The following is a 57,514-nucleotide window of genomic DNA, read 5'->3' on the forward strand; positions in this document are numbered from 1 at the left end:
CGCCGCGGCGGCCGGTTCGGCGATGCCGAGGGCGGCCATCCGGGCCTGGCAGGCACTGCACCAGACCGGGCTGGCCGGGCTGCCGTCGCCGTACCGCAGCTGCTCGGGCGGCAGGTAGTGGAGCTCGCACTCCTGGCAGCGGAAGACCAGTCGCATCAGCCGGTCACCTCCCCGCTCTTCCCGGTCGGCCGACCGTCCGAGCACACGGAGCAGACCTGCGTTTCGACCATGCCGTCACCTCCTGTGCACAGACCGTACCGCGCTGCGAGACGGGCTCGACGCTCCGGACTGACCGGGTGTCATATTCCCCTCCCCCGCCTTGGTCATGCGCATGTTGACCTGCGGGCCGACCCCTCCTAAGATCGGTCCGCTCTTCACCCCGTGGCCCGGAAAGGCTCCCGAAATCTCCAGTACGCCGCAGGCCCTCGGCCGCCGCCGCTTCCTCACCTACCTGGTGGCCGCCCCCGCCCTCGCGGTCGGCGCCCAACTCGCCGTGGACCCCGAGCCGGCCGAGGCCCTGCCGAGGCTGCCCGGCCTGCCGGGGCTGCCGAGCCTCGCCGATCTCGGCGACGTGCTGATCCTGGCCGGCCTGCCCACCACGCACCTGCTGGTCCTCGAAGTCACCGAGGCCGGCCGGGTGGTGCTCCAGCTCCCCCGGGTCGAGGTCGGCCAGGGCCTGACCACCGCGATGGCGATGCTGGTCGCCGACGAGCTGGACGCCGTCCTCACCGACGTGGACGTCCCGCTCTCGCCCGCCCGCCCCGAGCTGCTGTTCGGTCAGCTCACCGGCGCCTCCAACTCGGTGCGCTCGCTCTACGACCCGGTCCGGGCCGCGGCCGCCGCCGCCCGGGCCCGGCTGGTCACCGCCGCCGCCCGCCGCTGGAACCTCCCGGCCGACGGCCTGCGCACCCAGGACAGCCGGGTGATCGCCCCGGACGGCCGCTCGGCCGGGTACGGCGAACTCGCCGTCGCGGCGGCCGCCGTGGTGGTCCCCGCCGTCTCCACCCAGCCCCGGCCCGCCACCCAGCAGCGCCTGGTCGGGCGGCCCACCGGCCGCATCGACGCCCGGGACATCGTCACCGGCAAGGCCAAGTACGCGGGCGACCTGGACGTCCCCGGCGCCGTGCCCGCCGTGGTGCTCCGCCCGCCCACCGTCAAGGGCACCGTCCGCAGTTGGGACGGCGCCGCCGCCCGGGCCATGCCCGGTGTGCTGGACGTGCTGGCGGTGCCGACCGGGATCGCCATCCTGGCCGAGACCTTCGACCAGGCGCTCAAGGCCAAGGCCGCCGTCCAGGTCAGCTGGAACCCGGGCCCGCTGGCCGCGCTCTCCGACGCCGACGTCCGGACCAAGCTCCGCGCCGCCACCGCGCCGTTCCTGGTGCCGCCGCTGCTGAGCCTGAGCCTGGACGCCGAGTTCGACTTCGCCTTCGTCAGCCACGCGCCGATGGAGGTGCTCACCGCCGTCGCGGACGTCCGCCCCGACCGGGCCGAGCTCTGGTTCGCGGCCCAGTCGCCGATAGCGTCCCAGCAGGGCATCGCGGCCATCCTCGACCTGCCGGTCTCCGCGGTGAAGGTGAACGTGGTCCGGGCCGGCGGCTCGTTCGGCCGCCGTCTGTTCGCCGACGCCGCCGTCGAGGCGGCCCGGATCTCCCAGGCGGCCCGACGGCCCGTCAAGCTGATGTGGACCCGCAACGACGACATCCGGCACGGCCGGGTCCGCCCTGCCAGCCACCACCGGATCCGGGCCACCCACCTGCTCGGCCAGGTCCTCACGTACGAGCACCGGGTCTGCACCGTGCGGACCGACTTCGGGCACGGGCTCGGCGAGATCCTGACCGCCGCCGGGGCGTCGATCCCGGTCGGCGAGGAGCTGTTCTCGCAGGTCTTCTTCGATCTCACCCAGGAGCTCCCGTACGAGCTCGGGGTCACCACCCAGGAGCTCACCGAGGTCCCGCTGGACATCCCCACCGGGAGCTGGCGCTCGGTCTACTCGGGCCTGGTCCGGGTCGCCGACGAGGTGATGGTGGACGAGCTGGCCCGCACCCTCGGCCGGGACCCGGTCGCGTTCCGCCGGGCCCGACTGCGCGACGCGGGGGCCCGCGCCGTGCTCGACAAGGCGGCCCAGGCCGGGAGTTGGGGCCGTCCGATGCCGGCCGGTCACGCCCAGGGCATCGCCTTCCACTCCGAGCACCGCTCCAGCGTCGCCTGCCTGGTGGAGATCGACGCCACCGACCCGGCCGAACCCCGGGTCACCAAGGCGGTGGTGGCCGCCGACGTCGGCCGGGTGATCAACCCGCGCGGCCTGGAGGCCCAGCTGCTCGGCGCCGTCACCGACGGCATCTCGGTCACCCTGCGGGCCGGGCTCCACCTGGACCGCGGCGCGATCCGCGAGGGCAGCTACGCCGACTTCCACTACGCCCGCCAGCGGCACAGCCCGCTCGCCTTCGAGGCGCACCTGATGCCGCCGAGCGGCCCGCCCGGCGGTGCGGGCGAACTCGGCGTCCCGGCGGCGGCCGCCGCGGTCGCCAACGCCTACGCCCGCGCCACCGGCACCAGCCCGCGCAGCTTCCCGATCAACTTCTGAAGGACCGTCACGTGCCCACTCATCAGTTCGTCCTGAACGGCAAGCCGGTCACCGTCGAGGCACCGGCCGACATGCCGCTGCTCTGGGTGCTGCGCGACAAGCTCGGCGTCACCGGCCCCAAGTACGGCTGCGGGGTGGGCGTCTGCCGGGCCTGCACCAGCCACCTGGACGGCGCCGAGATCCAGCCCTGCGTGGTGCCCGTCGCCGACTGCGCCGGCCGCCAGGTCACCACCATCGAGGGCCTGGCCGACGGCGACAAGCTGCACCCGGTCCAGCAGGCCTGGCTGGACTGCGACGTGGCCCAGTGCGGCTTCTGCCAGCCGGGTCAGATCATGACCGCGGTGGCCCTGCTGCGCCGCACCGCGTGCCCGACCGACGCCGACATCGACCGGATCGAGAACGTCTGCCGCTGCGGCACCTACTTCCGCATCCGCGAGGCCATCAAGCAGGCGGCCGACGCGCTGGACTGACGCCGGCAGGCGGCCTGCGTCAGTGGACCGGCAGCGCGTACACCACCCGGTCGTGACCGGCGTACAGCCGCTCGCCGTCGGTGTTCAACCGCCAGACCTGGACGCCCGGTTCGGCGTCCCGGAAGGTCCACCGCACCGCACCGGTCGCGATGTCCAGCGCCCAGACGCCGCCGTTGGTCGGACCCGGCACGAACAGCGTGCCGCCCACCGCCACCGGCCGGCACCGGGAGTCGAGCCGGAACGGCAGCCGGCAGGACCACATCTCGGTGCCGTCGGCGGGCACGTTCCTGGTCACCTCGCCGCTGTCCCGCAGCAGGTACAGCGCGCCGTCGGCGGCCAGCGGCCGGATCGGCCGCCAGCTCTCGTCCTCCAGCACCCAGCCCGGCCTGCCGTCCGCCAGCCCGAGCGCCCGGACGCCGTTCGCCCGCCGGGCCACGTAGACCCGTTCGGCGTCGCACTCCCGCCAGCTGAGCGCCTGGTCGGCCGGGGTGGTCCAGAGCACCGAGCCGTCCGCCGCGTTCAGCGCGACCACCTCGTCCCGGGTGCTGCGCGCCACCAGCCGCCCACCGGGCGCGGGCTCCAGGCTGGTCAGGAGCCCGTCGCCCTCCCGGGCCGGCCGCATCCACCGCAGCCGGCCGCTCGTCAGCTCCAGCGCGAACAGGCGGCTCTCCAGGCCGCCACCCAGTCCGAACGCCACCTCCCCGTCCACGGTGACCAGTTGGGCGTACTTGCCGGTCTCCGGCGGGACCGCCACCGACCGGTCAGGACCGTACCCGTAGGCGAGGAACCGGCCGTCCTCGGCCTGGTGGACCAGCCCGCCCGCCGCCAGCAGGTCGTCGGCGAGCGGCCCGGGGCGGGGCGGCACCGCGATCCACTTGGCCACCGCGCCGCTGTCCGGCGCCAGCAGATACAGCCTCTCGGCGGTCGCCAGCAGCGGCACCGTCCCGGTCCCGGTCAACCGCTCGGCGGCCTGCGGGGCTTCACCCCGGAACGTCCAGAGCGGCGTGGGCCCGGAGACCACGGCCCGGTGCTCCTCCGGCTCCCGCTCCCCGTCCCGGCCGAACCACCAGGCCGCCCCGCCCGCCGCCAACGCTGCTGCCCCCAGCAGCAACTGACGACGCGACGGCCCGCCCGGCGTCGCCGCCAAGTGCTCCGCCACCGGAACTCCGCCCTCGGGCTCATCCAGCGTTATCGACCCGACCTGCTCCCCCGTGTGCACTTCGGCCCACCCCTCCCTCGTTCGGTGATCAAGGAGGATAACCGGCCCCACCAGGCAGCTCGACGGCGGCGGGCCAACCGAGTTGGCAGCAAGCTGACGCACTGGCGGTTGCCCTCTACCCATTTCGATCAACCGCTGGGACGCTGGTCCGGCTGCCCGCTGGGGTGGCACCCGGCGGAGCTCGCGAAAGGTGCGGTGCAGCAGTGACCCAGACGGAGCCTCAGGCCACCAGCACCGGCCCGACAGCGTCGGCCACCCGTCGCGCCCTCGGGGTGTTCCTCGCTGCCAAGGCGATCTCCGACATCGGCTACGCGCTCGACTTCATCTGCCTGTCGGTCTTCGTCTGGGAGCGCAGTCACTCCGCCTTCGCCACCGGGCTGTTGAGCGCCGCGCTGTACGCGGGCGCGATCGCGGGCGGCCGGCTCGGCCACCGCTACGGCGACCGGTGGGACCGGCGGCGGGTGATGATCGGCGCGGACCTGGTCCGGATGCTGATGCTCGCCCTGCTCGCCCTGCTGCCGGACTCGGCGCAGAACTGGTGGCTCTACGCGGCCGTCGCCTTGATCGGCACCGGCCGTTCGGTCTTCGAGGGCACCCTCTCCGCCGCGACGCCGGTCCTCGCCGGGGAGCGCACCCAGGCGGTGAACGGCCTGCTCGCCGGGCTCAAGGGCGTCGCCTTCATGCTCGGCATGGGCCTGGCCACCGTGCTGGTGCCGCTGATCGGCTACCGAGGCGTGTTCGCCCTGGACGCGGGCACCTACGCACTCTCCGCGCTGGTGCTCACCGCCCTCCGGTTGCGGATGCGCGAGCCGGGCGCGGCGGGCGCCGCCCGGCGGGACCGGACCGGAGCCTGGCCGCTGCTGGTCGGCGCGGGCCTGGCGATGCTGGTGGTGCTGCGCGGCCTGGACGCCTTCGGCAGCGCCTCCCAGCACGTCGGACTGCCCATCCTGGGCACCGAGTTGCGGCCCGAGTCGCCCACCTTCGTCTCCGGTTCGGTCTGGGGCTGCTGGGCGGCCGGCCTGCTGCTGGCGAGCTTCGTGCTGCGGCCACTGGCCAAACGCGTCATCGAACGCAGCCCCATGGTGGTCTTCTGCCTGGCCACGATGGTGATGTCGGCGGGGTTCATCGGCATCTTCTGGCTGGACGGCTGGTGGCCCCGGCTGCTCTGCGCCGTGGTCGCCGGGCTGGGCGACGCGCTCAGCGAGATCACCTTCAAGCAGGCCATGCAGCGGCTGCCCGACGACCGGCGCGGCCGCGCCTTCGGCCTCGGTCAGATCATCGTCAACAGCGGCTTCATGGCCGGACTGCTCGTCACCAGCCTGGTGCTGCAGCCCGACTGGGTACCGCAGTGGGTCCTGCTGCTGCACGGCGTCCCGCTGCTGATCGCGGCCTGGACGGCGGTCACCGCTGGCGCCAAGAGCCAAGCCGTACCGGCCAGTTGAGGAGCGACCACCCGGTGGCCGAGAGCGCGTACCTGGACCACGCCGGCTTCGGCCGGCTGCGACCCGCCGCGGTGAGCGCCATGCAGAGCGTCCTGACCGAGGTGCTGCCGTACGGGAGCGCCCGGCTCGGCGGGATCTTCGCGACCAGGGCGGCCGCCCGCAGGTCGATGGCCCGGCTGCTCTCCTGCGCCCCGGAGGAGCTGGCCTTCGTGCCCAACACCTCGACCGGGGTGCACCTCGTCGCGGACGGCCTGGACTGGCGGCCGGGCGACCAGGTGGTGCTCTTCGACCGCGACTTCCCCGCCAACGTCCGCCCCTGGACCGCGCTTTCGCGGCTCGGCGTCGAGCCGGTCTGGGTGCCGATGCGCGACGGCGGCTACCGGCTGCCGGACCTCGCCGCCGCGATCGGACCACGGACCAGGCTGGTCGCCGTCAGCCACGTCAACTTCGCCACCGGCTTCCGGATCGACCTGGACGCGGTCTGCACCCTCGCCGCCCGGGTCGGCGCCCTGGTCAGCGTGGACGCGGTGCAGAGCCTCGGCGCCCTCCCCCTCTCGCTCGCCGACACCCCCGTCGACTTCCTGGCGGCGGGCGCGCACAAGTGGCTCGGCGGGCCGCCGGGGACGGGCGTGTTCTTCTGCCGGGCCGGGCGGCTGGAGCTGCTCAGGTCCACCCCGACCGGCTGGTTCGGCTTCGACGGCGCGGCGGAGCTGATGAAGGGTCCGGGCCCGCTGAGCTACCACCTTCCCGAACGGCCCACCACCGCCCGGGTCGAGGGCGGCATGTACGACATGGTCGGCATGGCCGGACTCGCCGCCGCACTGGCCGAACTGGAGACCGTCGGACCGGCCGCCGTGGCCGACCGGGTGCTCATCCTGGCGGAGCGAATAAGGACGGGTATTTCCGATATCGGCTTTACCCTCGCCACTCCGCCCGACCCGTCGTCGAACTCCGGCATCGTCAGTTTCTCCAGCTCCCGGGCGGACAGCGCCGAACTGGTGGACATTCTGGCCGGTTCGGCGGTTCAAGTATCCGTTCCGGCCGGTCTGGTGCGGGTTTCCCCGCACTATTGGACCACGGACCGGGAAGTCGATCTCTTCCTGTCCAGGATTCACGACTTGAAGCCCTGACGATGCCTCAGTTTCATTACTTGACATGGTCGCTGGAAATACGACCGAAATAGTCAGAACCGCCCTTGACGCCACCTGACGGCCTGTCATAGCTTCCCATCATCAGCACCGGAGCGAATATCCGCGTCCGGTCATTCGGTGAAGGGAGTACGAAATGTCGTACGAGTCCTGGGAGTCCCTTGCGGACGAGGTCGAGATCACCACGGGTGCGGCTGACTGCTGGACCTGTCTGATGGACGACGCCACCTGAGCCGTCCCCTGGTGTTGCGCCCTGTGACCTCCGGTCGCAGGGCGCATCTCGGTTCTCCGGAAGACACGCCGGCGGAAGCTCGACAGCACTTCGACAACGATGGGAACGGCACCGTGGACCGCTGGCAGTTCAGTCACGGCACAGTCGGGGTGAATGCCCCGAGCTGGCTGACCTTCGAGGTGCACCGGCCCTACTTCGACGGTGCCGAGAGCCCGTTGACGGTCATCCAGGCCAGGGCGGCGATCCTGGCGGCCCGTCGGTTCGAGAACCGCACGCCGGGCGCCCTGCGTTTCGGCATGACGATGCCCGCCAGCTACCGGCGGCTGCTGGTCGAGGAGTCCCGGCTGCACCGCTACCGGGCCGACGACCCGACGGAGCTGCCCGAGGAGCTGGCCTCACCCGCCTGGCGGCGGATGGCGGAGGCCTACCGCCACCGCGCCGAGCTGGACGCCGTGGACCGGGCCGGTCTGGCGCACTGGCTGATCGCCGCCTGCCTGCTGCCCGCCGTGCTGGAGGTCGTACCGGCGGACCTCGACGACGCGGGCTGCCGGAACGCGGTGTCGGCGGGGCTCCAATCCGCCCGCGCGGTCGCGCTGTTCGGCCTTGAGGGCCTGACCGACCGGACCGCGGCCGCCTACCGGCCCCTGGTCGACCACCCCGCCCCCACCCTCACCCACGTCCAGTCGGTGGCGGGCTGGGGCTACCTGCTGGCCCGGCACGGCGGTGACGACTCGGCCGTACCGCACCACCTCGAGCTGGCCCGCAGCCTCTTCGCCGGCCTGGCAGGCGAGTTGGGCGACTTCCAGCGCACCGTCATCGAGGCCCGCCTCGCCCTGCGCGAGGTCATGTACGCCGAGCGGCAGCAGGACTTCGCCGGAGCGGCGGCCCGACTGACGGCGGCTCAGCAGGCCGTCGACGAGCTGACCCCGCCCGACGCCGACGACGCGATGGTGCTGCTGGAGACCAGGCGTCGGCTGATCGACCGCCGGGTCGAGATGGCCGTCAGGCTCGGCGACGCCGAGGCCGAACAGCTGGCCCTCAGCGAGGGGTTGGCGATCGACCCGAGCTGCGTGAAGCTCCGGATGCAGACCGCCCAGGCCCACCAGCGCGCCGGCCGGCCAGAAGAGGCGCTGGCGGCCTACCTGCACGCCGCCCGGCTCGGCCCGTACGGGACCGGCTTCGCGCTGCTGCACGCGGCGGACTGCGCCGAGCAGACCGGGCAGGGCGAGTTCGCCCGGGTGCTCACCGAGCGGGCCTTCCGGGCCGCGCCGCGGGCCTCCGCGACCCGCGACCGGCTGGTGGCGAGCTGCCTGGCGGCGGGCGACGAGCCGCTGGCGGAGGTCGTCCGGCAGGCCGCCACCCGGGACCCGGAGCGCCCCTACGCGAACAACTGGCACTACCGGATGCACGCCGCGTACTTCAACCTCGGCGAGTCCCAGTCCCCCGGTCTGTACGCCAAACTGCCCACGCTGGCCTTCGAGTTCGCCGAGCGGGGCACCCCGCCGAAGGTGAACTGGCAGCGGCTGATGCCGCCCGCCTTCCGGACCAACCTGATCCGCGAGTCGGGGCTGACGGAGTTCGCCGTCGCGCACCCGGCGGAGCTCCCGGCCGAGCTTCGCACCCCGGCCTGGGACACCCTCTGCGGGTGGGTGGCGGAGTTCGCCACGTACGACGCGGAGCGGCAGCACCAGGTCGCCGTGGTGCTCTACCGGCTCGGATTCATCAAGCTGGTGCAGGAGTTGATCCCCTTCACCCCGGCCGCCGAGCTGACCACCGCAGCCGAGCTGCGGCTGCACCACTGGCTCGACGTGGTCCGATGGGTCGGCTCGGTGGGCCGGGCCTCGGTGGTCGCCCCGGCCAACTCCTCGGCGATCGTCGAGCACCCGGCCTGCCCGACCCATCTGCGCTTCGTGATCGCCGTCTTCTCGGTCATCTACGAGGCCCGGGAGACCCGTTCGCTGGAGGCCGCGCTCGGCTGGCGGGAGATCGGCGAGAAGGCGCTGGCCGATCTGCTGGCCGACCCGCAGTACTCGCCCTTCGAGCTGATGATGATGGAGAGCCGGTTCTACCGCAGCGTCAGCTACGTCCCCTTCCTGCAGCGGGACACCGTCCGGCTGGCCGCCGACATGGACCGCGCCGAGGAGCTGGCCCGGGCGGTGCCGGCCATCGGCGAGTACCAGGAGTTCCTGCGGCGGGAGAATCTGCGGGCCTGCGTGGAGAGCCGCTCCAAGGAGTTCTACGCCTTCGGCGAGAACGAGCGGGCACACCTGCTGGTCGCCGAGGCGCTGGCCCTCGACCCGTACGAGCCCAAGACCCACATCGAGGTCGCGGAGGGCCTGCTGAAGGACGACAACCCCGAGGCGGCGGCGCACAGTTACCTGCGGACGGCCCGGCTCGGGCCGGTCTCCACCGCCTTCGGCTACGCGGCGGCGGGCGACTGCTTCGCCCGGGCCGGGCAGCCGCTGCTCGCCGAGGACTGCTACCTCCAGGCACTCCGGATCGACCCGTACGCCATCTCCGCCGCCCGGGGCTGGGCCGCGGTCGGCCCGGCCAACGGGATGGGCGAGCTGGCCGCGCGGTACCTGGCCGACCTCGAGGCGTGGGGTGCGGCCCGCCGCGCCGCGCGGACCGCATGAGCGCCGAGTGGCGGCTGACACCTCGTCAGTCAGCCGACGTCGAAGCCCTGGTGACACCGGTCTGGTCCGACGACCTGCCGGCCGACCTGACCCCCGCCTTCCTGACGGGCAGCGGCTTCTCCGGCGCCCCCGGCCAGACCCTGCAGCTGCCCGACGACCCGGTCACCGTCCTGCTGGGCTGCGGCCCCCGGGCCGGGTACGGGCGGGACACCGCCCGCGCGGTCGGCGCCCGGCTGGCCCGGGCCATGACCGGTTACCGGCGGCTCGCCGTCCGGGCCCCCGAGGCCGAACTGCGCGCACTGGTGGAGGGTTACCTGCTCGGCGGGTACCGCTTCGCCGGGTACTTCACCACCGCCCCCGGCATCGATCAGCGGATCGACCTGGTCACCGCCGACACCCCCGAGACCCGGGCCGCGCTCGCCGCCGGACGGCGGGTCGGCGAGGCCGTACTGCTGGCCCGCGATCTGGTCAACGAGCCCGGCGAGGCGCTCACCCCGCCGGAGTTCGCCGAGCGGGCACTGAAGCTGGCCGCCGCCTCCGGCCTGGAGTGCGAGGTCTGGGACGCCGAACGGATCGCCCACGAGCGGCTCGGCGGCCTGCTCGGCGTCAGCCGGGGCTCCCTGCTGCCGCCCCGGCTGGTCCGGCTGAGCTACCGGCCCGCAGGTCCGGCGTCCCGCCGGATCGCACTGGTCGGCAAGGGCGTCACCTACGACGCGGGCGGCCTCTCACTGAAGCCGAACGCCGAACTCGCCGCCATGAAGGCGGACATGGCGGGAGCGGCGGCCGTGCTCGCCGCCATGTCCACCCTCGCCGCCCTGAACTGCCCGGTGGCGGTGGATGGTTGGCTGCCGCTGACCGAGAACATGCCGAACGGCAACCCGATCCGGGTCGGTGACGTCCTGCGGATGCGCAGCGGCACCACGGTCGAGATCCGGCACGCCGACGCCGAGGGCCGCCTGATCCTGGCCGACGCCCTGACCCTGGCCGGCGAGACCGCACCGGACGCCATCATCGACCTCGCCACCCTCACCGACGCGGCCGCCGTCGCCCTGGGCCGCCGGATCACCGCCGTGATGGGCACGGACGACACCCTCACCGAAGCCCTCCGCGCCGCCGGCCGCCGAGCGGGTGAGGAGCTCTGGCCGCTCCCCCTGCCCGACTCCTACCGCGGCCAACTCACCTCCCGCGTCGCCGACCTGGCCAACTACACCATCGGCGTCCGCCACGGCACCGCCCTGCTCGCGGGCCTCTTCCTCCGCGAGTTCGTCCCCCCGGACATCCCCTGGGCCCACCTGGACATCCAGGGCACCGCACTTTCCGACACCGACGACGGCGAGTGGGTCCCCGGCGGCACGGGCGTCGGCGTCCGCACCCTGATCGACTACCTGCTCACCGGCGGCGGCTGAATTCCGGGCCCCCCTTCAGGTGTGACGAACCGTCAGTTCAGCCGCTGCGCCGGGGTGTCCCACCTCGCCGTGCACCTGGGCCGTGGTCTGATGGTGCACGCCCCCGTACACCGGCTCGACAGGCAAGGTGGTCCCGTGAACGTGCTCCTCTTCGGCGCGACCGGCATGGTCGGGCAGGGTGTGCTGCGCGAGTGCCTGCTCGACGACCGGGTCGACAGCGTCCGCGCCGTGGTCCGGGCGCCGCTCGACACCACGCACCCCAAGCTCACCGCGATCGTGCACCGGGACTTCACCGACTTCACGGCGCTGGCAGGGGAGTTCGAGGACGTCGACGCGTGCTTCTACTGCCTGGGCGTCACCTCGGCGGGCAAGGGCGAGGACGAGTACCGCCGCATCACCCACGACTACACGCTGGCCGCCGCCCACGCCCTGCCGGCGAACCCGTCGCTCACCTTCGTCTTCGTCTCCGGCGAGGGCACCGACAGCACCGAGCACGGCCGCTCCATGTGGGCCCGGGTGAAGGGCCGCACCGAGAACGAACTGCTCGGGATGGACTTCCACGCCTACATGTTCCGCCCCGGCTACATCCACGCCATGCACGGCGAACGCTCCCGGACCCCGGCGTACCGCTGGATCTACCCGGTGGTCTCCCGGCTGTACCCGCTGCTGCGCCGCGTCATGCCCGACAAGGTCACCACCACCGAGAACATCGGTCGCGCCATGATCGCCGTGACCGGCTGGAACGGCACGGGCGAACACATCCTGCGCAGCCCGGAGATCAACCGGATCGCGGACGCCCCCGCTCAAGGTGACCCGAAGGAGAGGCCCTAGGGTCAGCGGGACGAGGACGGCCGACGGTGCCCGTCCACACCCCCGCTGTAGAGAGGGCTCGCCCGTGAGCACCCACCTGATCCTGCCCGGCTACCAGAACTCCGAGGCCGAGCACTGGCAGAGCTACTGGGAGCGTTCCGACCCGGCCAGGTTCCGGCGGGTCGAGCAGGCCGACTGGGACAAGCCACAGCTGCCCGACTGGGTGGCCACCCTCGACCGGGCGGTGGCGGACGCCGACGCGCCGGTGGTGCTGGTCGCGCACAGCCTGGGCTGCATCACCGTGGCGCACTGGGCCGCCACGGCCCGGCCCGAGCTCGCGGCCAAGGTGCTCGGCGCGCTGTTGGTCGCCCCCGCCGACATCGACACGGCGGACGTGCCCGAGCTGGTCAACTTCCGTCCGGTGCCGCTCACGGCGCTGCCGTTCCGCGCCACCGTGGTCGCCTCGGACGACGACCCGTGGTGCACCGCCGACCGGGCCCGGGCGTTCGCCGAAGCCTGGGGTGCCACCTTCGCCGCCGTCGGCCCGGGCGGGCACCTGAACACCGCCTCCGCGCTCGGCGACTGGCCGCAGGGCCGGGCGCTGCTCGCGGAGCTGACGGCCTGACAGCTGCCGGTATACGCCGATGGCCACCCCCATCCAGGGTGGCCATCGGCGTATCGAGGGGCGGGTCAGAGCGAGAGGACCTGGCCCGGGTAGATCAGGTTCGGGTTGTCGCCGATGACCTGGGCGTTCTTGGCGTACAGCGCCTCGGTGGAGGTGCCGTTGGCCGCGGCGACGGCGCTCAGGGTGTCGCCGCTCTGCACGGTGTAGCTTTCGCCGGACGCGGCGGCGGTGCTGCTGCTACCGGTGTCGGAGCTGCTCTCGGTCGAGGACGACGAAGACGAAGACGAGTCGCTGCTCTGCGTGGTGCTCGACGACGCGCTGGTGTCCACGTCCGCCGCCGAGCCGCCCTGGGTCAGCCCCGCCTGCACGGAGCAGACCGGCCAGGCGCCCGGGCCCTGGGAGGCGAGCACGTTCTCGGCGATGTCGATCTGCTGGGCCTTGGTGGCCTGGTCGGCGGTGGCCGCGTACTGGGTGCCGCCGTAGGCGTCCCAGGTGCTGGCGCTGAACTGGAGGCCACCGTAGTAGCCGTTGCCGGTGTTGATGCTCCAGTCGCCGCTGGACTCGCACTGCGCGACCTGGTCCCAGGTGGACACGGTCGCGGCGGAGGCCGTGGTGGCCGTGACGAGGCCGGCCATCGGCAGGACGGCGAGGGCACCGGCCATGACGGCCACCCGGAGACGGTTGCGCTTGCGCCCGCCCCGGGCGCCCTCGGTGGTCGTGGTGGTGGCGGCGGTCTCGTGACGGAAGGTCATGCGGTTCCTCTCGGAGGCCCCGGGCGGGCATGCGGAACCACGGGCTAAGGAGGGCCCGTTCCGTACGCCTCGGCTGCTCGGGCGGACCGGTACGCGTCGGACGTACCTCGCCGCCTCGGTGTCACCCGCCGCACGCCTCCGGGGTGAGCCGGACCGTCGTGCCTCGGGGTGAACCCGGGAAGTGCTCGTTGCACTGGTTTCGAAGCTACGAGCCTGACCGCCCGTCACCAAGCCGCTTCGGGTCGCCGCAGGTCAGAGCCCGGTTACCGGCGGTACCGATCACACGAACCAGGTCCCGCCGGCCCGAATCCGGCCGATTCGGCCCCCGAGGACCCGCCCGAAAGTGACCCCGACCACTCCACCGCCCCTGTGAGCCCCGACACACCGTCACTCCAGCACGGCCGGACGGCCACGCTCCGCCCAACTCGTCCGCCGCTCCCTCACAGTCCTTTCACGCCCCCGGTGGCCCGGGCCACAGCCGTGAGCTGGGCGTTAGCACCGGGGTGCGAAAAGGCCCGGTCCGGCATCCACTACGCTCCGCTCAGCACCGGGAGCCACTCAGCTCCCGGACGTTTTTCCGTTATCGGCGGGCGGCCCGCTGATCTCCCATCACGACAGGGCAGTACGGACCGGCCGACGGACAAGGTGGACCAGGCGGATGGACAGGTACGACGCGGAGCGGGTGGTGACCCGCGCCCAGGCGGGTGAGCAGCAGGCCACGGACGAGCTGATCGGGGCGCACCTGCCGCTGGTCTACAACATCGTCGGCCGCGCCCTCAACGGTCACCCCGACACCGACGACGTGGTGCAGGAGACCATGCTCCGCGCGGTCGACCACCTGCCCTCGCTCCGTGACCCGGCCGGGTTCCGCTCCTGGCTGGTCGCCATCGCGATGAACCAGATCCGCCGCCGTCACCAGGTGGCCCACCAGGCCCAGATCCCGATCGGGCTGACGTACGACTCGGCCGACCCCGGCGCGGACTTCGTGGACCTCACCATCACCCGGCTCGGCCTGGCCGGGCAGCGGCGCGAGGTCGCCGAGGCCACCCGCTGGCTGGACCAGGACGACCGGGAGCTGCTCTCGCTCTGGTGGCTGGAGGCGGCGGGCGAGCTCAGCCGGGCCGAGCTGGCCGAGGCGCTGGAGCTGTCCCCGCAGCACGCGGCAGTCCGGGTGCAGCGGATGAAGGGTCAGCTGGAGACCGCGCGGGTGGTGGTCCGGGCGCTGGCCGTCCAGCCCCCCTGCCCGCAGCTGGGCGAGCTGACGGCGCAGTGGGACGGTGCCCCCGGCGCGCTCTGGCGGAAGCGGATCGCCCGGCACGCACGCGAGTGCGGCTCCTGTGCGCAACAGTGGGAGGGCCTGTTCCCGGCCGAAGGGCTGCTGGCCGGTCTGGCGCTGGTACCCGTTCCGCAGCAGCCGGTCACCTTCCCGGTCGACGCTCCCTCGGAGCCCGGCGCCACGCTGCCGTCGACCGGTGGCCGGGCGGCCGCGCGACGGGCGGCCGCCCAGCGGCCCGGCAAGGGCGGCGGCGGACGGCGCCGGGCCAAGCCGCGCGCCCGCCGACGGGTCCTGGTCGCGGTGATCGGCACCACGGTGGCCACCGTCGCGGCGGTCGGCGTGGTGGGTGCCAACCAGACCTCCTCGCCGCAGGCGGCTCCCCGGATCGACGGCGCGGCCACCGCCGCGATATCCGCCGCGCCGCTCCAGGTCGACGCGGTCACCCCCGCGCCCGCCCCGGCCACCTCCCCGCCGGCCGTACCGGCCTCGCCGTCGGCCACCCCGACCGCCTCGCCCTCGCCGACGCCCACCCCGACCCCGGCCGCCCCGTCGCCCGCCCGCACCTCCGCCGCACCCCCGGCCACTCCGTCGCCCGCCACCAGCGCGGCGAACCGCCAGGCCAGCGCGCAGCAGCAGGTGCTCGACCTGGTCAACTCCGAGCGGTCGAAGAACAACTGCGGCCCGGTCAAGGCCAACAGCAAGCTCCAGGCGGCCGCCCAGGGCCACTCCCAGGACATGGCGGCCCGGAACTTCTTCGACCACACCAACCCCGACGGCAACGGCCCGCAGCCGCGGATCGAGGCGGCCGGTTACCGCTGGAGCACCTGGGGCGAGAACATCGCCCGGGGCCAGCAGGACGCCGCCGCCGTGATGGACGCCTGGATGAAGAGCCCGGGCCACCGGGCCAACATCCTCAACTGCGCGTTCACCGAGATGGGCCTCGGCACCCACTTCGCCTCCGGCGGCCCGTGGTGGACCCAGAACTTCGGCGCCCCGGCCTGACGGAATACCCGGCCTGACGGAATACCGCGCGGCCCTCGACGGTTGTGCGGCTCGGCCCTCCATGAACCTCGAAAGGACTCCGCTGTGAGCCTGTACGACATCCCGCTGCGCACCCTCGACGGCCAGGCGACCTCGCTCGCCGACTACAAGGGCAAGGCGCTGCTTCTGGTCAACGTCGCCTCCAAGTGCGGCCTGACCCCGCAGTACGCGGGCCTGGAGCGCCTCCAGCAGCGCTACGCCGACCGCGGCTTCACCGTGCTCGGCGTCCCGTGCAACCAGTTCATGGGCCAGGAGCCCGGCACGGCCGAGGAGATCCAGACCTTCTGCTCCACCACGTACGGCGTCTCCTTCCCGCTGTTCGAGAAGCTCGACGTGAACGGCGACGACCGGCACCCGCTCTACACCGAGCTGACCAAGGCGGCCGACGCCGAGGGCACCGCCGGTGACGTGGCCTGGAACTTCGAGAAGTTCCTGATCACCCCCGACGGCACGGTGGCCGCCCGGATCCGTCCGCGCACCGAGCCCGAGGCCCCCGAGCTGGTCGCCCTGATCGAAGCCAACCTCCCCGCCTGACGCACCCTCAGGAGCCCGGCCGGTCCCTCCGGCCGGGCTCCCGTGCTGCCCGGTCCGGTACCGGCCAGGTGACAGGTCTGCAACTACCGTACGTTCACCGTCGGTTCACCGGCCCCATTGCCTGCACACTGTCAGGGGGGCGGCGCCGTACCGTCCCCCCGGGGGAAGGCGGAGCAGTGCACGACATCGAGGGCCGGACGGTTCACCAACTCTTCGAGGAGCACGCCCGACGCGCTCCCGACGCACCCGCGCTGGTCTGCGGCGAACAGCGCCTCAGCTACCGCGAGCTGGACGAACGGGCCGACCGGCTGGCCCATCATCTGCGGGAACTCGGGCTGCGCGGCGGTCAGTTCGCGGCCGTCGCGCTCGGCCGCACGCCCGACCTGCTGACCGCCGTGCTCGCGGTGCTGAAGACCGGGGCGGCCTACGTCCCGCTGGAGCCGACCGGCCCGGACCGGATCATCCGTCATGTGCTGGCCGAGGCCGACCCGTTGGTGGTGATCACCCAGGAGGCGCACCGGGTCCGGCTCACCGACGCCGCCCGGCGGACCGTGCTCTGCCTGGACACCGTCGAGCTCCCCGAGCGGCACGGCCCGCTGCCGGACCGCGCCGGACCGGCCGATCTCGCCTGCGTCTTCTACACCTCGGGCTCCACCGGCCTGCCCAAGGGCGCCCTGATCGAGCACCGCAACCTGCTGCACTCCTACCAGGGTTGGCGCGAGGTGTACGGGCTGACCGCCGAGGACCGGTTCCTGCAGACCGCGACACTGGAGTTCGACGTCTTCACCGCCGACTGGATCCGGGCCCTGTGCAGCGGTGGCGTCCTGGTACTGGCGCAGCGCAACTTCACCCTGGACCGGACCGCCTCCCCCGCCGAGCTGCACGAGCTCGTCCTGCGCGAGCGGATCACGGTGATGGAGACCAACGCGTACACCCTGCGCCGCCTGTTCGCCCATCTCCAGCCGCTCGGACTGGAGTTGGGCAGCGTCCGGCTGCTCTCGGTGGGTGCCGAGAAGTGGTACCTGGACGAGCAGCTGCGGCTGCAGGGCTACCTCGGGCCCGGGGTCCGGCACGTCAACGTGTACGGGGTGGCCGAGGCGGCGGTGGACAGCGCCTGGTTCGACACCGCCACGCTGGCCGAGGAGCCCGAGCACCCGGAGCGGCTGTCGCTGATCGGCCGGCCCTTCCCGGGCACCGGCATCCGGCTGCTGGACCCGGCCGGGCAGCCGGTGCCGCCGGGCACCCCGGGCGAGATCTGTCTCTCCGGGCCGGGTGTCGGCCGGGGTTACCTGAAGCGGCCCGAACTCACCGCCGAGCGCTTCCTGCAGGGCCTCGACGAGGGCGGCCGGGTCTACCGGACCGGCGACATCGGGGTGCTGCGGCCGGACGGCCTGCTGGAGTTCGTCGGCCGGGCCGAGGGCCAGGACCCGTCGGCGGCCGCCTCGTTGGCGGCGGTCGAGGTGCTGCTGCGCGGCCATCCGGAGGTGCGCGAGAGCGCGGTCGCCGAGGTGGAGACCGGGCCCCGGCAGACCGAGCTGATCGCGTACGTGGTGGCGGCCGAGGGGGCCAGGGCCGAGCCCTGGGCGCTCCGGGCCTACCTGGCCGAGCGGCTGCCCGAGCGGCTGCTGCCGGAGGCCGTGGTGGCACTCCCGGCGCTGCCCAGGACCCGGGCCGGCAAGCTGGACACCCGCTCGCTGCCGCTGCCCGCACCGCGCGACCACGCCGCGCCCGGGCTGCGGAAGCCGGGCTCGGCCAAAGCGGCCCGCTCCGGCGGCGGCAAGGGCGGCGGTCGCCCGCCGACGCGGCCCGGGCGGCCGGGCGCGGACGCCGTCGGCTGGGCGACCGTCTCGGCCCTCGGGGCGGTGGCCGCCGCCGCACTGACGGACGGTCTCTGGCCGGGCTCGACCGACGTGTCCAGGGTGCCGTCCCTGTGGGCCGAGCTCTTCCAACTGCTCTACCTGATCGAGTGGCTGGGCTTCGGCCTCGGCCTGGCCTTCCTGCTGCTGAGCGGCCCGCTGCTGGCCCGCAACGGCCGCCCGCCCGGCCTGACCCTGCTCACCCGGTTCGCCGTCACCTGGCTGCTCGCCGCCTGGTGGCCGCAGGACAACTGGTACCGGATCAGCCGGGCCACCGACTGGCCCCGGCAGGCCGCGCTGGTCTACGGGTTCAACGTCTCGCTGATCGCCGCGGCGGCCGTACTGGTCTGCTTCCTGGCCTGGCAGCCGGTCCGCCCGGCGGACCGCTGACCCCTGCCGGGCCGGCCCGCCACCAGGCTGAAGTCGTAGTGCTGGGACCGCAGTCGGGGCTGCATGGCCTCACTCCTCACTCGTGATCGATACGGCCCGAACGTTGGCAGCCCGGCGCCGCTCCGGTCCAGACTTTCCGTTGTCCCGGACAGCGCGCGGCTGTCCGGGCTGGTCAGCGGCCTGTCCGGATCGACACCGGACAGTGCCCAGGGGGGGCATTGCCGAATCACCGCGCGCTGGCCAGGATATGACGCATGAACAGTCAAAACGGGGTGGCGCCGGACCAGGCCGAGGATACGGCCGGGTTCATCGCGCTGATGCGGCAGCTCAAGGACGAGACCGGCCTGACGTACCGCCAGCTGGAGGAACGGGCCACCGAACAGGGCATGGTGCTGGCCCGCAGCACGCTCGCCGATGTGCTCAACGGCCGCTCGCTGCCGCGCCCGGAGCTGCTCTCCGCCTTCGTCCGGGCCTGCGGCGCGGCGGACCGGGAGGCGGACTGGCTCCGGGCCAGGAACGCGCTCGCCCAGCCGCCGGCCACCGCCGTGGTGCAGGCACCGCCGCGCCGCCGGATACCCCGGCTGCCGCTGGTCGCCGCGCTCACCCTGGCCGCCGCCGTGGCGGTCTGGGCCCTGACGCCCCCGCACACCGAACACCCGGCCGCCGCACCGCAGCAGCAGTCCGTCGCCGCCCCGGCCGTGCTGCCCACCGGGTGGGTACGGATCCGCCCGGTCACCGCGCCCGAACTCTGCCTGACCGACGGACGGGTGCACGACCAGCGGTACACGCCGCTGGTCGCGGTCCAGCGCCCCTGCGGCGAGGCCGGGCCGCAGGCCACCCTGCTCGAGCCGCTGGGCGGCGACGAGTACCACATCCAGTGGCACCACCCGGACTACGGCAAGGGCTGCCTGAAGGCCCTCCCCGACGGCCCCGGCCTCGGCCTGCTGGAGCCGATGGACGACTGCGCCCAGGGCAGCCACTTCCATGTCGAACCGTCGGGACCGGCCGGCAGCGGCACCTACGTGCTCCGGGTGGACGGCCAGGGCTGCGCCGGGATCGTCGGCGACGGCACCGGCCCCGGCACCGAGGCGGTGATGGCCCGCTGCGTCGGCCGGGGCGGTCAGGTCTTCTTCGTCGAACCGGTCACCCGGCCGACCTTCAGCGCCGCCTGAACAACCGTCAGCCCTCCCCGAGCACACCCGCGAACGGGTCCGCGAGCCCCTGGTTCGCGGCCCGCAGCAGGTACTCGGCCGCGTCCAGCTGCTCGCTGCCGTCGGCCCAGAGCGCCACCCCGGCGAACGGCAGCGGGTCGAACCCGGCGGTCGGGATGGTCGGCAGCAGCCCCACCCCGAGCGCCGCGCACCGTTCGGCCACCCGCGCCAGGTGGGCCAGCAGCGCGGGCTGCGACAGCCGGGCACCCAGCGGCAGCTGATCCAGCGTCCGGACGTACCGACCCGCACCGCCCAGCCGGGCCGCCAGCATGAAGGCCACCGACGGTCCGGTCAGCCGCAGGTTGGTCTCGGTCGGCGCGAGCCGGCCCAGCGGGTCGACCACGAAGTCCAGGTCGTACCAGCCCCGGTGCCCCGCCTCGGCCAGCGCCCGGCCGACCGCGATCCCGAACGCGGCGGCGGGCCCGGCCAGCGAGGCGGGCACCGCGTCCGGGCCGACGGTGGCGCCCCGGTAGCCGGTGCCCTCGATGTGCATCACGGCCGTGCCCACCGGGTACACCTCACCGTCCGGGCCGATCACCCCGTCGAAGCTGAGGTCGCGCAGCGGGCCGTGCCCCGCCACGAACTCCTCCAGCAGCGGCGCCCGGCCGGTCTCCGCCCGCAGCCCCCGCAACGCCGCCAGCGCCCCGCCCGCCGCCCGGACCTGGCGGGGCGTCAGCACGGCCGTACCGTGGCCGCCGACCCCGTACGGCGCCTTGACCACGCTGGTCAGACCGGCGGCGGCCCGGGCCCGGACCAGCCCGGCCAGCCGCCACCACGAGGTGGGCTCCCACTGCTCGGGCACCCGGATCGCCGGGTGGTCGGCGGCCAGCCGCCGGAACAGCCGGTGCGACTCCGCCTTCGACTCGAACCGCCGCACCACCGGCCCTGTGCCGCCCCAACCCCGCACCGGCAGACCCGACTCGGCGATCCGCTCCCGCAGACCGGGCCGGGCGGCCAGTGCCTCGGCCAGCCCGGTGTCCGGCGCGATCCCGCTGTACACCTCGACCGGCCCCCAGCCCAGCTCCCGGGCCAGCCAGTCCGTCCACTCCGGCTCGACCTGGAGCGGCAGCACCAGCACGGCCGGGTCCGGGGTGTAGAACGCGGCCAGGCACGAGTAGTGGTGCGCCTGCCGCAACGCCCCGGCACCCGGCCGGCCGAACTGCGCGTTGAAGTCCGCCACGTCCCCCAGCTGGACGGCCCGCTGCCCGCCGGTCCACCCGGCCTGCCAACCACCCTGCCATCCGCCCCCGGCTGTCATCCGGCCAGCCTACGGTCCGTCAGGCCTCCCCGGGGTGCCAGGCGGGCCACTCCCACGGGCGGTCGGCCCAGCGCACCTTGACGGCGTCGTGCGGGTCGAGGTCGGGGAAGTGCTCGCGCACCCGCGGCTCGAACTCCTCCGGCGCCAGCGGCTCCCACCCCGCCCCCGCGAAGTGCACCAGCCGGTAGCGGCTGTCGGTCCGGAACTCGGCCACCTCGACCAGCGAGGCGGCGGGATCACGATCGGTGTTGGTCTCCATACCGCCCAGCATCGACCGCCCACCCACCCCTCGCACCCGAACCACCCCCACCTGGCGCAGCATCACCACCCGTCTGCCGCCCCGTGGGTGGGACCCGGCCCAGGTGCCCGCGCGCCTGGGGCGGACGTATCTGCCACAACCCGCCCGCTACTGACCGCCTGTCACCCGCTCCGCCCGGGCCGGTGGCTCGTTGAGCACGGGGGCCACCGGCCGATCGGCGGTCCCCCGGTGGGAGGAGCGGCGTGAGCGAGCAGTGGCAGGCACCCTGGCAGTACGGCTGGGAGCAGCAGCCACCGCCACCGACCCCGTGGGAGCCGCCGGTGACACCGTTGCCGTCGCGGCGCCGCCGGGTGCGGCGGCGGGCGGCCTGGGTGGCGGGCGGGGTGGTGGTGCTGGCCGGGCTCTGCTGGCTGCCGAGCGCCTGTGCGCCGGACGCCGAGCGGCCCGCGCCGCCGCCGGTCCTCGACACCCCGTCACCGAGCCCGCTCGGCTTTCCCTCCCCCGTCCTGCTGCCACCACCGCCACCGGTGCCCGTACCGGTGAGCAGCAGCCCGCCACCACCCTCCGAGACCCCCTCCACCTCCCCGACCCCGCGTCAGAGCCGGTCCCCGAAGCCCGCGAAGCCCTCCCGCGCGCCCCGGCCGAGCGCGGCCCCCGCGTCGCCGCCCCCGTCCTCCCCCGATCTGCTCTCCTCGCTCCAGGTCTGCGCGGAGGCCGAGCGCCTCGGCCAGTGGGCACCCGGCTCCGAAGAAGCCCGGGTCTGCCGGAGCCTGTACGGCGGCTGACGGAATGGTCAGTGCAGCAGGCCGGCCGCCACCAGGTCCTGCCGGATCCGGGGCGCCAGGGTGGCGGCCAGGGTGTTGGTGATGTGCCCGGTGTCCCGGTACAGCAGCACGCCCTCGCGCACCGGCGGGCAGTCGCCGGGCGGCGGGCAGAGCAGCGGCCGGTAGTCGAGCACCTGGACGCCGTACCGGGCCGCCAGCCCGTCGGTGAGCAGCGGTTCGGGCGCGAAGGCGGCGCTGCGCGGGAAGGTGCAGTCCTCCTCGGCGGCCAGGCAGACCGGGATGTCCTTGCCGGGCATCGGGGTGTCGGCCAGGTACGCGAGCGGGGCGCCGAGCGCGCGCAGCCGCTCCAACGTGGTGGCCCAGCCGGCCGCCCGCTCGGCCGGGTCGCCGTACCGGTTCAGCCCGGCCAGCACCACCAGTTCGGGGGCGGGGCCGCCGGCCAGCCGGGCCAGCGTGTGTTCGCGCCAGCGGTCACACTCGGTGTACTCCCGGCCGAGCACCGTGTTCTGCACGGTCAGGGTCGGCAGCGGGCAGCCCGGCTTGACCAGCACCTCCAGGGCCCAGTCGCGTTCGCGGACCAGCGGCAGCAGGGCGGAGATCCACTGCCCGGCGTGCGAGTCGCCGAGCAGCACGATCTTCTGCCGGGCGTTCGGGGTGCCGAACCGGCAGGTCGGGCTCTGTTCGGCGGCCAACGGGATCTCGCAGCCCTCGCCCGGCGGGAAATCCGTCCTGGCCCGGGCCAACGAAGGGGTAAGACCCGGCAGTTGACCACCCACCACCAGCAGGCCAGGCCCACTCGCCGCACCCGCCGGGACCGCCGCCGCGTCCCCCGGGTCGCCGAGCGCCCGGACGGCTCCGCCGCCCAGGGTGAGCCCGGCGATCAGCGGTACGGTCAGCGCGACGGCGCCTACCGCGAGGCCCTTGCGCGGCGCCCCGGCCGTGCCGCGCCGCAGCGGGAGCTCGACCAGACGCAGCGTCAGCCAGGCGGGCAGCGCGGCGCCGAGCACCAGCGCGACGGCCACCGGCAGCGACAGCGTCCCGTACCTGGCCTCGGCGACCGCCAGCAGCGGCCAGTGCCAGAGGTACCAGGAGTACGAGATCCGCCCGGCGGCCCGCAGCGGTGGCACCGCGAGCAGCGAACCGGCCTGGTACCAGCGGCCGCCAGGACCGGCCAGCAGCAGCGCGACCGTGCCCAGGGTCGGCAGCAGGGCCGCGCTGCCGGGGAACGGGGTGCTCCGGTCGTACAGCAGCACGCCCGCGATCACCGCCGCCAGGCCGAGCCAGCCGAGCACGGCGGCGCCGACCAGCCGCCGTCCGTACAGCAGGGCGGCCGCCGCGCCGAGCGCGAACTCCCAGAGCCGGGTGGCGGTGGAGAAGTAGCCGAGCGGGGCGGCGTCGGCCGTCCAGCGCAGGCAGAGCAGGAAGGAGGCGGCCCCGACCCCGAGGGTCAACAGCAGCACGGCGAGTCTGCGCCACCTGGCGGCGAGCAGCAGGACGGCGCCCCAGAGCAGGTAGAACTGGTTCTCCACGCCGAGCGACCAGAAGTGCAGCACGGGGCTCGGATCGCGGGTGGCCGCCAGGTAGTCGGTGTGCTGCCCGGCGAACCGCCAGTTGGCGAACTGTCCGGCCGCCGCGAGCAGGTCGCGGGCCAGGTCGGTGCCGCGCAGCGGGTCGAGCAGCAGCCGGCCCGCGACGGCGGTGGCGGTCAGCACCACGGCGGCGGCGGGCAGGATGCGGCGGGCCCGGCGGGCGCAGAACTCCCGGAAACCGAGCGGGCGTTGGCCGGTCAGCAGACCGGTGATCAGGAATCCGGAGAGGACGAAGAAGACGTCCACCCCGACGTAGCCGCCGGTCAGCGCGGGCACTCCGGCGTGGAAGCCGAGCACCGCGAGGACGGCGACGCCGCGCAGGCCCTCCAGGTCGGCGCGGAAGCCGGCCGCGGGCGCGGTCCTGAGCCTCGGAGGCGGCGGTGCCGCGGTGGCCCGGGACAGGGTGATCAGGTCGGTCATGGTGGTGCTCCTCGCGACGGCTTCGGTGGGTGTGCCGCCGGGCCCTTGGGGTGACCTGGCAGGCGGTCCCGCGCCGGTGGGGCGACGCGCAAGGCTGGAGTTGACGGTGCGTCAGAACAGTGGATCGGCCCAGCCGGTGGCGAGCAGCGCGGCGAGCGCGAACACCGCCGTCACGGCGAGCGCCTCGGGCCGGCCGAACGCCTCGGTGGTGCCACTCGCACTGCCGCCCCGGACCTGGTCGCGGCCGCGCAGCAGCGCCCAGAGCGCGGTCAGCACGGGCAGCGCGGTGTAGGTGGTGAGGGCGAGCAGGGCGGCCAGCGCCCAGTAGGGCTGCCAGCCGTACCGGGCGACCGCCCGGGCCAGGCCGACGGCTCCGGCGGTCAGGCACAGGCTCAGCCAGCCGACCCCGATCCGGGCCACCGTGCGGCCGAGCGCCGACCGGCCGGCGATCGCGCCGGTCGGCACCCAGTCGGCGCTGCGGTGCCGCAGCGCGTGCACCAGGGCGACCACGTGGCAGAGCCCGCTGAGCAGTTGGACCCGGGTGACCTCGAACCGCCAGCGGGTCCGGGAGGCGGCGGGGAGCAGCGCGAGCGAGACCCAGAGCGGCGGCAGGAAGGGCAGCACCTGCCAGGGTTCGATCCGCTCGGGGGTGAAGAACAGCAGGATCAGCGCGGGCAGCGGCACCGCGAAGACGTTCACCGCGCTGCTGAGGTAACCGAGGATGCCGTTCCAGAAGCACAGCCTCGCGCCCTTGGGCAGCGGGCTGCGGTGGAACTCGGGGTCGCGCAGCAGCGCGAGCGAGCCCAGGCACCAGCGGTACTGCTGGCTGATGAAGGCGGACAAGCCGGTCGGCGACAGGCCCTTGGCCAGCAGGGTCGGGACGTAGCGGGTGCGGAAGCCGTGCCGCCCGAGCGCCAGCCCGGTGTACAGGTCCTCACTGTGGTCGGATTCGTAGAAGCCGCCCGCGAGTTGGAGCGCGCTGCGCCGGTAGAGCGCGTTGGTGCCGCAGCAGACGGTGCCGTCCCGGGCGTCCCGGGAGGGCTGGATCCAGCGGTAGAACACCTCCTGGGTGGCGCCCGCGCCGCGCTCCAGCCAGCTCATGCCGGCATCGGTGTCGAAGCACTGCGGGCTCTGCACGATGCCGGTGCCGGGCTCGTCGAAGTACGGCACCAGGTGGTCCAGGAAGTCGGCGCGCGGGCAGAAGTCCGCGTCCAGCACCGCGACCAGGTCGGAATCACCGTGGGCCAGACCGAAGTTGAGGTTCCCGGCCTTCTTGAACCGGCCCAGGTCGGGGCGGGTGTGGTAGCGGAAGCCGTACGACTCGGCGAGCTCGCGCACCTCGGCACTGGCCGCGTCGTCGAGCACCCGGACGGTGAGTTCGCCGCGCCAGCGCAGCGCGGCCACGTGCCGGTAGGCGTTGGCCAGCACGTCGAGCGGCTCGCCGCAGGTCGGCAGCAACAGGTCCACCGAGGGCACCCGTTCGGGCCGCCAGGCGCGGAGCAGCAGTTGGTGGCTGTCCTGCGAGTACCGGCGCTGGCGCTGGCCGTCGCCGATCCCGAGCAGCCAGGTGGCCCCGTTCAGCAGCACCAGCAGCAGGAACGGCCAGAGCAGCGGACGGCTGAGGGCGAACAGCCCGAGCGTCACGGTGGCCCCGGCGTAGGAGAGCGCGGAGCAGAGCAGCACCCAGCGGCGCTGCGGACCGAAGTACCAGTAGAGCTCCTCGCCGTCGGGCGGCGCCGGCCGGGTTGTCGTTGACGGACTGGGAGCGGGTGGGGTCAGTCGGCGTACGGGCATGCGGAAGGAAGCCCCCCTGGGCTCGATGTGAACGAACCGTGCTCGCGCCAGCCTGCCACATTGGTCTGGACCAATCGTGAACGCCGCATGAATCGGGCCAGCAGCTACGGAGCTTGACGGTGCGTCACCCAGGGGGGAATGTCCGCTCAGATCCCCTTGATCAGCTTTTCGAACCGCAGATCGGGGCGGCGCGGGACACCGAACCGCTCGTCCCCGTACGGAAATGGCGAGAACTCGCCGGTCCGCCGGTAGCCCCGCCGCTCGTACCAGGCGATCAGCTCGGCCCGCTGGACGATCACCGTCATCTCCAGCGCGGTCACCCCCCACCGCTCCCGCGCCACCAGCTCGGCCTGCGCCAGCACCGCCCGGCCCAGGCCGCCGCCCTGCTGGGTGGGCCGCACCGAGAACATGCCGAAGTACGCCGTCTCGCCCCGGTGTTCCAGCTGGCAGCAGGCCAGCAGCTCACCCTCCCGCTCGGCCAGCAGCACCACGCCGGCCGGCGCCGCGATCGCCGCGGCCACCCCCTCGGCGTCGGTCCGCTGCCCGTCCAGCAGATCCGCCTCGGTGGTCCAGCCGGCCCGGCTGGCGTCACCCCGGTAGGCCGACTCCACCAGCTCCACCAACGCGGCCACATCGGCCGGTCCGGCCGGACGGAAGGTCAGTTCTGAGGTCTCCGACGTCATCGTTCGCTCTCGCATTCCCGGGCCGACCACCGGCCCTCTTCGCATCGTGCCACAGCACCATTCCCGGACTTCACCATGGTGTCGGACCACATCCGCCGACCCTTCGTCATGTGTTCTACGCGCCATGGTGACCATGTCCGGGGCATGACTAGCCTGCTGCTCCCCACCTGACTCGAAGGAGTGCCCGTGCCCACCTTCCGTCTCCTCCGCACCGCCACCCTGGCCGCCGCCACCGGCGCCCTGCTGCTCGCCGCCGTCCCCGCGCACGCGGCGGGCCACGACCGCACGCCCGCCGACTTCCACCCCGAACTCGACCACGCCGGCTCGACCGTCGCGGCCCACGAGGGCAGATCCGGCACCCCGTTGCAGAGCCTGGCCGTCACCCAGACCAAGGGCATGGACGTCTCCAGCTGGCAGGGCAACGTCAACTGGAGCGGCGCCGCCGCCAACGGCGCCCGCTTCGCCTACGTCAAGGCCACCGAGGGCACCAACTACACCAACCCCTACTTCACCCAGCAGTACAACGGCAGCTACAACGCCGGACTGATCCGCGGCGCCTACCACTTCGCCCTGCCCAACGTCTCCACCGGCGCCACCCAGGCCACCTGGTTCGTCAACCACGGCGGCGGCTGGTCCGCCGACGGCAAGACCCTGCCGCCCGCCCTCGACATCGAGTACAACCCGTACGGCGCGACCTGCTACGGCCTGACCCGCGCCGCGATGGTCAGCTGGATCCGCGACTTCAGCAACACCGTCCACACCCGCACCGGCCGCTACCCGGTCATCTACACCACCACCGACTGGTGGACCACCTGCACCGGCAACAACGCCGGCTTCGGTACCACCAGCCCCCTCTGGATCGCCCGCTACGCCGCCACCGTCGGCACCCTCCCCGCCGGCTGGACCTTCCAGACCATCTGGCAGTACGCCGACTCCGGCCCCCTCCCCGGCGACCAGAACTACTTCAACGGCGCCTACGACCGCCTCCAGGCCCTCGCCAAGGGCTGACACCCCCTCAACGGTGCGGGGTGGCGCCAACACCCGGCGAGAAGACGAGAGCCCGCTCGAACGGGCGTGGCCGTAGTCCGGTCGTTGGACCGGAACGATCAAATTGTCCATCAACTGCCGCCCGAAGATGCTCCCGCAAGGACCCGTGTAAGCGTCGCCCGGTTGCTTTGTGGCGGACTCCACGGCCGGGCTGGAGGGGTCGGCTCGGCCGGTCAGGCGTGCTGTCGGAGGAAGTCCGCGAGTTGGTTCTCGTAGCGCAGCGGGTCGGCGTTCCATGCGGCGGTGTGGCCGGCGCCGGGGAAGGTGGTGAGTTTGACGGTGCCGGGCCAGTCGCGGGCGAACTCGGCGCTGGTGGCGTAGGGGACGAGGGTGTCGTCGGTGCCGTGGAGGACGAGGACGGGCTGTTCGGGGCCGCCGGTGCGGCGGTTGCCGGCCAGGACGTCGACGTTGTCGAGGTCGACACCGGAGCGCAGTTGGAGGACCTGTGTCTCGATGTCGGCGATGAGGGAGGGCAGTTGGAGGCCGGCGACGATGGTGTGGACGGCGGCGCGGTAGTCGAGTGCGGGCGAGTCGAGAACGACGGCGCGTACGGTGCTGCTGTCGGCGGTGCGCTGGAGGTAGTTCTCGACGATGCCGCCACCCATGGAGAAGCCGTACAGCACCACGCCGGTGGCGCCCTGGTCGTGGGCGTAGCGGACGGCGGCGTCGAGGTCCCGCCACTCGGTGTCGCCGAACTTTCTTGTGCCGTCCGGGTCGTGGGGTGCGCCGGGGTCGTTGCGGTAGGTGATGTCGAGGACGGGGTGGCCGAGTTCGTGCAGTTTCGGCATGGTGCGCAGTCCTGCGGAGCGGCCTGCGCCGAGTCCGTGGACCTGGATGACCCAGGTGCTGGTGCTGCCGGGGACGAACCAGGCGGGCATCGGGCCGAGTTCGCCGGGATATGTGACGTCCTGGTAGTCCAGGCCGACGGCTTGCTTCGGGTCGGTGGCCCACATGGTGACGGAGATCTTCGCCTTGGCGCCCGCGGTGGGTACGGTGTCGGCGGTCAGTTCACGGGTGACGGTTCGGCTGTCCTGGGTGAGGACCGGTCCGAGCCGGCCCGAGTGCCTTTGCCCGGTGCCGTCCTCTTGCCAGGTGAGGCCGTAGACGCCGGGGGCGCGGCTGGCGTCATCCGCAGGCAGGGTGACGGTGTCCGGGGTCGCGGCCGTGATGCGGATGTTCAGCGGTGTGTCGTCGATGGGCTGGAGCAACCTACCGGTCAGCACCCACAGCGCGGCGGCCCCGGCGGCGGTCGCGAGGACGAGGACCCCCGCGATGCCGGTGACCAGGCGTCGCCGCAGACGGCTGCGACGACGCCCGGTCACCGGAGCGGGCGGATCCGGAGTCCCCTGAGCCGGCACCTGATGTTCCTGGCGCAGCGGCGCGGCGCTGGCGTCGTCGTGCATGGGACTCCGGATCGACGGGCCGGGCTAGGCCGGCGTGGGATAGGGAAGCAGCCCGGCATTGGTCCTCTCCCAGGCGGCCTTGAGTTCGGCGAGCAGTGCGGGCTGCCGGGCCGAGTGGTCGGCCCACTCGCTGGGGTCCCGGCTGAGGTCGAAGAGCTGGTCTCGGCCGTTGAAGAGGGCGTTCTTCGCCTTGTCGGCGCGGTAGTACTTCCACGTCCCCCGGCGCAGGGCGCGCTCTCCCCTCACCCGCCAGAACAGGTCGCGCTGCGGCGCGTCCTCGCCGCGCAGCAGGTATCCGGCGAGGCTGACGCCGTCCAGGGCGAAGGCGGGAGCGGGGCGGGCACCGCCGATCTCCAGGAGGGTGGCCGTGAGGTCGGGGGTGAAGAGCGGTTCGCGGCTGACCTGGCGGGCGTCGATACGAGCCGGCCAGCGGACGATGGTGGGCACCCGGATGCCGCCCTCCTGGAGCGAGGACTTGGCGCCGTTGAACGGCCAGGTGTGCGAGTAGCGTTCGCCGCCGTTGTCGCTGGCGAACACGACGATCGTGTCGCGCTCCTGCCCGGAACGGCGCAGCGAGTCGAGGACCTCGCCGACGGAGCGGTCCAGGCCCTCGACCATCTGCCGGTACTTGTCCAGCGAGCCGCCGTCCAGATGCGCGAGCGCGAGCCGGGCGGTGGTGGTGTTGGCCGACCGGACGGCCTTCTCCAGCCGGGCGGCCTCTTCGGTGTCGCCCTCGGCGATCCAGGGCCAGTGCGGCGTCGTGAAGTTGAGGTTGAGCAGCCACGGCTTCTCGTGCCGGCGCTCGATATACCGGCTCGCGCGTTCGGTGAGGATGCTCGTGTAGTACCGCAGGTCCTGGTAGGGGACTTCACCCTCGTAGAGGTCGTACTTCCCGTTGCTGGCCAGCTTGGAGTAGTACTCCAGCGCTCCGGCGAAGTTCCCGAAGAACTCGTCCCAGCCCGACCTGGTCGGCGAGTGGTCCGGCAGGAAGCCGCAGTGCCACTTGCCGATCATCGCGGTCGCGTAGCCGCTGCCGCGCAGCAGTGAGGCGAGGGTGGGGTGGGTCGGATCCAGCCCTGCGGTGGCATCCTCGAGGATCGGCTCGTCCAACCCGGCCCTGATCCGCCCGGGATAGCGACCGGTGTAGAGGCTGAGCCGGGTCGGGGAGCAGGTCGCGGACCCGGCGTAGGCGTCGGTGAACCGTACGCCCTGGGCGGCGAGCCGGTCGAGGTTGGGGGTCCTGATTTCGGGCGACCCGTACGAGGAAAGGTCACTCCAGCCCATGTCGTCGGCCAGGATGAACAGGATGTTCGGCCGCTTGGAGTGGCGGCCGCGCGCGGCGCGGAACGGCTGCTCCTGCGTGGCAGCACGGGAGTTGGCGCCCTCCGCGTGTGCGGCCGTGGTGGGCAGGCCGACGGCGGCTGCCGCCGCCCCGGCTCCGAGGGCTCCGCCGAAGGCACGGCGGGACAGCTTCTGATCGGGCGTGGACACTGTGCGCTCCTGAACAGGGCCCGGCGCGGAATCGGCGCGGGCCCGGAGTCGAAAGATTGAGGGGGCTGGGTGACGGGTGTTCAGGAAACGCGTCGACAGAGCGCGCTGGCGACCCGCTGAAGATCGACATGGCGGCGCTCCACCAAGGGGGTCCTCAGGCTGGCGGACGGCGACTGCATGCTCCCGCTCCCTCGTCTCCCTCGGAACGCGGCTCGGCTCGTCGCCTTGGGCCGCTGATAGATACCGAGTTCTATAGCTATCGACGCAGCGCGTCAAGCCCGGCCGGGTAGCATGGGGTGCCTGGACACCCATCCATCACTTTCCGGAGGAAGCAGCCGATGCGCCTGGAGCACGTGATCCTCGGTCTACTGGCCCTTCGGCCCGTCTCCGGCTACGACATCCGCAAGTGGATGGACGGCAAGGGCAAGTACCTGGGCTACGACGTGCAACTGCCGCAGATCTACCGCACACTTCCGCGCTTGGTGGACAGCGGCTGGGCGGAGTTCGATGTCGACCCGCGCGAAGGCCGCCCCGACGCCAAGGTCTACCGGCTCACCGCAGGCGGTCGCGACGCGCTCCTCGACTGGGCCCGCTCACCGTACGAGCCGTCACCGCGCCCGGCCGACCCCGACTTCCAACTGCGCTTCCTCTTCGCCGGTCAACTCGGTCCCGAGTACGCGATCGCCGTCCTGCGCACCGAACTCGACTACCGGCTTGCCCACTTCGGCGAGCCCGGCTGGATGGACTTCACCGCCCTCGGCCTCGACCCCATCCCCGACATCGACACCACCTGGGTCCGCAAACTCCACCTCGCCGCCCACGAACACGGCTACGCCTCCACCGCCGCCTACATCGCCTGGCTCCAACTCACCCTGGCCCGGCTGGAAGGCGAAGCCGGACTGCCACCCAGCCGCGCCCCGTACCGAGGCGTCGGCCATGACAACCCCTGACAGTCACCGGGCAAGGTCTCAACGGCTACCGCCCGGTCAACTCCGCTAGATAACTCCGAACACAGGTCGCCCGCACCGAGAACATCGCCGGTCGGCAGGTGAAGCGGCGTCAGACCTGGGGCAGGGAGAAGGGGACGTGCCCGGTGGCGCGGCCGGTGGAGTCGAGGAGTCGGCCCATGCGTTTGCGGGTGTGGAGGAACACGGTGCGGTCAGACGACGAGTCGAGAACGACCGCCTCAATCACGCCGGCTACCTCTGGGCCTTCTCCGCCATCACCGCCTCCCCCGGCGCCAAGGCCCACTACCGACGTCGACGCGACCACCACGGTGACTGGCATGCCGCCCCTCAGCGCAACCTCTTCAACCGCATGATCGGCCAGCTCTACCAGGAGGGTGCTGGCACAGCAGCTGCATAGGGCGCGTTTCCATACGTACCGCGAGCCCGAGCCTTGCTTGTCACATGCCGCGCCCCGGTCCATACCAGGACAAGTGCCGCTCGCCTGGCGACATCGGAGGGTGTTCCAGCTCGACGGGGCCGGGATAGAGGTATGTACCGCCCGGGTGGATCATTTCTTCGCCGACCAGATGTCTGTGGAGCCACTCGGCGAAGCTCATCGCGTGCTCCCAGCATCCGCCCTCGTCCCGGTCATGGATCACAATGCTCCACCCCGACGTTCTGTCGCTGAAGGCGAGGAACGCGTAGAACCCGAAGTCGGTGCTCAGAGCAGGTATCAGGACGCCCTGAGCTCCTGTCTCAGGGTGCGGCAAACCGTCCCAGTCGACCTCACGGAATGCCTGATCCGTCTCACGTATCCATTCCAGGAGGTTCCACGTCCCTGTCGCCGGGTGGCTGAAGTGCAGGTGCCCATCGACCTTGATCGGCGCGTACTCGTCGACGAAGTCCTTGTAGCCCGACGGGAGCTCACAACCGATCTCCCGCTCCAGCACCGCCCACGCCCCAGGGTCAGCAAAGCGACGCCCGCCGGGGCCCAACATCGTGAACACCGCTTCCGGATGATCCGGCACTGCTGACACCTCTTGTTCAACCGTGTCGCAGGGCCTTGCCGCAACCTGGTGATCCCACTGACGATGTCGACAGTGCCCGGATGGCACCCGTCAGCCTGAAACGAACGGTCCAACAGGTGACACAGCCTCACGAACCGCCGCTTGTTCGACGAACACGCCACCTTCCCAGCCGCGCTCGCCACCGCCAGCCTCGCCCACTCCCACGACGTGATCTCTTTGCCTGGCCCGTCGATGCCGTGAGTACGTCACTGCACGACCAACCGACCTCGCGCGCAGCTGACACGCTTTACCGCCGTATGAGTGGGTACGGCGCTGAACTGCTCGCAACACGTGTCCCGAAGCCACGAGCGTCGGGCCCGCCCTCACCCCCGATCTCAAACTCGCCGCAGCATGCGGCAGCACGTGAAGTTCTCACGGGCGGTAATATCGGCCTCCGCCAAGGCGGTAAACGCGCGGGTGAGCCGCTCCGGGTCGGTCTCCCCCCACCAGTCGGCCTGCTCGGCGACACGCTCCAGCCACATCCGGCCGGCCAGCACCTCGGCCTGCTCCCGCGACACAGGCCGACGGTCCGCGATGACCAGGTACCTTCTCAGCGAGCTCCGCCAGCGCGGCGCGGGTGGTGTAGCCGCCGATCAGCACCTCGCGAACGCGCTTCGCCAACTCCTCGCGTCCGCCTTCGCCCAGTGCCGGCGGCGGCACCTCGCAGGGCAAAGCCCACAGCTCGGCAGGACGCGTAACTGGACGCCTCCGGACATCCGAGCTGCCCCGCGGCAAGGAGCAACCCTGTACATTCCACTACCGACTGGTGGACCACCTGCACCGGCAACAACGCCGGCTTCGCCACCACCAACCCGCTCTGGATCGCCCGCTACGCCGCCACCGTCGGCACCCTCCCGGCGACCAGAACTACTTCAACGGCGCCTACGACCGCCTCCAAGCCCTCGCCAAGGGCTGACCCCCACCGGCCCCGCCCCCGACGCCCTGTCAGGGGCGGGGCCCCGCACCCGGCTGGCGCTCGACAGCGGTCGTCACCACTGTCGGCGCACGGTTGCCTTGCTGCCGGTCACCAAGCTGGCCGGCGGAACGTCGTCGGCCACGACCGCGCCGGCGGCGACCACGGCATCCCGGCCGATGGTGACGCCGGGGAGGATCGTGGCACCGGCACCGATCCACACGTTCTCCGCCACGTCGATGGGTGCGCCGGTGAGGTACAACCGCCGCTCCTCGGGATCCACCGGGTGGCCGCTGGTGATGAAGGTGACCTTCGGTCCGATCATCACCCGCTCGCCGATCCGGATGCCGGCGTAGTCCAGGAACGTGCAGTTCTGGTTGATGAAGACGCGCTCGGCAAGATCGAGGTTCAGGCCGTGGTCCGTGTAGAAGGGCGGATAGATCGTGACCCCCGGCGGCAGCGGCTTGCCGAGGATCTGTTCGAACAGTTCCGCCTTGCCCACTTCGTCCTCAAACGGGAGGACGTTCAGGCGGGAGGTGAGCTCGGTGACCCGCAGAACCCTCTCGGCCATGGCCTGGAACTCGGCACTGCGAATGCGCATGAGACGGTCGCTGGACATGCCGTGATCATCTCCGGTGCACCGGTGACCGGACAAGGCTCACCGGATGATCAACTTCAAGGAGTGTCGACGGAGACAAAACCGAGGGCTTCCGACAACCACCGGCACCCCGGACATCCTGCTCGTCATGGACGCCGGCTACGTTGACGCCAGCCCGGGTCCGCCGTGGGTTCCGCAACATCCGCGCCGAAGTCCTCACCCCCCGGCCCGAGTGCCGAAACCCTCCCGTCCCGGTCCCGGACGCCCGGCGGGTTCGAAGAACCGCAAGCCGGCGCCCCGCCACGGCGTCGGAAAGACCGTCAAACGCGAACCCACACTCCAAGCCCACCTCGCCACACGAGGTTAAAGATCAAGCTCAGTGTGCTCAGCGGGCGAGTACGTGACCGTCATCGGGGCGGTGGTCCCGGGAGCGGCGCAAGTCGGTGGTGACGTAGGTGCGTTGCAGCCAGCGGTCCGCTCCGTCGTAGCGGGGGCGGAAGGCGGTGCGGCCGTGGACGGTGACGCGGTTGTCGAGAATGACCAGGTCGCCGGGTGTCAGTCGCAGGGTGCGGGCCCTCGCCTCGCAGGCGCGGCCGAACTCGGCCAGCGCCGCAGTGGCCCGCGGGGTGATCGGGGTGGTGACGAGTTGGGCCATCCGGATGTCGGGATCATCGGCCGCTCCCGACAGCACCGGTCGGGGTTCGACGGGCTCACTCGTGGCAGCGTCGGGGCCGAAGGACGGCGGTGGTGTGGTGATGAACTCCGGTGCGAACAGGGCCTGTCGGCCGGCCGGGGTGAGGAGAGGCAGGGCCTGGCGGATGCCGGCGACGCGCATGCCGGCGATCCGGTCGTGGTCGGCACGCAGGCAGAGGAAGACCACATAGTCGGGCGGGTGGGGGTGGAAGCCGTTCTCGGTGTGGAAGGACAGCGGCACCGATCCGGCGTTGCCGTGGAAGGTTTCCTGCCCGGGCACGGGTACGACGTCCTGCACGAGGGCGCCGGTCTTCTCGGCCAGGTAGGCGAGCGGGTCGCCGAGCCCGCAGGCCACCATGGTGAGCAGCGCGGCCGAGACGGTGGCCTCGCGCTGGACCGACCCGAGCACGGTCGGCGTCGCGGGCAGGCCCGCTCGATCGACGGGCAGGCCGCCGATCACCAGCGTGCCGTGCGGGCCGGAGTGCCTCCGGAACCGGCGCACCTCACGGCGCAGCGGTGCCGGAAGGTCGTCCCAGGCGTCCCGGGCCCGGGCCACCCACTCGGGGCTGTCGACCTGGTCGCTCTTCCCGCCGGTGCACAGGGTGCGGGCCAGCCGCTCGCACGCGCCGGCATCGGCCGGATCCAGTTCCCAGTCGGCCGCGGCGGTGCTGCGGGCGGTGCCGTGCGTCGTCTCGGGCATCAGGTCTCCTGCCAGGGGGTGTGGACGGCGGACGCGCGGACTCACGAGTGGCGCAGACCGGCCACCGCGTCGGCGACGTAGTGGTCCCCGAACCGGATCAGGGAGGCGTACTGGGCCGCGCGGCGATGGCGCATGAGCCGCAGTTCCGCGACCGCGTTGTCGGGGCCTTCGGGCTTCTGGGCGATGGAACGCCGCAGGTGCACCATCGAGTACGCCAGGGTGACGTGCCGTTCACCGTCCACGATGTCGGCCTCCAGCAGGGCGCCCCGCGCCTCGGCCAGCTCCGGATCACGGGCCGCCAGGTCCTCGTAGGAGTCGGGCACCACCGACAGCAGGTGCTTCATCGCCGCCCGGAACAGCTTGTATCCACGATGCTGACGCCCACTCAACGGGACGTCCACCGACGGCGGCGCCATGGTCTCGCGTATCGACGCCATGTAGTAGTCGGCCGGGATCGTACTGGCGTGGGTCATGGCCGCCGGGAATCCCCGCACGTACACCGTCGCATCCGCCAGCCGCAGCAGCGCGGCATCGCCGTCGCCGTCCCGCAGGCGACGGGTGGCGTCGGCCACGGCGACCGCGGCGCACACGTTGAACAGGACATGGACCTGATGCCCGATCAGCCACCGTGCACTCCACGCACTCTCCAACGACGCCCCCGCAGCGGCGTCGGGCACCCCCACCGGCGCGACCGGGTCAGGGACGGTGTCAGGGACGGCACCCGGCGCCGCGCCGGTGAGGTCGAGCACCGACTGCCGCATCCCGGCGATCTCCAGCTCCAGGTCGGCACCCGACAGCGGAGCCTCGCAGAGATCCTCCAGACCCCGGTGGACGGCGAGAACACCGTGCAGAGCTGCCTGCTGATCCGACAGCTCCACCTCACGGACCCGGAAGTACGACTGACTGGTCGACTCCGCCGGAACGTCCTCCCCGACCAGCGCCGGAGCCAGCGCCGACAGCGCGGCCACCAACTCACCGGCCACCGCGGCGGCCTGCCGCAGCGCGACGGTCCGCTCCACAGGTCGGGCATGGGTCGCCACCCCGGCAAGCACGCGCGCGGTCCGCTGCGCCTCGGCAGCGACCCACGGGCCCAGCACGGGGGCAGGTCGCCCGCCCCGGGGCTCACGGAAGACAGCGACAGCAGGATGACCGGCAACCGGCGATAAGCCCATGGTGGAAGTACTTTGCCAGGAGCACGCCAATCGAAACGCCGATCGGCAGGATTCCTGTGCGGTGCACCGAAGTTGACGGAGTCACTCGCACGAACAGCTGATGCTCACGGGGAATCAGCTCCCGCGTCCGGCGCCGCGAAGAGCGCCTGGACGGTCGCGGTGGCCAGGTCCCGCAGCCAGGTGTGGGCGCGGTCGTCGTCGTAGCGCTGGTGCCACAGCAGGTACAGCGGGACCTCGGGCAGCGGAAGTGGCAGCCGCAATGTGGCCAGGCCGAGTTGCGCCCGGGCCGCGCGGGTGACCGCGTCGGGGACGGTGACCACCAGGTCGGTGTCGCGGGCGAGTTGCAGGGCGAAGGCAGCGGTGGGCCCGGCGGCGACGACGCGTCGTTCGAGGTCACGGGTCGTCAGGGCGTCGTCGATCGGGTCGTGCAGGCTACCGCGGCGCGAGATGGTGAGGTGTTCGGCGGCCGCGTACCGCTCGATGCTCAGCGGGCCTTCGGTCAGCGGGTGACCCGGTCGGACGGCGAGGACCAGCCGGTCGCTGCCGACCAGGCGGTGGCGGATGTCGGGGAACGCCGGAACACCGGAGCTCGATTCGAGGTCGACCTCACCCCGGCGCAACTCGGCGTCGTCCGTGCCGGGTTCGGCCGACAGGCGCAGCCGTACGCCGGGGGCCTGGCGGTGGACGGCGGTGATCAGGGCGGTGCCGCAGGCGGCGGTCAGGGCGTCGTGCCAGCGCACGGTGAACACCCGGTCCAGGGCTGCCAGGTCGAGTTCCTGCTGCGCGGACAGGAGTTGGTGGGCCTGCTGGACCAGGGCGTGGACCTGGGCCCGCATGGCCAGCGCGCGGGTGGTGGGGACCATGCTGCGGCCGGTACGGACCAGAATCTGGTCACCGGTGACCTTGCGAATGCGGCCCAGCGAGCGGCTCATCGCCGGCGCGGTGACGTGGAGCCGCGCCGCGGCGCCGGCCACGCTGCCCTCCTCCAGCAGTGCGTCCAGGGCCATGAGCAGGTTCAGATCCAGTTGCATGCCAGTAACTCTACAAGTGAACAGCATGCACTTGCTGTTAATCATCAGCGGGCCTACCTTCGAAGTGCAGGCGCGAGACAGACTCTCCGCCCACATCGAACCCAGGAGCCCACCATGAACAGCACAGCCATGCCCTTCGCCGCCGGCCCGACCCTCCTCTCCGAGGTCACCACCGCGGTCAGGACCGCCGGCCTCACCCTGCGCGACCGCCACACCCCGCATGCCCGGGGCGTGAGCCTGGACGAGGTCGTCGCCGAGATCCACGCCAACGACGCCGCGGTCCTGGACGTGCTGCGGGAGCCGCTGCTGCGGGCCCGGCCGGGATCGCGGTGGGCCGAGGACGAGCTGGCCGGCGGTGCGCTCCCGGCCGGGGAATGGTGGGTCGTCGACCCCGCCGAGGGCAACATCAACCACGTGCACGGCCTGGAGGACTGGGCCGTGACCGCCACCCTGGTCCGCGACAACCGGCCGGTGCTGACCGTCGTCCACCTGCCGCTGACCGGCGACACCTACACCGCGGTCGCCGGCGGCGGCGCCCACCTCAACGACCGGCCCTTGCAGGTGTCCGCCAAGACCGATCTGGGCGCCGCGCTCGTCGGCACCGGCCAGGCCAGGCCCGGCGAGGACGAGCGCACCCTCCGGCGGATCGGCGACTCGGTCACCGCCATGCTGGTCAACGGCCTGGTCGTGCGCGTGTCCGTGCCCGCCACGATGCAGCTCATCCACGTCGCGGCCGGACGCACGGACGCCTTCTGGCAGTTCTCCGACGTCCGCTCCGGCCTGGTCGCCGGTGCACTGCTGGTCTCCGAGGCCGGAGGCACCGTCACCGACCTGGCGGGCGCGCCCTGGAACACGGGCAGCCGCGACTTCCTGGCCACCGCCCCCGGCATCCACACCGCCGCCCTCGAGGTCCTGTCCCCCATCGCCTGACCCAACACCCGCGTTCTCCCCACCTCAAGGAGCATCACCTCATGACCAGCATCGGCATCCTGGGCGCCGGCCGCGTCGGCGCCAACCTCGCCGGAAAGCTCGCCGCAGCCGGACACCACGTCACCCTCGGCGTGCGCGACCGGGACTCACCCGCAGCCCTTTCCGCCGGCACCGCTCCGCAGATCGCCTTCGCCGACCACCGCACCACCGCCCGCACCGCGGACATCGTGATCAACGCGACGCCCGGCCACACCTCCCTGGCCCACCTGGCCGACCTGCGCGCCGAACTCTCCGGCAAGCTCCTCGTCGACGTCTCCAACGCCACCCACGACGCCGACGACGGCCTGCCCGGCGACCTCTGCTACCCCGGCAGCAGCCTCGCCGAGCAACTCCAGGCCACCCTCCCCGACTCCCGCGTGGTCAAGACCCTCAACACCATGCTGTTCATGGTCATGACCGCTCCCGAAACCCTGGCCACTCCCCCGACCGCCTACCTCTCGGGCGACGACCAAAACGCGAAGGAGACCGTCGCCGGCCTGCTCGGCGACCTGGGCTGGCAGCCCGGATGGATCGAGGACCTCGGCGGCATCACCACGGCCCGCGCCACCGAGGCCATGATCCTCCTGGTCCCCCACGTCCTGCGCCGGAACGGCTTCAAGCCCTTCGCCGTCTCCCTCGCCCGCTGAGAGCCACTACCCGTCCCACACCCCGGGGCCGATGACGTGCAGGCCGGCCTGCGCGGCGATCCAGTCGGCGCGGGCGGCCTCGTGCGGTCCGACGTGGACGTAGAGGGTGTGGGTGTCGGCCGGGACTTCGCAGTAGAGGTCAGCACTGTGGACGGCGATCTGTACCTCGGCGTGCTTCGCCCCCGGCTGCAGGTCGAGTTCCGGTACGGCGGGCCATCGCGTCCACCACCACTCCAGTGAGGCGGGCCCGGCTCCCACGGCGGACAGGAACGCTGCCTCGTAGCCGTCGGGAAGCGCACCGAGCGGCTGCCCCTCCTGCGTGAACTCCAGCGGCAGCAGTCGCGCCAGGCTGTCGGCGTCGCCGGGCAGTTCCTCGTCCAGGAGCCCGTGGAGGGGCTCACCGTCGGCCCCGACCGTGCCGTACTCCGCGCTGTACCAGGCCCCGGGGAGCGCCGCCCGCACGGTCAGCAGTTCCTCGACGGTGGCCAGCTTCGCGCGGGCGAAGACCTCCGTCTCGCTCAAGTCGGCGATCCGCAGCACTCTGCGGGCCTTGGCCAGGGCCTCGGTCAGATCCGTCGTTCTCAAGATGGGATAAGCGGTCGCGTGACTCATGTGCGGGGACTGTGCCACACACCGCTGCCGCCGGACAACGGAGTTCAGTTACCACCGTCTAGTCCTCCAGCAGCTTGCAGACGAAGTCCTCCTGAACCGCGCGGAGTTGAGCCACCAACTCAGGAGTGATGGTGTCGCCCAGCTGCTTCGTGACGGAGAACGAGAGGCTGCGGCGGCCGTCCGGGGTGCCCACCGCGAGCTGCGTGTAGCCGAGGAAGTTCCCGGTGTGGCCGTACACCACCCCGCAGCGGGTGGTGTAGCGGAAGACCGCCAGGCCCGCCTCGTTACGGCCGGGGCCGGAAGGCTGGGAGGCGCCGTCGCGGAAGCTCAGCTGCTGCTCGTGCGTCTCCGGCGAGATCAGCCGCCCGCCCGCGTACGCGCCGGCGAAGGTCGCCAGTTCGCGCGGGGTCGAGACCATGCCACCCGCGGCCCAGAGACCGGACATGCCGAGCGCGGTACTGACGTCCTCCGGCTGCTCCGGCGAACCAGGCGGGGGACCGGCGTAGCCGTGCAGGTACGGCTCGGGGAGTGCGTACCCCTGCGGGAGGCTGGTGGCGTGCAGACCGAGCGGCTCGAACACGCTCGACTGCAGTAGGTCCTCGTACCGCTGCCCGGACGCGGCCTCGGCCATCAGGGCGACGGCGATGTTGTCGGAGTTGACGTACCGGTAGGTCGTTCCGGGCTGGAACTGCAGCGGCCGGTCGGCCACGAAGTCCAGCAGCTTCCGGGAGTCGAACTCCCGATGCGGATCGGCCGCGAGCAGTTCCTGGAAGGCCGGCGCACTGGGGTAGTCCGGCAGGCCGCTGGTATGTCCGAGCAGGTCACGCAGGGTCACCGCACCCCAGTGGGAAGGGAGTTCGGGCAGGCGCTGCGCGATGGTGTCGTCCAGGCTCAGCAGACCGCAGTCGACCAGGGCCAGCGCGACCGCGCCGCTGTACGCCTTCGAGACACTGGCCAGCCGCATGTGATCGTCCGGCTGAGGCCGCTCGGGCCGGCCGAGTTCGGCGATCCCGGCCGAGTAGGTCTCGGTCCGGCCGTCCACCCGCAGCACGGCGATCGCACCGGGCGGCCCGTCCGGCGCCCCGACGAGCTCCGCCAACCCGCGCCACAACTCGTGCTCCCCGCTCGGTGACGGTCCGACAGGAGCGAGGGCCGGCGCGGGCGCGGTCCCGGTGAGAGCGAGGGTGGCCAGCAGAACGACGACGGTGGAGCGCAGCCGAGGACGTCGAAGGGCGTACGGGCGTGATGCTGACGGCACTGGTGCCACCCTCTCCAGAGACTGCCCGCGCGAACCCGCGCCCGGGCTGGAACGGACCGGAACGAGCTAGCCATGACCGGCCACCCGCCCGGCCAAACGAACCCGCCCGACCCGTGACCTGGTTGGAGCAACCAGGCGGGCACGGTCTGTCCGCTGGAGGACCAGCTTGCGGCCGTACGGGCGACGTTCCCGGAGTTCGCCGACAAGCTCTCCGGCGATGGTCCAAGTACTGCTCGTACCGTCCGGGGCTGCCGCCAGCCCGCTCACCAGTCGGCCGTCATCTGCCCGGGGAAAGAGCACCTTCCAACCTCCGCGGCAGTGGGTAGACCCGCTCCGCGGGAAAAAGCCGCTGGGCCTTGGCGGCCTGCCCAGTCTGTATCAGCGCCGCCGCCTTGCGGACCTGCGGGGTGAGGTCGGTGAGGCTGACGATCCAGTCGTCGGCGAAGGTGCGGATCAGGTGGCGGCCGATGCCGACCTGGATGCTGTAGTGGTTCAGCGCCGCTCCGCGGGGCGAGCGTTCCGGGTCCCACTGGACGTGTACGGCAGCTTGGGCCACGGCTGCGGGGTCGGCGGTCGTGAGCGTGGCCCGGGACAGCGCCGCCTCCCAGCCCTGCCGGGTGATCCGCACCGCGAGAACACGCTCCTGACCAGGCTTACGGGCCCAGTTGCTGCGGTGCATCAGCCACGGGAACGAGGGCTTGATCCACGTCATCCGGTGGAACGAGAACGGCGCGACGAAGCGGCCGGCTTGCAGCGCCGCGTCGGCGATCGCAGGCGCGTACGCCTGGTAGACCACGATCGTGTGGGCATCGTAGTCCGCTCGAATCTCGTACTGGGGTGCCATGCATCGCACCCTGCCACCTGCTCCACCCGCACCGCGAACCGTTTTCCCCGCCGCGCCTGAGGCCGCGTCAACTCCCCTCTGAACAAAACTGATCAGCGCAACGACCGCTCCGCCTCCGCCAACAGCTCGACCACCCGCAGGCCGAAGGCCGCGTCGCACGGGTGCGCCGTACCGTCCGCCGCCGAGGCGAGCAGCGCCGAGACCGCTCGGGCGTACGCCGCCTGCGGGCTCTCGTTCCGGTCCGGCATCACCAACCGGCCTGCCTCGCCGCGGAGTTCGACCACCACTCCGTCCACGGCGGCGGCCACCGGGGTGGTCAGGCTCAGCGTCAGGGTGCTGGAGGCGCCGCCGACGTGCCGCAGGACCAGGTGCACGGTGTCCAACGGCCCGGCCACCGCGGTGACTTCGGTGGCGTCGCCGAGCACCGGGAGCAGCATCGAGAGCGCGTGCGGGCCGACGTCCCACAGGGCGCCCTTCTCCCGCCGCCAGGGCGAGTCCGCGTACGGGCTGGCGCTGTCCGGCGCGAAGACCGAGCCGAACCACTCCGCCCGGGCGGTGAACCAGCCGCCCCGCGCGGCCTGTTCGGCCAGCCAGGCGGCCTGGTCGGCGCCGAACCGGAGGGTGAAGAACACCACCGAGGCGACCTTCGCCCGCTCGGCCGCCGCGGCCACGCCGCGCGCCTGATCGACCGTCAGCGCCACCGGTTTGTCCAGCAGCAGGTGCTTGCCCGCCTCGGCCGCCCGCACCGCGTACTCGGCCTGCACCGCCGGGGGCAGCGCGATCGACACCGCGTCCACCTCGGCGAGCAGCCGCTCGACGTCGGCGAACGCGGGCACGCCGTAACCAGCCGCCAACTCCTCGGCCGCCTCGGGCCGTCGGCCCCACACCCCGGCGAACTCCGCCTCCGGGTGGGCGGCCAGGGCCGGTGCGTGCACCCGCTGTGCCCAGGGGCCGGTGCCCAACAGTCCGATCCGCATTCCGTGCTCCTTAAAACCGACTACTGCTGAACTACCGCTCCACCCGGATCAGGGTGAAGCCGTCGTACCCCTTGGTGCCGACCGTCTGGATCGAGGTCGCCGTCACCCGGTCCGAGGCCGCAAGTTCGTCGTGCAGCCGACGGGTGCCCAGGACGCTCGGGTCGGTGCTGTCGGCGTCGGCGACCGCGCCGCCGCGCACCACGTTGTCCACCACGATCAGGGTGCCCGGGTGCGCGTGCTCGATCGCCCAGGCCACGTAGTCCGGGTTGCTCACCTTGTCGGCGTCGATGAAGTAGAAGTCGAACGGCTCGACTCCCTCGGCGTCGAGCGCCGCCAGCGTGTCGGCGGCCCGGCCGATCCTGACCTCGACCTGCTTGCCCAGTCCGGCCAGTTCGAGGTTCTGCCGGGCCACCTCGGCGTGCCGGGCGTCGATCTCCAGCGTGATCAGCTGCCCGTCCGCCGGGAGCGCCCGCCCGAGCCAGATCGTGCTGTACCCGCCGAGCATGCCGACCTCCAGGATCCGCTTCGCCCCGGCCGTCCTGGCCAGCAGGTGCAGCAGCTTGCCCTGGTTCGGCGCGACCGCGATCTGCGGCAGGTCGGCCTCGTCGGCGGCCGCCAGCGCGGCCGTCAGCACCTGGTCGTCGCCGATCAGCTGCGCACTGAAGTACTCGTCGACCTTGGTCCACTGCTCCTGGCCCACTGCGATCCTCCGTGTCCGTCGTGTCAGTCCCTCGGTGATCAACCAACACCTTAGTACTGGAATGCGAACCGCCGGTGACCCCCGTGCGGGGATCACCGGCGGCCGGTCACGCTGGCACTTCGTCAGCCGACCCTCAGTCAGCCGCAGGAGCCGGAACGGCCTCGGTCCCGGCCTCCGCCGAGGCCTCGCCCTCCGCTGCCGGCTGCCCGCCCGAGGTCTCCGGGTGCTCGGCCCGGTGCTTGGCCGCCCGGCGCTTGAGCACCCAGGCGGACCCGGCGCCGAACAGCGCGGCGAGGATCAGGCCGACCCAGGAGAAGCTCTTCAGCCACTGCTCGGCGGCCTTGCCCACGGTGTAGATCAGCCAGGTGGTGCCACCGGCCCAGATGACGCCGCCGAGCACGTTGGCGATCAGGAACTTCCAGTACGGCATCTTCAGCGAGCCCGCGAGCGGCCCGGCGAAGATCCGCAGCAGGGCGATGAACCGGCCGAAGAAGACCGCCCACATGCCCCACTTCTGGAACGACCGCTCGGCGGTGGCCAGATGATCGGGGCCGAAGTGCTTGGGGAACTTCCGGCCGAGTTTCTCGAAGAGTGGCTTGCCGCCCTTGCGCCCGATCGAGTAGCCGATCGAGTCGCCGATGATCGCACCGGCGATCGCGCACGCCGCCACCAGCCAGGGGTTGACCACGCCGCTGGCGGCCAGCACCGAGGCCGTCACCAACGCGATCTCGCCGGGCAGCGGGATGCCCAGGCTCTCCAGCAGGATGATCACGCCGACGAGCGCGTACACCGCGTTCGGTGGCACGCTCTCCAGCCATACGTCGATGTGCAAGGTCGGATACCTCCGGGGCAGGACGCTCGGTCGGCGAGAGTCGCGAGGGTCGGGAGAGTCGGCAAGGTCATGAAGAGTTCAGGGCAGCCTAACCCGGTCGGCCGATCCACCCGGTAACAGTCACGTCCCGGAGTCCCGGTCAGTTCCCCACCCCGGTCAGTTCCCGCCGCCGGCCAGCCCGCGGTGCAGCAGCGCGGTGAGGGTGTCGACGATCTCCCCGTCGGTGGCGCCCGGGCCGTGCTCACCCGCCGTCAGCACCGCGTAGCCGAACATCGAGAGCATGCCGCCCATCGCGGCGGCCACCAACTCCGGTTCCCCCGGCAGGCGGTGGCCCTGTTCGCGCATGTACTCCAGGTGGTCGCGGAACACCGCGGTCTCGGCCGCCAGCGCAGCCCAGGCCCGGCCCGAACCGGGCGGCTCGGCCATCGTCGACTGGGTCAGCGCGATCACCACCGGGAGGTGGTCGCGGAAGACCTGCCAGGAGACGGCCAGGTGCGCGCGCAGCTGCTCCTGGTCGGAGAGGTCGTGCTCCCGGTCGTGGCCGTCGGCGGCGATCGCCTGGTCGGCCTGCTCGCCCATCTCCCGCAACAGGGCCTGGAGCAGTTCGTCCTTGCTCGCGAAGTGGTCGTAGAACGAGCCGGTGGCCCGCCCGGCGGCCCGGGTGATGTCGGTGATCTTGGTGTTCAGGTAGCCGTGCTCGACGAACAGCCGCCGGGCCGCCTCCTTCAGGGCCGCCTCGGTCTCGGCCGCCCGCTCCTTGCGCACTCCCACCTGGTCCACTCCCTGTCCTCTTGACGCCACGCTCCGGGCCTCAGCATACTGAGCCCGGTTTCACCGAATAGAGATTCACCGAATCATGATTCAGGAGGTTGTCATGCGGATCACCGTCATCGGCGGCGGCGTGGCCGGAGCGGCGAGCGCCATCGCGCTGCGCCGGACCGGCGCCGAGGTCACCGTGCACGAGGCGTACCCGGACCCGGCCGGGCCGGTGGGCTCCTTCCTCAGCCTGGCCTCCAACGGACTGCGCGCACTGGACGTGCTCGGCTGCCTGCCCGAGGTGCAGCGGCGCGGCTTCGAGGTGGCCGAGCAGCGGATGTGGTCCGCCTCCGGGCGCCTGCTCGGCGCGATGCCGCGCGGCCGGCTCGCCGGGGACGCCCTGCGCAGCGTCACCCTGATGCGGGGTCAGCTGGTCGAGGCGCTGCGCACCGAGGCCGAACGGGCCGGCGTCACGGTCCGCACCGGGCAGCGCCTGACCGGGCTGACCGAGCACGAGGGCGGCGTACGGGCGGAGTTCGCCGACGGCTCCGCCACCGAGGCCGACCTGCTGGTCGGCGCGGACGGTCTCCGCTCGGCCACCCGTACGCTGCTCGACCCGGCCGCGCCGAACCCGGCGTACGCGGGGCTGTACAGCGTCTCGGGCCGGTCCGAGGGAGTGCCGGGTGACCCGTCCTGCTTCAACATGACCTTCGGCCGCAACGGCGCCTTCGTCCACCTCCCGACCCCCGACGGCTCCACCTGGTGGTCGGCCCAGGTCGCCACCCCCGAGCCGCCGGACCTGGCCGCCGTCCCGCTCGCCGACTGGCCCGCCCGGCTGGCCGGGGTGTACCGGCACGAGGAACTGCCGCTCGCCCTGCTCCGGGCGACCACCGAGGTGCACCGCCCGACCCTGATGCACACGCTGCCCGCCGTACCGGCCTGGCACGGCGGCCGGGTGGTCCTGGTCGGCGACGCCGCCCATCCGGTCGGCGCGGGACAGGGCGCCTCGATGGCGCTGGAGGACGCGGTGGTGCTGGCCCAGGTGCTGGGCCGGGGCGGCTCGCTCGCCGAGTACGAGCGGCTCCGCCGGGCCCGGATCGGCCGGATGCTCAAGGCGGCCGCCGCCAACCGGGACGCCAAGACCGCGGGCCCGGTCGGCCGCCGGGTCAACGACCTGGTGATGCCGCTGGTGTTCCGACACCTCTACACCCGGTCCACCGACTGGCTCTACACCCACGAACTCGGCGCCCTGGCCTGACCGTTCGGTACTCCACGGCTCAGCCCCGGCGCAGCGCCAGCGCCAGACCGACCGTGCCGACGATCCGGGCCCGCTGGTCCGGCAGGTCCAGGGCCAGCACCCGGAACAGCCAGCCGAACCGGCCGGCCAGCGGCACCGTCCGGGCGTCCCGCAGCAGCTCGTGCGAGCGGACGCCCCAGGGCATCGGCGGCACCTTGTACCCCCGCCGGTCGGCCCGGCCCGCCTTGGTCATGGTGGAGAACCAGCGCGGTACGACGTCGAACAGCAGCGTCCCGCCGGGGAAGCGTTCGGCGCAGCGGGTGAACAGCTCGCGCACCTCGGCGGGCTCCAGGTACATCAGCAGGCCCTGCGCGACGATCAGCACACCGAGCGCCGGGTCCACCTCGCCGAACCAGGCCGGGTCGGTCGCCGAGCAGGCCAGCAGGCGCTGCCTCGGTTCGGGGGGCAGCAGCCGTTCGCGCAGCTCGACGGCCTCCGGCAGGTCGACGGTCAGCCACTGGGCCCGGCCGTTGTCGACCCGCCAGTACTGGGTCTCCAGGCCGTCGCCGAGGCAGACCACGGTGCCGCGCGGGCAGCGCCGCAGGAAGTCCGCCACCTCCTGGTCGAACAGGCCGCACCGGGCGCCCTGCAGCCGGCTGGCGAAGCCCTTGCCGCTGCCGAACCGTTCGGCGAACGGGTAGTCCAGCCGCTCGACCAGCTCGACCGCCTTCGGGTCGGGGTACGGCGTACCGGGCCGCCGGGCCTCCACTGCCCGGTGGTACAGCGTCCACAACGCCGTCTCGGGGATCGCCGACAGCTCCTCCACCGCATTTCCCTTCACCGAGCCGACCCCCACGGCATTCTGACACCGCGTCGGACCCTGGCCGCCGAGGCGCAGCGGCCGTTTGCGATCCTGAGGTGATGTCAGAGACCTCAGCACACGGCCCGGTCCGGCGCAGCTACGACACGGTGTCCGAGGAGTACCGGCGCCGGATCGGCGACGAGCTCGCCCACAAGCCGCTCGACCGGGCCCTCCTCGCGGCCTTGATCGAACAGACCGAGCCCGGCACCCCGATCGCCGACCTGGGCTGCGGCCCCGGCCACATCGCGGGCTGGCTGGCCGAACAGGGCGCCCGCCCGGTCGGCGTCGACCTCTCCCCCGCGATGGTCGGCATCGCCCGCCGGGAGCACCCGAAGCTGGAGTTCCGCGAGGGCGACCTGCTCCATCTCCCGGCGGCGGACGGCGAGTTCGGCGCGGCGATCGCGCTCTACTCGGTCATCCACCTGGCGCCGGCCGAACTGCGCCCCGCCTTCACCGAGATCCACCGCACCCTGCGCCCCGGCGGCCTGCTGCTGCTCGCCTTCCACCTCGGCACCGAGGTCAGGCACCTGACCGAGTGGTGGGACCACCCGGTGGACGTGGACTTCCACTTCCTCGACCTCACGACCGTCGAGGAGTCGCTCACCAGCACCGGCTTCACGGTCGAAGCCCGCCTGGAGCGCACCAACTACCCCCAGGAGGCCGAGACCCGCCGCGGCTACCTGCTGGCCCGCCGCGACCGGCCGTAGTCCGCTGACGTGCTCAGCCCACCAGGCGTACGGGGTCCGCCCCGACCGGCCGGGACCGGCGGGTCGGGGCGGTTGTGCAGCTGCCTGCCGTCTGCTGACGGCCTGGTGCTACTTCAGGTGCCGGTCGTAGAACCGGCAGCCGTCCTCCAGCTCGAACCACGGGGTGCCGATGTGCCCGCCCAGATTGGCGTGCAGCGTCTTCTCCTTGCTGCCGAAGGCGTCGAACAGGTCCAGGGCCCGCTGCCGGGGGTTCCCTTCGTCGTCCCACTGCAGCAGGAACAGCAGCGGAACGGTGACCTGCCGGGCCTCCTCGCGCTGGGCGCGGGGCACGAAACCCCCGGCGAACAGACCGGCGGCCGCGATGCGCGGCTCCACCGCCGCCAGCCGGACGCCGACGGCGGTCCACCCCGAGTACCCGACCGGGCCGCCGATCTCGGGCAGCGTCAGGAGGGCGTCCAGGGTGGTCCGCCAGTCCGGGACCGCATTCTCGACCAGCGGGCCGATGAAGGACTCGAAGATCTCGTCGACCGGCTCACCGGCCTGCATCGCCCGGCGGAGCTCGGCGCGAGCCTGCTCGTCGGCGGCGGAACGGGGCCGGTCACCGCACCCGGCGGCATCGATGGTGGCCACCGCGTATCCGTGCGCCGCGGTGTGCCGGGCCCGGGCCACCAGCCGGGCGTCCCGCTTGGGCAGGCCGTTGTTGTGGGCCATCAGGATCAGCGGGACCGGCACAGCGGACTCGGGCGTCCACAGGGTGCCGGGGATCTCGCCGAGGGTGAACTCGCGCTCGAGGACGCCGTCGTCGAGGCGCTGTTCGGAAGTGAAGTGCATGGTCGTGCCTTTCGGGAGAGCTCAGATACGGCGCTCCCGGACGACCTATCGCCCGACCATGACCCCGGAGAGGAGCACCCACGTCGATACTGCGTTCACGGGTACCACCTCCTCGTTCTCTCGCACGGCCGCCGGAAACGTAGCAGCGACCGCCGTGCCCCGCCAACAGGTTTTTGCGCGGGCTCCGCGACCGGAGGGTACGCGCCGCTCGGCGAGGACGGGCACGGACGTGTGCCCGTCCTCGACCAGCGGGCGGTTCAGGCGAGCAGCGACTCGAAGTTCGCGACGAGCTCGGCCGGGGACGGCATGGCCTCGATCTCCGCCCGCATGGCGCCCGCCGACTTCCGCAGCGCCTCGCCGGTGAGCAGCCGGTCGAGCAGGTCCGCGTCCACGGCCTCCGCCGTCGACCGCAGGGCGAAGCCGTACGTCTCGGCGGCGGCGACGTTGATGAAGTGGTCCGCCCCGTGCGGCAGGATCAGCTGCGGGACGCCGAGTGCGGCGGCCGTCATCATGGTGCCGGAGCCACCGTGGTGCACCACCGCGTCGCAGGCGCCCAGCAGTTGGGCGAGCGGCACCCACGGCAGCGGCTGGACGTTGGCCGGCAGCTCGCCGAGCGGCGCCAGGTCCGCGTCGCCGACCGCGAGCAGGACGTCCGCGTCGAGGCCCGCCGCCTGCTCCAGCAGGCGCTTGACGTGTCCGACCCCCTCCCACTCGGTGACCACGGTGCCCAGCGTCACCGCGATCCGCCGCCGCCCACCGCGCCCGGTCAGGTCCGCCGGGACCGTCCCGCCACCGTTGAACGGCACGTACCGGACGCGCCAGCCGCCACCGTCCCCACCGAGCGAGGCCGGAACCACGTCCAGGACGGTGGACTCGGCCAGGCCCTCCAGACCGTGCGCCCGGTACTCGTCCGCGAGCAACTCGGCCAGCAGGCCGGGCATCCCGCCGGTCGACACACCGAAGTTGTGCACCACCGCGGGTATGCCGAGCTTCGCGGCCACCAGCGGCCCGGCAGCCTGGAACGGGGCGTGCACCAGAACGTCCGGCCGCCAGCGCGCCGCCACCGCCAGCAACCCGTCGATGGTCACCCGCCCGTGCTCGGCGAACCCCCGCGCGGCCAGCGCCATCGTCTCGTCGTCCGGCCGCTCGTCATCCGCGAACTGAACATCGGGCAGGACCCGGGCGAAGGCCGCCCGGACATCCGTCCCGTCACCCACGTCGACGGCGGGCAGCCCGGTGCTCCGGAGCTGCTCGATCGGGGTCTGCCCCGCGAACAGGACGTCGTGGCCGGCCGCCCGCAGGGCCTGCGCGGCCGGGACCAACGGGAAGATGTGGCCGACCGAGGCGGGGGCGGTGAAAAGGACGCGCACAGTGGTGCTCCCTCGTGCTGAAGTTCGTTGGTGCGCAAACGTATAGCCACCTGGGGAGTTCATTCCTGGGCCGAAACCACAAGATCGACACCCCTGATCGCACCGATGCCTGTCCCATCGGATATAACGCTCGGCGGGTCGCAGCCGGAGTGGCAGGTGAGGGGCCAACATCCCAACGGCGGCTATCTCCTGACTGAGTGTCAGTGAGGGCTTTCCCAGCGAAACGATCGTCGCGAAGCAGCCTGAACCATCTCGATCGGTGCGGATCGGGCGTACGAGTTCTGGCTCACGACATACGTGATAGGTCTGCCGCCCCATGCCAGGTTTGAGATTTGCCGTTCAGCCTCTACCACTTGAGTACGGGCTCAGCAGATGTCCTCGACATAGCGGATGGTGAGGCCATCCGCGGAAGCGAACTCGTAGGGAAGGTACTGAACTTGATTGGGTGATGTCGGAGCTGTTTGCCTGACGGTGGCGGGGCCGTTGCGGTAGCTCTGGGGTGTGAGACAGGCGCAGGGCGGCGCTTCGCGGGGAGAGAAACCGGGAGATCGCTGCCGCGTTGCGGGTCAGCGAGCGGTCGGTGGAGCGGTGGCGCCGGCAGTGGCGCGAGCGCGGCGATGCCGAGGGCCTGTCGAAGGGATCACCGGGGCGGCCTCGGCTCAGCGATGCTCAGATCACCAGACTGGAGCGGGAGTTGGAGCGTGGCCTGCTGGTTCACGGCTGGTCGGATCAGCGGTGGACTCTGGCCCGGGTGAAGACCGCCGCCAACCTCGACCAGCTCCCCCGGGCCGTCAAGCGCAAACTCGAGCAGATCCAGTACCGACCACACCTGATAGACGGCTGCCTCACCGGCACCGACCTGGTCATGGACAGCTGACCGACATCACCCAATCGACTTCAGTACTTCCGGGCCTGGCCCTCGGCGGCCTCCCGGTGTCGCCGCATCAACTCATCGAAGGTGCGCCGGTCCTCAGCCTCGGCAGTGGCGGTGGCGACCACCAAGTCGTGGTCCTTCGGCAGGGCGGACAGGCCATGCAGGGCCACCGCCCGCACCAGCGGCGGATCTCCCGCATCCCCTGCGCCCACCGCCTTCCCCACATCGGCACGGGCCGCCGCGAGCAACCGGTCGGCCAGGTCCGTAGGAAACCTCCGGAGCGGCGGCCACCGGAACACGGACCTCATCGCCACACTGAGGATCGCCACGAAGAACGCCGCCGGCCGAAGGACATCCTTGCCCTGGGCGACCGACCACCACACCGACACCACCCCCGCCAGGAGCACCAGGACCGCCACCAGCCGGGCGGCGGACGCGCGGGGGCCGGCCACCCGGTCGTACAGCTCCCGGTCTTCCAGTAACCCGCGGCGGGCCAACTCGGCGTCCCGCTCGGCGTCGCGGCCGAGGTCCGCCTCGAACAGCTTGGTGATCCGGACGGTGCGGGTCGGTCCGGCCGCCTCGATCAGTGCGGCCTCGACCCGGTCCCGGGGCTCCGGGTCGACCACCGTGACGGTGCCCGAGGTGGAGGCGACCAGCCGGCCCTGCTCGTACATCCCCACCAGGACGGTCGCCTTCACCGTCTTCGCCAGCCGGGCGAGTTGGTACACATCGAGGTCGGCCAGGGAACCGTCAGCGTTCTCCCGCTCGGCCCGATAGAACTCCACCGCCCCCTTACGAATCCAAGCCCGAACCAGGCCCACAGCAACGACGGAGAGCAACAGAAGGATCGGGACCAACCACACAACTACCCCCGGGATAGCTCGACTTGGTGCCGCCATAGTAGGGGCGCCAAACACACGCCGCAGCGGGCCTGCCAACATCCCGGCCGGCGCGCACCGCACGGCTCACCAAGGCCGGCACCGGCGGCGGGGGCGCCAAGCCGCCGGTGGAGCTGCTGCCCGCTCCTCGGGCAAGGCCTGGTGGTACTGCTCGGCCAGGTGGTGCGTCTCGCCCCGCCCCTGACCAGCTGGCACTGTAGGAGCCATGGGAGCACCAGGGACAACAGCACAGCCGAAAACCCCAGCTCAGGGCGGTCTCCTGGCTCTGGGTGAGGTGGCGTGCCGCTATCAGGCGGGCGAGATCCGCCCGGAGGACCTGCCGATGATCGCCGCTGAGGCGCTCGCGGCCGGTCTGGACACCCCGACGCTGTGCGAGCTTGCCGGCTGGCCGCGCACTGCGGACACCCTCGACCTCCGCAACGCGTTCGGGCAAGCACTCATGGAGTCCGGGATCGAGTTGCCCGACCCGAACCTGGCGCAGCGCCACGGCCTGCGCCGACTGGCAGCGAGACTCGTCGCCGGAGAAACAGCTCACACCGACCTGCCGATGGGCGACTGGCGGGACACGAAGGTCGAAACTGCGGAGGAGCGATCATTCGTGATGCTGATCCGGCCATCCGGATGCTGTCTCGACTACACGATGGAACGTGGCCCACGGACGTGGGCAGAGCAACTGCGGATCGCCGCGCTCGCCCTGACATCGTCTGCACCGATCGGCCCGGGCTGCTGACTCGGCGTGATGACACCCCCCTGACGCCGGGACAGGTCTTCGCGCTGCGCTTCCAGTTGCCCGGCCGCACCCGCCGCGTCACATCCCTGCGGTGTCGATCTCCAGGTCGAACGGCACGGGCAGCCGCACCGGCGTCCCGAACGGGTGCGGTCCGTCCACGCTCTCGTACCCCAGGCGCCCCGGTTCGGTGAACACCGTGCACTGGCGCTCCTGACGGTCCACCAGCAGGTAGACGGGGGCGCCGTACTGCCCGTACCGACGGCGCTTGACCGTACGGTCCGTCTCCCCGTTCGACGGCGATGTCACCTCCACCACCAGCAGGGTCTGGTCCGGCACCAGCGCGCCCTCGGACGTCGCCGCCAGCTCGGCCGGCACCACCGCCAGGTCCGGGATGAACCAGTTCTCCGACCCGGGCAGGTCCAAGTACCCCGATCCAGCCAGCAGTCCGAGCTCCCGCACCCGGGGGCCGATCTGCTCACGCACCAAGCCGACCGCGTTCTCGTGCGCCCAAGACGCCGACTTGGAGGTGACGACTCCCTCAATGATCTCGACACGGTCCCCAGGGACGTGTGCTGCCGTACTCATGCCGTAACTCCTCCGCTCCCGCCCGATTCTCCGCCCGCCGAACACCTCGGCAATGACGACTCCGCGCCGGCCACCTTCCGCATTCTCCAGCGCGGGACGCCTCCGGTGGTGACACTGATGGCGGCGGCCGACCGCAGCGCGCAGGGGGACAGCTGGTGACCGAGAGAACCGACCCGCCCATGGGCGAACATGAACTGACCGAGCGTCAGCCCACCCTGGGCGAGCTCGCTTCCGGCCTGCGCGTGGTCAGGCCGGAGGACCTCTCCACCCCAGCCCCGCACACGCTCAACTTCCACGGCCAGACCGTCTACGTGACCGGCCAACGAGCCACCGTCAACGTGACCCCGCGCGCCGAGGTCAGCTGGCCGCTCACCGTCGGCCCGGTCCCCGCCCCGGATGCGGCGACCCAGCCGCGCACCGAAGCCGCCCAACGACTCGCCGAAGCGCTCGCCGAGCACCGGTCCGTCCTGCTCAGCGGGCCCGGTGGGGTCGGCAAGTCCCAGCTGGTCGCGGCCCACGTGCAGCACGCCCTCGCGACCGGGGCCGGCCGGTTCGTGCTGTGGGCGGACGCCACCGACGGGCCGTCGCTGACCGCTTCGTACGCCGATGCCGCGCAGCAACTGCTCCTGCCCGGTCTCCCGGCCCGCGATCTCGACCGGCGGGCCGCGGCGTTCCTGGAGTGGTTTCGTACGCCCGGCCCGTCCGCCCTCGTAGTCCTCGACAACCTCGCCGATCCGGCCCTGCTCGCGGACCGGCTGCCGCACAGCGCCGCCGACGACCGCCGGGTCATCGCGACCACCCGGCTGCGCGGGGCCTCCACCGGCGGGGTGCTGGGCACCGTCGTATCGCTCGAGTCCTTCGGTCCGGACGAATCGCTCGCCTTCCTGCGCAAGCGGATCCGCGCCTCCGCCGAGGCGGCCTACCTGGCCGAGGAGGAGCACACGCCGAGGCTGTCCGAGCTCGCCGAGGAGCTCGGGCACCTGCCGCTCGCCCTCGGGTACGCCGCAACCGCCATGGTCACCGAGGAGCTGACCGCAGACGAGTACCTGGACGAACTGCGCGAACGGGCCCGCACCCTGGACGAGGTGCTGACCCCCGACCCCGGCGGGATCGGCGTCACCGCGGCGCTCCTGCTCTCGCTGGAGGCGGCGGAACGCCGACGCCCTAAGGGCGCCGCAGCTCCGGCCCTGCGGCTCGCAGCCTGGTACGACCCGGTCGGGCACCCCGAACGCCTCTGGCAGGCGCCCGTGGTGCGGGAACTGTTGACCGGTCAGGGGGCGGAAGAATACCAGGGGGTCGGCCGACGCGGCATCGGCGACGCGGCGCTGCGGGTCCTGCACGAGTACGGGCTGCTCACCCACAGCCGGCGGGCCGAGCCCCGCGCCGTCCAGATGCACGCCCTCACCGCCCGTGCGGCCCGTGACACCCTGACGCCCGATCAGGTCGCCACCTGGGCCGCCTGCGCGGCCACCGCCCTGCTCGACCTGTGGCCCGAACACGACTACACCGACGCCGAGTTGGAGGACACCCTGCGGGCCAACGCGCGCCGCCTGCACGGCAACCTCGGCGACCGGCTCTACGACGCCCCGGACGGTCCCCGGCTGCTCACCCGCTACGCCCGCAGTGCGACGGCCGCCGGGCTGCTCCGCGACGCGGTCGGGATCTGGACCGCCCACGCCGCCACCGCCGAGAGCCGGCTCGGCCCGGACGCGCCGGAGACGATCGCGGCCCTGCTCGGCCGGGCCGACATCCTGGTCACCACCGGCGACCACGCCGGCGGGCTGACCCTCGCTCAGGACGCCGCCGACCGGGCACTGCGCACGACGGGCGCGGCTTCGGAGTCCCACCTGTCCGCACGCCTGGTCACCGCCCAGGCCCACGCCGCGGCCGGCCGTTACGACACCGCCGCCGCGCTGGCCGGCGACCTGGTCGACGACGCGGTGTCCTGGCTCGGCCCGGACCACAAGGTGGCGCTGGCGGCCCGGCTGGCCGCGGCGGACGCCGAACGGCTCTGCGGCTGCCTGGAGCGGGCAGCGGAGCACGAGCAGGCGGTCCTGAAGCAGTCGGGCGTCTCCGGCGGGCTCGGCGGGGACGGCGATCTGCGGGTGGAGGAGGCGATGCTGGCCACCCGGTTCCTGCGGACCGGGGACGCCCAGGCCGCCCACGCGGCGGCGACGCAGCTGCTGGAGCGCCGCGAGCTGCTGCACGGCCCCGGCCATCCGCTGACCGCCGGGGCCCGGCTCGGCACGGCGCTGACCGCCCTGCGCAGCGGGCGAGCCGACGAGGCGTTCGAGCGGGCGACCGACTCGGCCGAGGCCCTGTCCGCGGCCGTGGGCGAGCGGCACCAGGCCACGCTGGCCGCCCGGACGGTCGCCGCCACCGCCTTGGTCGCGGTCGGACGCCCGGCCGAGGCCGCCGCAGCCGCGGCGACCGTGCTCACCACCGCGGTCACCACCCTGGGCGAGGAACATCCGACCGCGCTGAGCTGCGCCGGCGCCCTCGCCACCGCCCTGACCTCCGCCGGGCGGCACGCCGAGGCCCGCCCGATCCTGGAGCGCACCGCAGAGCTGCGCGCGCGGATCCTCGGCCCGGTGCACCCGAACTCGCTGATCTCGCGGGCCGAACTCGCCGCGGTGCGGCAGCACGACGGGCGGCTGGTCGAGGCGGAGGCGATGCTGCGGGAGGTACGGGACGCGGACGCGGCGCAGCACGGCGAGGAGCACCCGGAGAATCTGACGGTCCGTCACAACCTGGCCCTGGTCTGGTCGGAGCTGGGCCGCGACGCGGAGGCCGCCACCGCGCTGGCCGACGTCGTCCGCCTGCGTTCGGCCCTGCTGGGCGCGGAGCACCCCGGCACTTTGGCGACCCGCCGGGCCCTCGCGCTGGTGTGGGACCGCAGCGGCCGGAGCCGGGACAGCCTGACGGAGAACCGCGCTGTCCTGGCGATCCAGGCGCGCACGCTCGGCCTGGCCCACCCCGACACGCTGTACGGCCGCCTCAACACGGCTGCCGCCCTTCATCGTTGCGGATACGCCGTCCAGGCCGTGGACGAGGTCCGCGCGGTCGCCGCCGACGCGGCCGAGGTGCTCGGCGAGGACCACCCGCTCACCCGGACCGCCCGGGCCAACCTCACCGACGGACTGTCCAAGCTCGGCCGGCACGCCGAGGCCCTGGAGCTGGCCCGGGAGCTGGTGGACCGGGCGGTGCTGATCAGTCCGCCCGCCCATCCCGGCGTGCTGACGCTGCGCACCGGGCTGGCCCGCCGGCTGAACGAGGCGGGCCACCCGGCCGAGGCGCTCGCCGTCCAGGAGCAGCTGCTGGCCGACGCCGAGTCCGCCTTCGGCCCCGACCATCCGACCGTCCTGCTCGCCCGGAGCGACCTGGGCAACATGCTCGGCGCGGTGGGAGAGCTCGGCAAGGCGGTCGAGTTCGCCCACACGACCCTGACGGGGCACCTGGAGCGCTACGGCGAGGAGCACCCGCAGAGCCTGACGGCCGCGGTCAACCTCGCCGCCGCCCTCTACGCGGCCGGCCTGGTCGAGCAGTCGGCCGCGGTGAACGAGGCGATCTCGGAGACGCACGCGCGGGTGTACGGGCCGCTGGCGCCCGCCACGCTCCGCTCGCGGGGAAACCTGGCGGTCTCCCTGTCCGGGTGCGGTCGCACCGCCCAGGCGATCGAGATCGGCCGCGAGGTGCTCGCCCACCTCCTGGACCTGCACGGCCCCGGTCACCCGGACACGCTCAACACCAAGGCGAACCTCTCGGCCTCGCTGTGCACCGAGGGACGGTTCGACGACGCCCTGGCACTGGGCCGGGAGGTGGCCGAAGCGCGCGGGGAGCTGCTCGGGCCGGAGCACCCGGACACCCTCACGGCCGAGGTCAACCTCGCGGCCTACCTGTGGGAGGCGGACCAGGTGGACGAGGCGGTCGCGCTGGAGCGACGCGTCCTCGCGATCCGCGAAGCGGCCCTGGGCCCCGGCCACCCCGACACCAGGCTGACCCGCAGCAACCTCGCCCACAGCCTGTCCGCCCTGGGCGACAGCCGGACCGCCGCGGAGCTGCACGGCCGCAACGTGGAACTCGGGACCCGACTCCTCGGCCCCGACCACCAGTCCGTCCTGACCAGCCGCCGCGCCCGCGCCCGCGAACTGGGAGCGATCGGTCGGCACCCCGAGGCAGTGGCGGAGCTCGAAGAGGTGGCGGCGCGGGCGGACGCCGCCGCCCTGGACGCGGCCGTGCGTTCCGGCTTCCACCTGCACCTCGCCCTCGCCTACGAGGAGGCGGGCCGGGACGCCGAGGCGCTGGAGCTGATGCGCCGGGTCGCGGCGGAGCGCGCCGAGCG

The 57,514-nt window shown here is 72.6% G+C and carries 49 protein-coding genes and 5 pseudogenes (2 of these 54 cut by a window edge); 25 read left to right on the plus strand and 29 right to left on the minus strand.

The features are described 5' to 3' along the window. On the minus strand, positions 1-156 hold the 5' portion of the coding sequence (locus tag F4556_RS01125; protein WP_184910821.1) for a hypothetical protein. Its footprint begins 129 nt before the window's first position; the window shows 156 of its 285 coding nt (coding positions 1-156); the start codon lies at positions 154-156; the stop codon falls past the left edge of the window. A 169-nt stretch (positions 157-325) separates the two neighbouring features. On the opposite strand from F4556_RS01125, the gene F4556_RS01130 reads away from it, so the two are divergent. Continuing rightward, entirely contained in the window at positions 326-2,584 is a 2,259-nt protein-coding gene (locus F4556_RS01130; protein WP_246510940.1) for a xanthine dehydrogenase family protein molybdopterin-binding subunit, read from the plus strand. 11 nt (positions 2,585-2,595) lie between these two features. Continuing rightward, complete coding sequence (locus tag F4556_RS01135; protein WP_184910823.1) at positions 2,596-3,054, plus strand: (2Fe-2S)-binding protein; 459 nt, start codon at positions 2,596-2,598, stop codon at positions 3,052-3,054. 19 nt (positions 3,055-3,073) lie between these two features. On the opposite strand, the gene F4556_RS38915 is transcribed toward F4556_RS01135, so the two are convergent. Next, the gene (locus F4556_RS38915; protein ID WP_184910825.1) at positions 3,074-4,213 is read right to left on the minus strand and encodes a PQQ-binding-like beta-propeller repeat protein; all 1,140 of its coding nucleotides are present in this window, start codon (positions 4,211-4,213) and stop codon (positions 3,074-3,076) included. A 263-nt stretch (positions 4,214-4,476) separates the two neighbouring features. Here F4556_RS38915 and F4556_RS01145 point away from each other — a divergent pair, with 263 nt between their 5' ends. The 6 genes from F4556_RS01145 to F4556_RS01170 all read left to right on the plus strand — a co-directional run bounded on the left by F4556_RS01145 (position 4,477) and on the right by F4556_RS01170 (position 12,572). Then, on the plus strand, positions 4,477-5,715 hold the full coding sequence (locus F4556_RS01145) for an MFS transporter (RefSeq protein ID WP_184910827.1): 1,239 nt from the start codon (positions 4,477-4,479) through the stop codon (positions 5,713-5,715). Positions 5,716-5,729: 14 nt separating this feature from the next. Next, on the plus strand, positions 5,730-6,845 hold the full coding sequence (locus F4556_RS01150; protein WP_184910829.1) for an aminotransferase class V-fold PLP-dependent enzyme: 1,116 nt from the start codon (positions 5,730-5,732) through the stop codon (positions 6,843-6,845). Positions 6,846-7,208: 363 nt separating this feature from the next. Further along, positions 7,209-9,731 (plus strand): tetratricopeptide repeat protein, encoded by a 2,523-nt coding sequence (locus F4556_RS01155; RefSeq protein WP_184910831.1) that lies wholly within the window; start codon positions 7,209-7,211, stop codon positions 9,729-9,731. Beyond that, on the plus strand, positions 9,728-11,137 hold the full coding sequence (locus F4556_RS01160) for a leucyl aminopeptidase (protein ID WP_184910833.1): 1,410 nt from the start codon (positions 9,728-9,730) through the stop codon (positions 11,135-11,137). Before F4556_RS01155 ends, F4556_RS01160 begins: the two co-directional genes overlap by 4 nt. Before the next feature lie 135 nt (positions 11,138-11,272). Beyond that, positions 11,273-11,968 carry an NAD(P)H-binding protein gene (locus F4556_RS01165; protein ID WP_184910835.1) on the plus strand — a complete coding sequence of 232 codons (696 nt, stop codon included), beginning with the start codon at positions 11,273-11,275 and terminating at the stop codon, positions 11,966-11,968. A 64-nt stretch (positions 11,969-12,032) separates the two neighbouring features. Then, on the plus strand, positions 12,033-12,572 hold the full coding sequence (locus F4556_RS01170; protein WP_184910837.1) for an RBBP9/YdeN family alpha/beta hydrolase: 540 nt from the start codon (positions 12,033-12,035) through the stop codon (positions 12,570-12,572). A gap of 65 nt (positions 12,573-12,637) precedes the next feature. Here F4556_RS01170 and F4556_RS38920 read toward each other — a convergent pair whose 3' ends face one another. Next, positions 12,638-13,324: a LysM peptidoglycan-binding domain-containing protein gene (locus F4556_RS38920; RefSeq protein WP_184910839.1), complete on the minus strand. Its 687-nt coding sequence runs from the start codon at positions 13,322-13,324 to the stop codon at positions 12,638-12,640. 658 nt (positions 13,325-13,982) lie between these two features. On the opposite strand from F4556_RS38920, the gene F4556_RS01180 reads away from it, so the two are divergent. From F4556_RS01180 to F4556_RS01195, 4 genes are all read left to right on the plus strand, one after another. Next, a complete protein-coding gene (locus F4556_RS01180) occupies positions 13,983-15,602 on the plus strand; it encodes a sigma-70 family RNA polymerase sigma factor (protein ID WP_184910841.1) in 1,620 nt (539 codons plus the stop codon). An 84-nt stretch (positions 15,603-15,686) separates the two neighbouring features. Further along, positions 15,687-16,175 carry a glutathione peroxidase gene (locus F4556_RS01185; protein ID WP_184910843.1) on the plus strand — a complete coding sequence of 163 codons (489 nt, stop codon included), beginning with the start codon at positions 15,687-15,689 and terminating at the stop codon, positions 16,173-16,175. 176 nt (positions 16,176-16,351) lie between these two features. After that, on the plus strand, positions 16,352-18,421 hold the full coding sequence (locus tag F4556_RS01190; RefSeq protein WP_184910845.1) for an amino acid adenylation domain-containing protein: 2,070 nt from the start codon (positions 16,352-16,354) through the stop codon (positions 18,419-18,421). Between the two features lie 254 nt (positions 18,422-18,675). After that, positions 18,676-19,593, plus strand: coding sequence for a helix-turn-helix domain-containing protein (locus tag F4556_RS01195; RefSeq protein ID WP_184910847.1), 918 nt, complete (start codon positions 18,676-18,678; stop codon positions 19,591-19,593). Positions 19,594-19,600: 7 nt separating this feature from the next. Here the strand turns inward: F4556_RS01195 and F4556_RS01200 are convergent, their stop codons facing one another. Both F4556_RS01200 and F4556_RS01205 read right to left on the minus strand, forming a co-directional pair. Continuing rightward, entirely contained in the window at positions 19,601-20,890 is a 1,290-nt protein-coding gene (locus F4556_RS01200) for an ATP-grasp domain-containing protein (RefSeq protein WP_184910849.1), read from the minus strand. 19 nt (positions 20,891-20,909) lie between these two features. Continuing rightward, a complete protein-coding gene (locus tag F4556_RS01205) occupies positions 20,910-21,149 on the minus strand; it encodes a hypothetical protein (RefSeq protein ID WP_184910852.1) in 240 nt (79 codons plus the stop codon). A 242-nt stretch (positions 21,150-21,391) separates the two neighbouring features. Here F4556_RS01205 and F4556_RS01210 point away from each other — a divergent pair, with 242 nt between their 5' ends. Beyond that, positions 21,392-21,934: a hypothetical protein gene (locus F4556_RS01210; protein WP_184910854.1), complete on the plus strand. Its 543-nt coding sequence runs from the start codon at positions 21,392-21,394 to the stop codon at positions 21,932-21,934. Positions 21,935-21,942: 8 nt separating this feature from the next. On the opposite strand, the gene F4556_RS01215 is transcribed toward F4556_RS01210, so the two are convergent. The 3 genes from F4556_RS01215 to F4556_RS01225 form a co-directional block, all read right to left on the minus strand. Continuing rightward, positions 21,943-23,943: an acyltransferase family protein gene (locus tag F4556_RS01215; protein ID WP_184910856.1), complete on the minus strand. Its 2,001-nt coding sequence runs from the start codon at positions 23,941-23,943 to the stop codon at positions 21,943-21,945. Between the two features lie 111 nt (positions 23,944-24,054). Continuing rightward, positions 24,055-25,737: a glycosyltransferase family 2 protein gene (locus F4556_RS01220; protein ID WP_184910858.1), complete on the minus strand. Its 1,683-nt coding sequence runs from the start codon at positions 25,735-25,737 to the stop codon at positions 24,055-24,057. A gap of 146 nt (positions 25,738-25,883) precedes the next feature. After that, a complete protein-coding gene (locus F4556_RS01225; protein WP_184910860.1) occupies positions 25,884-26,420 on the minus strand; it encodes a GNAT family N-acetyltransferase in 537 nt (178 codons plus the stop codon). A gap of 180 nt (positions 26,421-26,600) precedes the next feature. Between F4556_RS01225 and F4556_RS01230 the strand changes: the two genes are divergently transcribed. Continuing rightward, a complete protein-coding gene (locus F4556_RS01230; protein WP_376775642.1) occupies positions 26,601-27,428 on the plus strand; it encodes a lysozyme in 828 nt (275 codons plus the stop codon). Positions 27,429-27,640: 212 nt separating this feature from the next. Here F4556_RS01230 and F4556_RS01235 read toward each other — a convergent pair whose 3' ends face one another. The 3 genes from F4556_RS01235 to F4556_RS39680 form a co-directional block, all read right to left on the minus strand. Continuing rightward, positions 27,641-28,870: an alpha/beta hydrolase family protein gene (locus F4556_RS01235; protein ID WP_184910862.1), complete on the minus strand. Its 1,230-nt coding sequence runs from the start codon at positions 28,868-28,870 to the stop codon at positions 27,641-27,643. Positions 28,871-28,894: 24 nt separating this feature from the next. Further along, positions 28,895-30,361, minus strand: coding sequence for a sulfatase family protein (locus F4556_RS01240; protein ID WP_313068098.1), 1,467 nt, complete (start codon positions 30,359-30,361; stop codon positions 28,895-28,897). A gap of 80 nt (positions 30,362-30,441) precedes the next feature. Beyond that, positions 30,442-30,540, minus strand: a complete 99-nt coding sequence (locus F4556_RS39680; RefSeq protein WP_376775643.1) for a putative leader peptide — start codon at positions 30,538-30,540, stop codon at positions 30,442-30,444. Between the two features lie 159 nt (positions 30,541-30,699). On the opposite strand from F4556_RS39680, the gene F4556_RS01245 reads away from it, so the two are divergent. Both F4556_RS01245 and F4556_RS01250 read left to right on the plus strand, forming a co-directional pair. Beyond that, positions 30,700-31,311, plus strand: a complete 612-nt coding sequence (locus tag F4556_RS01245; protein ID WP_184910866.1) for a PadR family transcriptional regulator — start codon at positions 30,700-30,702, stop codon at positions 31,309-31,311. 205 nt (positions 31,312-31,516) lie between these two features. After that, positions 31,517-31,726, plus strand: a pseudogene (locus F4556_RS01250) (hypothetical protein); the annotation flags it as partial. Positions 31,727-31,766: 40 nt separating this feature from the next. Here F4556_RS01250 and F4556_RS01255 read toward each other — a convergent pair. Next, a complete protein-coding gene (locus F4556_RS01255; protein WP_313068099.1) occupies positions 31,767-32,336 on the minus strand; it encodes an SMI1/KNR4 family protein in 570 nt (189 codons plus the stop codon). A gap of 337 nt (positions 32,337-32,673) precedes the next feature. Beyond that, a pseudogene (locus F4556_RS01260) lies at positions 32,674-33,038 on the minus strand (DUF6891 domain-containing protein); the annotation flags it as partial. A gap of 71 nt (positions 33,039-33,109) precedes the next feature. Between F4556_RS01260 and F4556_RS39685 the strand changes: the two are divergent. Beyond that, positions 33,110-33,291: pseudogene (locus F4556_RS39685) on the plus strand (hypothetical protein); the annotation flags it as partial. Positions 33,292-33,364: 73 nt separating this feature from the next. On the opposite strand, the gene F4556_RS01265 reads toward F4556_RS39685, so the two are convergent. Then, the gene (locus F4556_RS01265) at positions 33,365-33,907 is read right to left on the minus strand and encodes a sugar O-acetyltransferase (RefSeq protein ID WP_184910868.1); all 543 of its coding nucleotides are present in this window, start codon (positions 33,905-33,907) and stop codon (positions 33,365-33,367) included. Between the two features lie 134 nt (positions 33,908-34,041). On the opposite strand from F4556_RS01265, the pseudogene F4556_RS37780 reads away from it, so the two are divergent. After that, positions 34,042-34,253: pseudogene (locus F4556_RS37780) on the plus strand (NF041680 family putative transposase); the annotation flags it as partial. An 18-nt stretch (positions 34,254-34,271) separates the two neighbouring features. Here F4556_RS37780 and F4556_RS01270 read toward each other — a convergent pair. The 3 genes from F4556_RS01270 to F4556_RS01280 all read right to left on the minus strand — a co-directional run bounded on the left by F4556_RS01270 (position 34,272) and on the right by F4556_RS01280 (position 37,482). Further along, complete coding sequence (locus F4556_RS01270; protein ID WP_184910870.1) at positions 34,272-35,279, minus strand: clavaminate synthase family protein; 1,008 nt, start codon at positions 35,277-35,279, stop codon at positions 34,272-34,274. 41 nt (positions 35,280-35,320) lie between these two features. Further along, a complete protein-coding gene (locus F4556_RS01275) occupies positions 35,321-36,451 on the minus strand; it encodes a 3-methyl-L-tyrosine peroxygenase-related protein (RefSeq protein WP_184910873.1) in 1,131 nt (376 codons plus the stop codon). A 104-nt stretch (positions 36,452-36,555) separates the two neighbouring features. Further along, entirely contained in the window at positions 36,556-37,482 is a 927-nt protein-coding gene (locus F4556_RS01280; RefSeq protein WP_184910875.1) for a LysR family transcriptional regulator, read from the minus strand. A gap of 114 nt (positions 37,483-37,596) precedes the next feature. Here F4556_RS01280 and F4556_RS01285 point away from each other — a divergent pair, with 114 nt between their 5' ends. Then, positions 37,597-38,412, plus strand: coding sequence for an inositol monophosphatase family protein (locus F4556_RS01285; RefSeq protein WP_246510941.1), 816 nt, complete (start codon positions 37,597-37,599; stop codon positions 38,410-38,412). Beyond that, positions 38,409-39,098 carry an NADPH-dependent F420 reductase gene (locus F4556_RS01290; RefSeq protein ID WP_376775774.1) on the plus strand — a complete coding sequence of 230 codons (690 nt, stop codon included), beginning with the start codon at positions 38,409-38,411 and terminating at the stop codon, positions 39,096-39,098. The genes F4556_RS01285 and F4556_RS01290 overlap by 4 nt, the downstream gene beginning before the upstream one ends. 6 nt (positions 39,099-39,104) lie before the next feature. On the opposite strand, the gene F4556_RS01295 is transcribed toward F4556_RS01290, so the two are convergent. From F4556_RS01295 to F4556_RS01325, 7 genes are all read right to left on the minus strand, one after another. Continuing rightward, a complete protein-coding gene (locus F4556_RS01295) occupies positions 39,105-39,683 on the minus strand; it encodes a hypothetical protein (RefSeq protein ID WP_184910879.1) in 579 nt (192 codons plus the stop codon). Between the two features lie 85 nt (positions 39,684-39,768). Next, positions 39,769-40,968: a serine hydrolase domain-containing protein gene (locus F4556_RS01300; RefSeq protein ID WP_184910881.1), complete on the minus strand. Its 1,200-nt coding sequence runs from the start codon at positions 40,966-40,968 to the stop codon at positions 39,769-39,771. Between the two features lie 277 nt (positions 40,969-41,245). Then, a complete protein-coding gene (locus F4556_RS01305) occupies positions 41,246-41,812 on the minus strand; it encodes a DUF4291 domain-containing protein (RefSeq protein ID WP_184910883.1) in 567 nt (188 codons plus the stop codon). Between the two features lie 92 nt (positions 41,813-41,904). Further along, a complete protein-coding gene (locus F4556_RS01310) occupies positions 41,905-42,789 on the minus strand; it encodes a Gfo/Idh/MocA family protein (protein WP_184910886.1) in 885 nt (294 codons plus the stop codon). Positions 42,790-42,820: 31 nt separating this feature from the next. Continuing rightward, complete coding sequence (locus F4556_RS01315) at positions 42,821-43,489, minus strand: O-methyltransferase (protein ID WP_184910888.1); 669 nt, start codon at positions 43,487-43,489, stop codon at positions 42,821-42,823. 133 nt (positions 43,490-43,622) lie between these two features. Next, entirely contained in the window at positions 43,623-44,321 is a 699-nt protein-coding gene (locus F4556_RS01320) for a DedA family protein (RefSeq protein ID WP_184910890.1), read from the minus strand. Between the two features lie 156 nt (positions 44,322-44,477). Next, positions 44,478-45,092 carry a TetR/AcrR family transcriptional regulator gene (locus tag F4556_RS01325; RefSeq protein WP_184910892.1) on the minus strand — a complete coding sequence of 205 codons (615 nt, stop codon included), beginning with the start codon at positions 45,090-45,092 and terminating at the stop codon, positions 44,478-44,480. A 103-nt stretch (positions 45,093-45,195) separates the two neighbouring features. Between F4556_RS01325 and F4556_RS01330 the strand changes: the two genes are divergently transcribed. After that, complete coding sequence (locus tag F4556_RS01330; RefSeq protein WP_184910894.1) at positions 45,196-46,335, plus strand: FAD-dependent monooxygenase; 1,140 nt, start codon at positions 45,196-45,198, stop codon at positions 46,333-46,335. Between the two features lie 19 nt (positions 46,336-46,354). Here F4556_RS01330 and F4556_RS01335 read toward each other — a convergent pair whose 3' ends face one another. Beyond that, entirely contained in the window at positions 46,355-47,140 is a 786-nt protein-coding gene (locus F4556_RS01335) for a class I SAM-dependent methyltransferase (protein ID WP_184910896.1), read from the minus strand. Positions 47,141-47,235: 95 nt separating this feature from the next. Between F4556_RS01335 and F4556_RS01340 the strand changes: the two genes are divergently transcribed. Further along, on the plus strand, positions 47,236-47,883 hold the full coding sequence (locus tag F4556_RS01340; protein ID WP_184910898.1) for a class I SAM-dependent methyltransferase: 648 nt from the start codon (positions 47,236-47,238) through the stop codon (positions 47,881-47,883). 108 nt (positions 47,884-47,991) lie between these two features. Here the strand turns inward: F4556_RS01340 and F4556_RS01345 are convergent, their stop codons facing one another. Together F4556_RS01345 and F4556_RS39310 are read right to left on the minus strand one after the other, a co-directional pair. Continuing rightward, positions 47,992-48,714 carry a dienelactone hydrolase family protein gene (locus tag F4556_RS01345; protein WP_184910900.1) on the minus strand — a complete coding sequence of 241 codons (723 nt, stop codon included), beginning with the start codon at positions 48,712-48,714 and terminating at the stop codon, positions 47,992-47,994. A 257-nt stretch (positions 48,715-48,971) separates the two neighbouring features. After that, complete coding sequence (locus F4556_RS39310; RefSeq protein ID WP_184910902.1) at positions 48,972-50,084, minus strand: nucleotide disphospho-sugar-binding domain-containing protein; 1,113 nt, start codon at positions 50,082-50,084, stop codon at positions 48,972-48,974. A 526-nt stretch (positions 50,085-50,610) separates the two neighbouring features. Here F4556_RS39310 and F4556_RS37790 point away from each other — a divergent pair. Next, positions 50,611-50,844: pseudogene (locus tag F4556_RS37790) on the plus strand (helix-turn-helix domain-containing protein); the annotation flags it as partial. A gap of 137 nt (positions 50,845-50,981) precedes the next feature. On the opposite strand, the gene F4556_RS01360 reads toward F4556_RS37790, so the two are convergent. Beyond that, positions 50,982-51,899, minus strand: a complete 918-nt coding sequence (locus F4556_RS01360; protein ID WP_313068102.1) for a TIGR04222 domain-containing membrane protein — start codon at positions 51,897-51,899, stop codon at positions 50,982-50,984. 280 nt (positions 51,900-52,179) lie between these two features. On the opposite strand from F4556_RS01360, the gene F4556_RS01365 reads away from it, so the two are divergent. After that, entirely contained in the window at positions 52,180-52,587 is a 408-nt protein-coding gene (locus tag F4556_RS01365; RefSeq protein WP_184910906.1) for a hypothetical protein, read from the plus strand. 78 nt (positions 52,588-52,665) lie between these two features. Here F4556_RS01365 and F4556_RS01370 read toward each other — a convergent pair whose 3' ends face one another. Next, positions 52,666-53,172, minus strand: a complete 507-nt coding sequence (locus tag F4556_RS01370; protein ID WP_184910908.1) for a Uma2 family endonuclease — start codon at positions 53,170-53,172, stop codon at positions 52,666-52,668. A gap of 179 nt (positions 53,173-53,351) precedes the next feature. On the opposite strand from F4556_RS01370, the gene F4556_RS01375 reads away from it, so the two are divergent. Then, positions 53,352-57,514: the 5' portion of a tetratricopeptide repeat protein gene (locus F4556_RS01375; RefSeq protein ID WP_184910910.1), read on the plus strand. Its footprint extends 910 nt past the window's final position; only the first 4,163 of its 5,073 coding nucleotides appear in the window; it begins with the start codon at positions 53,352-53,354; the stop codon falls past the right edge of the window.

The organism is Kitasatospora gansuensis (assembly GCF_014203705.1).
Taxonomy (GTDB): Bacteria; Actinomycetota; Actinomycetes; order Streptomycetales; family Streptomycetaceae; genus Kitasatospora; species Kitasatospora gansuensis.

Bases quoted from the DNA above. Each gene is read 5' to 3' on its own strand.
- F4556_RS01130 (WP_246510940.1), top strand. From the start codon at position 326: ATGCGCATGTTGACCTGCGGGCCGACCCCTCCTAAGATCGGTCCGCTC.
- F4556_RS01160 (WP_184910833.1), top strand. From the start codon at position 9,728: ATGAGCGCCGAGTGGCGGCTGACACCTCGTCAGTCAGCCGACGTCGAA.
- F4556_RS38920 (WP_184910839.1), bottom strand. From the start codon at position 13,324: ATGACCTTCCGTCACGAGACCGCCGCCACCACCACGACCACCGAGGGC.
- F4556_RS01180 (WP_184910841.1), top strand. From the start codon at position 13,983: ATGGACAGGTACGACGCGGAGCGGGTGGTGACCCGCGCCCAGGCGGGT.
- F4556_RS01195 (WP_184910847.1), top strand. From the start codon at position 18,676: ATGAACAGTCAAAACGGGGTGGCGCCGGACCAGGCCGAGGATACGGCC.
- F4556_RS01200 (WP_184910849.1), bottom strand. From the start codon at position 20,890: ATGACAGCCGGGGGCGGATGGCAGGGTGGTTGGCAGGCCGGGTGGACC.
- F4556_RS01205 (WP_184910852.1), bottom strand. From the start codon at position 21,149: ATGGAGACCAACACCGATCGTGATCCCGCCGCCTCGCTGGTCGAGGTG.
- F4556_RS01215 (WP_184910856.1), bottom strand. From the start codon at position 23,943: ATGACCGACCTGATCACCCTGTCCCGGGCCACCGCGGCACCGCCGCCT.
- F4556_RS01220 (WP_184910858.1), bottom strand. From the start codon at position 25,737: ATGCCCGTACGCCGACTGACCCCACCCGCTCCCAGTCCGTCAACGACA.
- F4556_RS01225 (WP_184910860.1), bottom strand. From the start codon at position 26,420: ATGACGTCGGAGACCTCAGAACTGACCTTCCGTCCGGCCGGACCGGCC.
- F4556_RS01235 (WP_184910862.1), bottom strand. From the start codon at position 28,870: ATGCACGACGACGCCAGCGCCGCGCCGCTGCGCCAGGAACATCAGGTG.
- F4556_RS39680 (WP_376775643.1), bottom strand. From the start codon at position 30,540: ATGCAGTCGCCGTCCGCCAGCCTGAGGACCCCCTTGGTGGAGCGCCGC.
- F4556_RS01245 (WP_184910866.1), top strand. From the start codon at position 30,700: ATGCGCCTGGAGCACGTGATCCTCGGTCTACTGGCCCTTCGGCCCGTC.
- F4556_RS01265 (WP_184910868.1), bottom strand. From the start codon at position 33,907: ATGTCCAGCGACCGTCTCATGCGCATTCGCAGTGCCGAGTTCCAGGCC.
- F4556_RS01270 (WP_184910870.1), bottom strand. From the start codon at position 35,279: ATGCCCGAGACGACGCACGGCACCGCCCGCAGCACCGCCGCGGCCGAC.
- F4556_RS01275 (WP_184910873.1), bottom strand. From the start codon at position 36,451: ATGGGCTTATCGCCGGTTGCCGGTCATCCTGCTGTCGCTGTCTTCCGT.
- F4556_RS01280 (WP_184910875.1), bottom strand. From the start codon at position 37,482: ATGCAACTGGATCTGAACCTGCTCATGGCCCTGGACGCACTGCTGGAG.
- F4556_RS01285 (WP_246510941.1), top strand. From the start codon at position 37,597: ATGAACAGCACAGCCATGCCCTTCGCCGCCGGCCCGACCCTCCTCTCC.
- F4556_RS01305 (WP_184910883.1), bottom strand. From the start codon at position 41,812: ATGGCACCCCAGTACGAGATTCGAGCGGACTACGATGCCCACACGATC.
- F4556_RS01310 (WP_184910886.1), bottom strand. From the start codon at position 42,789: ATGCGGATCGGACTGTTGGGCACCGGCCCCTGGGCACAGCGGGTGCAC.
- F4556_RS01330 (WP_184910894.1), top strand. From the start codon at position 45,196: ATGCGGATCACCGTCATCGGCGGCGGCGTGGCCGGAGCGGCGAGCGCC.
- F4556_RS01340 (WP_184910898.1), top strand. From the start codon at position 47,236: ATGTCAGAGACCTCAGCACACGGCCCGGTCCGGCGCAGCTACGACACG.
- F4556_RS01345 (WP_184910900.1), bottom strand. From the start codon at position 48,714: ATGCACTTCACTTCCGAACAGCGCCTCGACGACGGCGTCCTCGAGCGC.
- F4556_RS01360 (WP_313068102.1), bottom strand. From the start codon at position 51,899: ATGTTGGCAGGCCCGCTGCGGCGTGTGTTTGGCGCCCCTACTATGGCG.
- F4556_RS01365 (WP_184910906.1), top strand. From the start codon at position 52,180: ATGATCGCCGCTGAGGCGCTCGCGGCCGGTCTGGACACCCCGACGCTG.
- F4556_RS01370 (WP_184910908.1), bottom strand. From the start codon at position 53,172: ATGAGTACGGCAGCACACGTCCCTGGGGACCGTGTCGAGATCATTGAG.